We start from the raw sequence: 45,155 nt of genomic DNA on the forward strand, positions 1-45,155 counted from the left end.
GTGGTTCTGCCGTTCCTCCCGGTTGGAATGATCCCGCGACCTACTGGGATCCGATCAGAACAACGGTAGCCCAGGGACTCCATCTCAGCGTTGCTCAGGTCACGACGAGATTACAGGCGGCGTCTCTTCAGAGCACCTCCACTCCCATCTCTTCTAATAAGGGCAGCCCGCCCGACCCCGGTGCAGCCATGACCGCTCTGGCAGTCCAGCAGGGCCTTTCAATCGAGCAACTGCGCACGCTCGAACTCAATGCCCTACAGAAAGGCTGCGACGCCATGGTTGCTCAGGGAAAATTGTCGCAAGCAGAGGCGAGCCAGCGAATGCAGACGTTCAATAGTTGGGACCAGGGAACGTTGAACTGGTACGTGATACACGCGTTTACCGGCCAGTAGTTTACCCGCATTGAGCAAACCAGAATCAAAAGGCTTTACTCTCACAGCGTGTGTTTCTCGCTCCTTACCAAAGAATACTTGGAGAGGAAAACCATGCAAAATCAAGTGAAGGAGCAAGTCAGCGCCAGTTTTGTAGGGTCTTCCTCTCCAAAGCCATTAAGGGTCTCGATGTTGAAATGGGTCCAGTTACTACCACAACCTGAGGAGGATTAATCCGTATGGCACGAACATATCTCTGGAAAGTTAGTGATGCATTTTGGGAGCGCGTCAAACCGTTGCTTCCCGCCGCGCCGTCACATGCAAAAGGGGGACGTCCCAGAATGGATGATCGACGAGCATTTGAAGCGATCATCTATATCCTGCGCACCGGTGTCCAGTGGAATGCGCTGCCCAGAGAACTGGGAGCGAGTTCGACGGTGCATGATCGCTTTCAGGATTGGGAACAAGCTGGCTTCTTCCAGACACTGTGGCAAGCGGGACTGGAGGTGTATGACGATTTGCAAGGCATCCAGTGGGAATGGCAAGCGGTAGATGGAGCGATGACGAAAGCGCCTTTCGGCAAAGCTGCAACCGGAGCTAATCCCACCGATCGCGGCAAGTCAGGAGTCAAGCGCAGTCTCTTGACCGATGGGAATGGGATTCCTTTGGCCATAGTCATCGACGGGGCCAACCGTCATGATGTGAAACTGCTGTGCGCCACCCTGGACGGCATTGTCATTGCCCGTCCCGAGCCAACCGAAGAGCAGCCGCAGCACCTCTGTTTGGATGCAGCCTACGATGGAGCACCAGCGCGTCAGGAAGTTGAGACTCGCCATTACGTCCCACATATTCGCAGCCGTGGTGAGGAGAAGCAGGAGAAAGTCCTCACCCCTGGTCATCGCGCGCGGCGCTGGGTAGTGGAGCGAACTCACTCGTGGATCAATCGTTCGCGTCGGCTCCTGGTGCGTTGGGAGAAAAAAGGGGAGAATTACCTCGCTTTCCTTCACCTGGCCTGTGCTCAATTGATCTTTGCCAAAGTAGAGGTTTTCGGATAAGCACTTAAAAGTATAACATGTTGAGCCAGTATATGCAAGAAAGTTTGAGTGTGATGCTATCAAGTTTTTATACTCGACAGAAAATTGCCGGTATGTTAAACTCTAAACAGAAATAAGGGGTAGGAGGGGTCTTATGCTATGCCAGGACCGTTCGATAGTGCTGCCAAGCGTTTATTGAGGGAGAAGCCGGAACATTATGTAAAATGGTTGGTCGATCAGGCCACGTTCGTGCGCCAGTTGCCAACCGAACTGAAGAGCCGCAATATCTATGCCGATGGCCTGCTCTATATTATGGTAAATGGGAAACCGGAGCTTTTGCATATTGAGTTTCAGACGAACAATGATCCAAAGATGGGTCAGCGTTTGCTGGAATATAATATACTGGCTTCGAGTGAAAATGATTCGCTACCCGTTTACACGGTTGTAATCTACCTACGTAGCGATGGCAACGTTCCGAAGTCTCCTTTCATACGGAAGCATTGGAACGGCAAAGAGTATCACCGATTTGATTTTGAGGTCGTTGAACTTGCTAAAATACCGGCAAGGACGCTTCTTGATAAGGGATTGCTGGGGGTGTTGCCACTTCTGTCAATGACGGACGGAGGCACAGAACCAGCAGTGATGGAAGAAATGACTACAATGTTGTTGGATGCCGGTGAAAGAGAGTTACTGGCTCTCGCGTTCATGTTTGGCAATACCATTAAGGGAGGTCAGGCTTACAAGGAGTGGTTCAAAAGGAGGCTAGCTATGCTGGATGATCTTCTCGAAAAGTCACCACTTTATCAGGAACTTCTTCGCAGAGGCGCTGAGGAAGGTAGAAAAGAAGGTAGAAAGGAAGGGCTTGAGGAGGGACTTGAGGAAGGGCGCAAACAAGAGCGTCAGCGAAGAATACAAGACCGACGCGACACTGTTGTAAGCTTCGTTCAGATGCGCTTTCCCGAGCTTATTCCTTTAGCGGAGCAGCAGGTGAATTCCATTCAAGACCTGGATGAATTACATAACCTGCTTCTCAGGTTGTTTGCTGCTCAGGATGCAGAGGAGGCCACGCAGCTTTTAACAGAAACGCACGAAGAGTAGTCAGGATAGATGACACAACAGGTACAGGAAAAACAGACCAGCGCACAGGTCGCGGCAGCTATCGAAAGCGTACTTTTTGTCTCCGGACGGCCGCTTGAACGAGCAGAGCTGCGCAAACTACTGAATATCGATGACAGCGAACTGGCCGGTGGTCTTCAAATATTGACGGAAAGCCTGGAGAGCCAGGGGCGCGGCATTCGTTTGCAGCGGCTGGGCGAGCAGGTACAGCTTGTGACGGCTCCTGAGAACGCGCGCTATGTGGCGGCGTTGCTGGGTCTTCCTATGACGGCCCGGCTCACGGCTGCCGCGATGGAGACACTGGCCGTCATTTCCTATCGCCAGCCGATAACACGCGCTCAGATTGAGGCGGTGCGGGGCGTCAATAGCGACCGGGCGCTGGCGAGCCTGATCCAGCATGGCCTGGTTGCCGAAATTGGCCGAGCGCAGACGGTTGGTCGCCCGGCCCTCTTCGCGACAACCCCCGAATTTTTGCAGCAATTCGGCCTGACCAGCCTGGAACAACTGCCGCATACCAATGGGAATAGCCCACCCGTTTCATCCGATCACCAGAAACAGGAGAAACAGTAATGCGTCTTGGCCGTCACATGCCCACCAACGCGAAGCCTGTCAAAGCTGCTGAAATCGCTCGCTGGCTCGGTTGTAACGCTATTCAAATCTTTGCCAGCAATCCGACGGGCTGGCGACCGGCAGGAGATGCGCCGGCAGCATGCGCTGCATTTGCCCGGGTCGTCCAGGAACTAGACCTCAATCCCGTGGTTATTCACGCTCCCTACTTGATAAACCTGGCCTCGCCCGAGGATGAGATCTGGGACAAATCCATCTCCCTGCTGCGCTGGACGTTGCAGCGAGGCGCTCTATTAGGGGCTACGTATGTCGTCTTTCATACCGGGAGCCATCGCGGTTCGGGCGTGGAAGCTGGAATCGCGCATATCGCCGGGGCTATTAAGCGTATCCTGCCCGAAACGCCCCCAGAAGTCATGCTGCTATTGGAGAACGATGTTGGCGCGGGCAACTCGTTGGGGCATAGCTTCGAGCAGATCAACGCCGTGCTGAATCTCTTACCGGAGTACCGGGAACGTGTAGGTGTGTGTGTCGATACCGCGCATCTCTGGGGCGCGGGATATAATATTTCCGATGCGGCCTCGGCTCTGGCGATCCTGGAACATTTTGAGGAGACGATTGGCCTGGAGCGTCTCAAAGTGATTCATTTGAATGATACCGAGAAGGCCCTTGGTAGCCACCGCGATGTGCATGCCCGCTTAGGAGAAGGCATTATTGGCGAAGAGGGACTGCGAGCAATGTTCAGAGATCCCCGCGTTGAACACGTGGCGGTTTTGTTAGAGACACCCATCAAGACCGGTGAGGACGACAAAGAGGACTGGGACCATGATAAGCAGCATTTCGAACGTGCGCGAGCACTAGTAGGGGCCGATTGATCGCGCCCACCGCCGATTGATCGGCCCCGGGTGGTTGCTGAGAAGAATCCGTGTCCAGCGCCAGAGATTCTTCGCTTCACTCAGAATGACAGGAGTTGATCAGCTCCATTTCTGATCCAGTTCGGTCCATGCGCTGCGCATATGCGCCACTTCTGCTTCATCCGGCACATTGCCCCCGTAACGTGTGAGAGCATACGCCTCTGTAATCGCCTCCAGCTGTGGTTCTGCAAGGGGCACCTTTTCGTCCAAGCGTTGGCGAAATTCGTAGGGCGTCTCGTCCTTTTTGCGCGCGTAGCCACGATAAGCAGCTTTTTTGAGCAGGGCGCGATAAATCTCACGAATTGTGCGCACGGCAGGCTCAGCATCTCGAATCTCATCCCAGCCCTCCTGCTTTTCTACCACAGCGGCCTGTTGGGGGAAGAAACGCCGCAGGAGACCGCGTAGAAACGCTTTCAACTGCATCCAGAAAAGTGACCACGACCACAGGCTTTCATGTATATCGCCCGAGCGCTTGCGCGTTGCTACGCGTACTCGCCTTCTGCGGTTCAATGCCCATCTTACCAAAAAGAAGATTGCCAGCAAGAGCAGGATAGGAATCAGAATTTTAACGGTCAAAATGACTTCGGGAGAAGTCCTGGTGACGGGAGGAATGATGACCTTATGCGTTCCTGGACCCGTGGCCTGGCGAATAGTGGGGTACTTGTTGGGAAAATGTGAGAACCACCACGTAGCCAGCCAGAAGAAAGGAGTGATAATGAGAGTAGCAACTACCGCGAAAGCTGTGATCAACCATTGATAGACGATTCCCAGCGGGGCCAGCGCCCCCAGTATATCCCTCAAAATAGTAGGGTTGACTGTACCGCCCACCAGCAAGGTCACTAACAGCAGGGCAACACCTATCGAGCCTATCAATACGACGATAGCGCGTTCTTGCACAACAACGCTGCCCTGCAATCCTACCGGGTGTGTGCGGCGTATAAAGGTCACGCGCGCCAGAGCATGCGCAGCCAGTGATAGGAAGAGAAAGATCGGTACGAGCAGAAGGAGCGTTGTGTCGTAGAAGGACGAAGAAGCGCCTGCGCTTTCCTGCCCCGCTCGCAGGACAATCACGGCTATCATGATGCCCAGCCCCAGGCAGAGTTCGCGAAAGACATGGGAGGGTTCTACTTCTAATTGCAAAAGACGTATGCCACGCCAACCAAACAGGAATGAGAGTACGACGATGGCCACCATCTGGAAGAAATTGAGGTTGAGCAACAGAATATCGTTCGACAGATCTAGCAACCATCTCGGATCGAGGATAAACGCCTTTTGCGCGTAGATATGAAGCCAGATGAGGAAGATGGCTACAATAAAGATCAATCCTATATACAGGCCATTGCCGGAGGTTGTTCTTTTCTCTTCCTTCTCCTGAGTAGATTCCTGGCGCCCGGCGCGTTGCTCCGCATACAGCAGCAGCCATTGGGAACCGCCAATGAGGATAAACGGCGCCCAGAATGGCATCAATGGTTCGGAGGAGTCGAAAATATGAATGCTTGCCAGCCAGATGAAAATGGCGTCAATCCAGCATGTTTCCATGGCGGCAAGCAACGTGGGAATGAACAGTTCACCGATGCTTGTGACGCCCGATTCCTGGGGCGTTAAGATAACCTGCTTGAGCCATTGCACAGGGGTAACGTAGCGATGCTCATCTTTTTTCTGTTCAGGCTGTTTGGGCGAGGAAGCCATAATTGACACCTGCTTTCAGCGAACGCATTATTGGCCGATCGTTTGTCCATTATACCATAGGTCACGGTTTAATGGACAAACGACCCAACGCGCCCTGTTCCAATTGTCTCATGCTATTGCGGTACAAACATCACTACTATATAATGCTATAGATGAGCGTAAAGGTAGAGCTTCTGGTGATACTCCAGCAATGCGCGAGAAATCCTTTGCCGCGCTCAGGATAACAGGCGATGAAAGGATACCTGCATATGTCCATAGACCAGCCTCAAAATCAAAGTACGTATATGATGGATGCCGAAAGCGGGGCAGAAATGGCTCGCCTGCTGAACCTTGATACCCTGCTGACACAGGGGTTGGGTGGCCTGCTTCCCGAGCCGATTGACCTTTCGCGCATTCATACAATTCTGGATATCGCCTGCGGCCCTGGCGGCTGGGTATGCAATATGGCACATCAATTTTCTGACAAGGAAGTAACAGGCATCGATATCAGCCAGAGAATGATTGATTACGCAAACGCATACGCGCAGGTGCGCGGTCTCGATAATGCCCGGTTCCGCACCATGGACGCAACAAAGCCGCTCGACTTCCCCGATGAATCCTTTGATATGATCAATATGCGCTCCGTATTCGGATTCATGACTCCCACAGCGTGGCCGCGCTTGCTCGCTGAATGCAAGAGGATAAACCGTCCTGGTGGCGTTATCCGCCTGATCGATGTCGATACACTGGGTCTCACGAATAGCCCTGCTTTCCAGAAGCTCGCAGGCACGTTCTATCTGGCTTTGAAGCGCGCCGGACAGAGCTTTTCGCCTGATGGCCATGACTTTGGCCTCACTCCTGTACTGCCGCGCTTGCTGAAAAATGCCGGGTACACGGACATCCAGAAACGAGCATACGTAATCGATTACTCAGCAGGAACAGAACACAGCGAGGGATTTTATCAGAACTTCAGGGCAGGATTCCAGCTTGTGCTGCCCTTTATGCTCAAATACGGAGTAATCACGCAGGAAGAATTCGATGACCTCTACCAGCAGGCGCTTATCGAAATGCTCTCAGACGATTTCTGCGCCCTGGTCTACTTCCTCAGCGTATGGGGAACAAAGCCGTAGGAATGAGGGCAATGGAAAATGATCCCACCTGGCGTCCTTTTGCGGATGCCCAGGTGGGATCATTTTCCATTGCCCTGATGATCTCACTTTATGGGGTCAGTCGCGCCAGGTCACGCGGGAACGTGGTAGCGAGCCGGATGTTGGGAACGCCAGTAAGCTGCATGAGCAGGCGTTCGAGTCCGATGGCAAAGCCCCCGTGAGGAGGCATGCCGTAACGGAAAGCTTCCAGGTAGCTCTCGAATGGCTCAAGCGGCAGGTTGGCTTTCTCCAACGCGGCAAGGTAGTCGGCGTAGCGATGAAGCCGCTGCCCACCGGTAACCAGTTCCGTTCCCCTGAAAAGCAGGTCGAAGGAGTTCGAGTACGCTGGTCGCTCAGGGTCCGGGTGCGTATAGAATGGCCGCTTCACCATCGGATAGCCGGTTACGAAGAGGAAGTCGCTGCCGAACTCCTGCCGCGCCCATTCACCCAGCCAGCGCTCATCCTGGGGCGACAGGTCGGGTTCGCCTCGTACATCGACCTTATGTTGCCGGAAGATCAACTCCTGCGCCTCTGAGAAGTGAATGTGCGGGATCTGCGCAGGCACCTCTGGCAACTGGACACGCAGCAAGTCGAGTTCGGGCGTATACCGCTCGCGAAATTCATTCAGGGTGCCGGCAATCACGTCTCTGAGCAGCGCCATCACCGTGAAATGGTTCTCGATAAAGCCAGACTCTACGTCCAGGCTGACATACTCATTGATATGGCGCGTCGTGTCATGCGGCTCGGCACGGAAGACCGGCCCGACCTCGAAGACTCGCTCAAAGACGCCAACCATGATTTGCTTGTAAAACTGTGGACTCTGCGCCAGGTACGCGGCCCGTCCAAAGTAGTCCAGTTGAAAAACGTTAGCGCCGCTTTCGGTCGCGGAGGCGACGATCTTCGGCGTTTGAATCTCCGTAAAGTTCCGCGCGGTCAGCGTGGAGCGGAAACCGGCCATGGCTCCAGCTCCCAGGCGCAGGATGGCGCGGCGTGATGGATGGCGGTTGGTGACAACGGCGTGATCGAGCAGCGTCGTGATGTGCGCCGAGAGCCTCGGCTTGTTCAAGGGCACCGGTGGCGCCTCTGTTACGGGCGTGATGACCTCGATCCGCAAATCGTGCAGTTCAATGCCGCCCGGCGCCTGGGGCATGGCAACGACCAGCCCCTCAACGGAAATGACGCTTTCGACACCTGCCTCTTGTTCTTGCAATGGAGCAAGTTCGGGCGCAGTTTCGGCAACCGCCTGAATTGTTCCCCAGCCGTCACGAATGACGAGAAAACTGACGCCGCCCAACTGGCGCAGCGAATGTAGCCACCCGGCTACGCGGACGCGCTCACCTCGATGCGCGCCGGCTTCGATGGTACGAATACGTTTCAAAGAAAAGCTCCTTTCGAGTCTCAAATGTAGAACTGCGAACAGGTCTGCCGTCTCAGGTGAGGAAGTGTGCCCCGGCAGACCTCGCAGTCCCGCTGGACTCTCAGACACCTTCCTCGATATCATTGTCGTTCTCGTCGTCGGCCATAAGCTCTCCATTCCTTTCAGCCCACTCACGCGGGCTGATAACAGCGTGGTGGCTCCCAACGCGTCAGGCAGGCATAAGCATAATAAAAAGCCCCCGTCCTATTGGAGGACGAGGGCTTTGTTCATGCATGTACAAGCCTGTCGTGGTACCACCACCATTCGCCCCTGCTCTAGCAAGGGCCTCGACCGGTTCCACTCGTGAGAGTAAACCGTTGCGCTATAACGGGCGCGTCCCGAAACCGGCTACTGCTTTTCTTCCGACAAAGATGTAGAACCTGGAAGAAAGGTTCACCGTCTGGCTCAGGGGTGTCATTTGAGTTGACCAGCGGCGGTGCTCTCAGCCTGGACACCGCTCTCTGCTCGCCGGTAGGGTTCTCAATAAATCCCCATCATTGCCGTTTGCGTTTGATCTTGCTGCTACTATATCATGAGATATGGACAGAGGTCAAGCGTTTTAAATTGGTTGCCACACCTGTACTGTATGGTCAACGCTGCCGGAGGCCAGCAACTTGCCATCGGGCGACCACGCGACGGCAGTAATGTAGCCGGTATGACCACGATAGCTGGACCTGGAATGGCGAGTGCCTGCATCCCAGATCTGCACCGTTTTGTCATTGCTACCGGAAGCAAGATACCTGCTGTCGGGCGACCAGCACACAGTATTGATCGCGGCAGTTGGGTTATGGTGAACAAAGTATTTTCGACCCGTCATCGAGTCCCAGACCTGCATCGTTCTATCGTAACTGGTCGAGGCAATGCGCCTGCCATCGGGCGACCACATCAGGGCATCGATACGTTGAGAATGCCCCTTGAAGGTGAACTGGCCGCGCGAAGAGAGCAGAAAATTGGTGAAAAAAGAATTTTTATCTTTGCTGGGACTCCAGACCTGCACAGTTTTATCTTCCCCACCAGACGCGATGCGCTTGCCATCAGGCGCCCATCCTGCTGTATGCACGGAGCCGGTATGACCGCGATACACAAACACATTCGCTCCGCTGAGCGTGTCCCAGACCTGCACCGTCTTATCCGCGCCCGCCGAGGCAATACGCTTGCCATCAGGCGACCAGCTTACTGCATTAACGGCCTGGGTATGGCCGCGATAGGTATAGACCGAGTTGCCGCTGAGCGCGTCCCAGACCTGCACCGTACCATCATCGCCGCCTGAAGCGATATACTTGCCGTCGGGCGACCACGATACCGCATGTACCCTGCTCCAGTGACCACGAAAGATGATCACACTGTTGCCATTGGCGGCATCCCAGATACGCACCGTCTTATCGTAGCTGGCCGATGCTATATGGGTACCCTTTGGAGACCATGCGACGGATAGCACACGGCTGGAATGACCGGCGCAGATAAGGCGTGTATTGCTCTGCGCCTGTGGCAGCGCTGTTCGTTTAGGCGCCTTTGGTGCAGTGGGAACCTGCGCCTGTTGAGGAGGCTGGTAGCCAGCCGGTATGTTGGGAGCCAGGGGATGCGTTCTGCTTACCAGGTACTGTGTGGCGATGCTTTGCAGCTCCTGCTTGACGATGGCAATGTTGTCGGGCCTCTTATTGATATCTACCTCCAGCATACGCGTGATGAGCATTTCAAGCCGTCCCAATATAGGATGATGCTGCAATTGCAGGGGAGCGAAGTGAAATGGACTATCGGACGGATCATTGCCGGACAGCATCTGGTGAAGAGTGGCTCCCAGACCGTAGATGTCGGCGCGGGGCGTCGTCTGCGCTCTGCCATACTGTTCGGGGGCAGCGTAGCCGGAGGAGCCGAGCGCGGTCGTATCTTTGGCCTGCCCTGGTTTGAAGTGCCGGGCAATGCCGAAATCGATCAGGTAGATATGCCCATGCGGGGTGAGCATGATGTTCGCGGGTTTGAGATCGCGGAAGATGATGGGTGGTTGCCGCATATGCAAATATTCAAGCACGGTGCAGAGCTGGATACCGATCTCCAGTACTTTTTCGACCGGGAGCTTTTTCCCATTCGCCTTATTGAGATGCTCCTCCATCGTTTCGCCTTCGATGAAGTCCATCACCAGGTACCAGCGTCCCATGTCGGTGAACTGTTCGTAGATACGTGGGAGATTAGGGTGCGTCAGGCCGGCCAGCAGCATGGCCTCGCGGTTGAAAGCGGCAGTAGCCTCGGCAAGTTCCTGGGCACTGAGATTATTCTGGCTCATCTCCTTAATGGCGACGAGCCGGTTACCGAACTGGAGATCAGCGGCTTTATAGACGGCTCCAAAGCCTCCCTTGCCGACCTGTTGCAGGATACGATAGCGCTGCTTGAGCAGATGGTTGGAGACAAGCAATCCCGTACCAGACGAGACATACTTGCCGCCTTGCCTGCGTAGGGGTTGCCCGCACGCAAAGCAGAACGCCGCCTGCGAGCGATTAGCCGCCCCGCAAGCATCACAGAAAAATGGCGAAGAGAGAACCATCTATGTCGCTTCCTGTCCATGCTATCCGGCAAAATCTGGATGTATCACACAGGCAGCATGGTAGCATCAGGTAGAACATATGTCAAGTTATATTCCGCTTATCACATAGTCCTATTTGCGCATCAAAATGTCCTGTAATGTCGTCTATTCCTTGTAGCATCATGTTATAATACAGCTATGCGGGGTGGGAGTAGAAGGCGCATTTCTGGCTGTGAGCCGTTTATGAGAGGGTAGCCGATGGCGAAAAAGATTCTGATCATGGATGACGACCCGACTATTGCTGATCTGCTGCGAGAGGCGCTGGCGGACGAGGGTTATGAAACGTATATGACCACACAAAGTCTACGTTTCTACGACGCGGTACGCGAACACGAGCCGGACCTGATCCTGCTCGACCTGATGATGCAGTACCTGGATGGGCGGGATGAACTGAAGTTGCTGGAATTTGGGTCATACCAGGTGCCGGTAATTGTGGTGACGGCCTACCTGGATGCCGGGAACGAAGAGGAAGAGTTCCGCAAGGCCGGCGTGGTAGAGATTGTCTACAAGCCGTTTGACCTGGATAAGCTGGTAGACCTGGTGAAAAAGACCATCGGCGAACCGGAGGAGCAAAGCGCATGAGCGAAGGCGCGCGTGTAGCCCTGGATGCCATGGGCGGCGATTACGCGCCCGGTGAAATTGTTCTGGGAGCGGTGCAGGCGGCTCGCGAATATGGTTTGGGCGTCTACCTGGTTGGACGAGAAGAAGCTATTCGTGCGGAACTCGCCAAACACGACACTTCGGGCCTTGATCTGCCCATCATTGCTACCGATGAAGTCATTGAGATGGATGAGCATCCCGCTAATGCAGTACGTCGTAAAAAGAAGGCTTCGATAACGCTGGCGCTGCAACTGGTGAGCGAGGGCAAGGCGCTGGGCGCGGTCTCGGCAGGCAATAGTGGCGCGATGATGGCGGCATCCCTTTTCACGTTGGGTCGCATCGAGGGCGTAGATCGACCGGCGCTGGGCGGCATTTTCCCCACCAAAAGCGCTCCTTCTCTGGTCATCGATATCGGCGCAACCACCGACTGCAAGCCTGAATATCTACTACAATTCGCGCTGATGGGTTCGATCTACATGGAGCGCATCTTTCACGTATCATCGCCTCGCGTGGCCCTGCTTGCCAACGGTGGGGAAGAGACGAAAGGCACCCAGATGGTGCAGGAGACGCACCAGTTGCTGAAGGCCAACGCTACCACCCTGGGCCTCAATTTTATTGGCAATGTGGAGGGACACGATATTCCAGCCGGTAACGCCGATGTGATCGTGTGCGATGGCTTTGTAGGCAATGTGGTCTTGAAGCTAAGCGAAGGATTAGCAGAGACCATGCTTGGGCTGCTGCGTGGAGAAATAACCAGAACATTGCCCAATAAGCTGGCCGGGGCAATTCTACAGCCGGGGTTGCGCCAGGTTTTCCGGCGGCTAGATTACGCCGAGTATGGTGGCGTGCCACTGCTAGGCGTGAATGGCTCGGCTATTATCTCACATGGTCGTTCAAAGGCGAAGGCAATCAAGAATGCGCTGCGTGTCGCGCGACAGACGGCGGAAACGAACGTGGCCGGCGCTATTGCCGATGGGTTAGCAAAGTTGCAAGATTCTTCGCTTCGCTCAGAATGACATACCCTGAGAAAAAGACCTTATCATGTGATGGGACAAAAACGCCACCGGGCTGGGGCCCGGTGGCGTTTTTGTCCCATCACATGATTAATTATTCCGCCTTTTTGTGGCGTTTGGCGCTCCCTCCCATCTTCCCGATACGACTGTAGAAATCAGGGGCCTGGCGCTCTTTAGTCGTTTTGCCACCCTTTTTACCCATCTCTGAGAAGTGGTCGGAGCCATACTTGGTCATATTGGCCGAACCACCTTTCTTCGCGATGGTGCGATAATACTCCGTGCCACGTTTTTCCTTGAGAGCGGTTCCCCCCTTTTTTCCGATACGTCGATAGTAGTCCTCGCCGTACTTATCGCGGACCGTGTTTCCCCCCCTGCGGCCCGCCTCCGTAGTTGAAATGGGGGTGGGTTTTGTTTCGCCTTCAGGCAACATAGTGAACCCCTTTCCCCGGTTTCATGCCTCCTCTGGCTGATCCCCCGGCTGAAAAATAGAAGAATAGAAAAATGCACAGGCTGGCGCCTGCTTCCCCACATACTGCTTGAGGTTGCCGCGAACGGCCTACATAGCCTCTCGCATTGGAGCAAGTATACTGAAAAGCTCAACGGGAGTCAATCTGAAGAGGCTTTTATGAATGTATTGTAATGAAAGGGCGCACCTTCGCGGTCGCCCTTATTCTCGTTGATCGAGGGTCAATTCGCCTGTGCGTACAATACGTGGCCGGTGCTGCTTTGTTTCTGAGAGTTTGTAGCCGGGGAATTTGCGCTGCATGCGCTGGCGCTGGCGGCGTTCTCTGGCCTCCTGAAATTCGTTGGAGAGGCGACGGTAGAGTTCTTCCCACTGAATCATTACCCGCGAACGATCATGCCTGGCAATGATCTCCAGGCTGGCGGCGCCCATATGCCTGCGTAGCGCCTCGTTTTCTAGCAGGGAATCAAGATAGCGCGCCATTTCGTCGCTATCGCCGGGCGAGAACAGGAAGCCGTTGACTTCATGATGCACCAGTTCCGGCAGCGCGTAAGCGTTGGCGGCAACCACGGGCAGGCCACAGGCCATCGCCTCCATGGTGGTTAGACTCTGTAAATCGGCCTCCGATGGAATGGCAAACACGTCGGCCAGGCGGTAGAGCGCGGCAAGATCACTAGCAGCGATATACCCCAGGAATGATACGCGGTCGCCGATGCTCAGGCTATCAACCTGAGCGCGCAAATCCGCTTCGGCAGGACCACTGCTGGCCAGCGCGATATGAGCATTTGACTGCATTTTCGCCGCCGCATCGATCAACACATCCAGGCGTTTTTCCTGGCTCAGGCGATTGACCGAGAGAATGATCGGGCGGTCTTGTGGTAAATGCAGGCGCTGACGTAGCCGCTCATCCCGCTCGCCCGGAGTGAATTTCTTCAGGTCGATGCCATTCGAGATCGCCTGGGCGGGAGCGCGCAGGCCATGCTCGTAGAGCAGATTGAGCGCGGTGAGAGTGGGAGCTGTGACATATTCGCAACGATTGCAAAAATGCACCAGGTACGAGTACGAGACATTGTTGAAAGACTGTCCGAGTAACGAGTCTTTAGAGAGGGACCTGCTCATATTGATAGGCAGGTAGTGATTGGTGGCTATTACCGGCTTGCGCAGGCCGCCTGCCAGAATCTGGGCGATATTGCCCAGCACAACCGGCGAATGAATATGAATAATATCGGGATCGGCCCGCTTCAAAAGTTTGCGCATGGGCAGAAACGGCAAGAAGGCAATGCGCAGGTCCTCATAGGTAGGCCATTCAAATGAAGAGAAGCGATAGACATGCACCTTCTGCTCGATGCGATGGCTTCCCCGCGGACCATAGCTGGGCGCAGCAACCCATACCTGGTGCCCGCGATTGGCGAGTTCGGTACTGAGCGCGTGTGTCACCACCGGAACTCCGCCGACCATGGGGGGATACTGATCAGTCACGATCACGATACGCATGTCTATCGTCTGCTTCCAGTATGATTTGTACCGTTCGCCTTTACTCCTGCGAACCGGCCTGTTGTGCCTCCGGTGTGGCCGGAGCAGGCGCGGCTTCGGTAGTCTCGGCGGCCTCTTCAGCTACCTCAGCACGTGTAGCAGCGACCTTGGCAATGGCTTCTTTCGGGTCGGTGAGCAAGGTATAGTTCTCCGGCAGCTTGACATCCTCGGCATGGATCACACTGTCTATTTCGGTGAGTGGCGTCACATCGACTTCGATATACTCAACGAGGTCTTTGGCTTCGCACTCTACTTCAAGCGCGTCCAGCAGGTGCAGCAAAACGCCACCCTCGTTCTTGACCGCCGGTGCCTCGCCGACGAAATGGAGCGGAATTTTCGAAGAGATGCGCTCATTCAAATTGACGCGGAAGAAATCGATGTGCAGAATCTTGCCGCTACGCGGGTCGCGTTGCACGTGGCGAATCAAAGCGGTTTGAGTAGCGCCATCTCCAGGCTGGCGCAAGGCAATAATGCCGGTCGCGTGATGCCCGCGTACCAGCTGATCAAAAGCGATAGCATCTATTTGCACTGCCTGCGGCTCCTCCTGATGTCCAAAGATATTGGCCGGAATGATACCGGCTTTGCGCAGGCGTTTGGTCGCCTTGCCCATTACCTCGCGTGGACTGATGGCTAATTCGGTTTGTTCTGCCATTTTATGTTATCCTTTCTCGACTAAGTCCTTTGATAGTTCGTATGATGATCTATGATCACATACGTATCTGACCTTTTTTTGGGCGAAATATATTTTACGCCACTTCCCTGATTTTCAATTCGATATCGGGCTTTATTCTACCTCATTGCGCCCAATTTTGGAATAGCATTCGCCTGATCGCCTCTTGACAACTCGCAATAGGTAGGGTATCATACACCTCACGAGCGAACAATATTGGGGTGTCGTTCAATGGTAGGACTGCCGACTCTGGATCGGCCAATTGGGGTTCGAATCCCTGCACCCCAGCCCAGGCAGCTTCAATCAAAATGCACAAGAGCCAGGAACATTACGAGATAGTATCCCGGCTCTTTTTTGGTTCCATATTGAAATCATTTCCTCAACATATCCGTATTCCTATGAGATATAGTACAATATGTTCATGATACTGGCTTCGCATGACAAACTTGTAGGCGACCAACAACCTTGTTTTCGATCAGAAAGAAATGCAATCATGCCTTTAGATAGCAACAGCCTCAATAAATTTCGTGTCAATGTCGCTCCCGAGGTCGCCTCGAAATGGGCGCAGAGACGAGATATACCGATCGCTATTCTGGCCTGGATTGGCCTTGGAATTGTCGTACTCTGGGCCCTGGGTTGGGTCGTCAGAACGCTGCTCGTCATCACTGTCGCGATCCTGCTCGCGTTCGCGCTTGCTCCTGCCGTAAAGTTTTTGTCGCGCTTCATCCCGCGCATCATCGCCATTCTGATCGTCTACCTGGTAGTGCTGAGCGCGATCAGCCTCTTGCTGTACTTCGTCGCCAACACAGCGATAGACCAGATAGGAACACTGGCGAAATCGCTCACGGGCAAAGGCGGGACCAACCCTCTCACTCCTATCGTGGCTTTTGCTCATCGCTTCGGCATCACACAGGCGCAGATAAACCAGGTTGCCCAGCAGATAGCAAATCAAGCAGAAGGTTTTGTGGGCAGCGCGCTCCCCGTATTGACGGGCATCGCTAATTTTATCCTCGATGTGATTGTCGTGGCCGTACTCAGCATCTACCTGCTCATCGATGGCGAGCGTACCGTGCGCTGGATACGCCGCAACGTACCGTTGATGCAGAGAGAACGCACCATCTTTCTCTTAGATACGTTCAACCGCGTCATCGGCGGCTATATTCGTGGCCAGGTCACGCTCTCCCTCTTGATCGGCCTGCTCGTTGGCATCGGCATGGCTATCCTGCATGTCCCCTACGCCGTCCTGCTCGGCGTGCTGGCTTTTGTGCTGGAGTTCATTCCGGTTTTAGGAACGCTGACGTCGGGAGCCATCTGCGTTCTCATCGCGCTCACGCAGGGATGGCTCATCGCCGTCCTGGTGCTGGCGTACTTCATTGTCGTCCACATCATCGAGGGTGATGTCGTTGGCCCTCGTATTGTTGGCAAGGCTGTTGGTCTCCATCCTGCCGTCGCTCTCGTCGCCCTGATTGCCGGTGCCGAATTGTTCGGCATCTGGGGCGCGGTGCTTGCCTCACCAATCGCCGGCCTTTTACAGGCGCTCTTCATTGCCATCTACCAGAACTGGCGTGAAACGCATCCAGAACAGTTTCCCAACGCTCCCAAATCCGCCGTTGAGGAAGTTGCTACCAGGGCAGCTGATACCGTTGCCGGCATAGATCAGAAGGATACTGCCAAATCCACAATGGAAGAAGCTCCTCCCCAGCAGGAAGAAAAGGTAGGATAGTTCGCTCTTAGCAGAGAAAAAAGGAGCCTGGATAATCCTCCAGGCTCCTTTTTTCTCTGCATTCCTCATATTTTTTCGTTTTTCCTCACCATCAAAAACGTGAGTCTACCCACCTTATTTTCACGTACAATATATGTTATATATTTGTATAAAGATTGCATAACATACCAGGAGCAGGGAAATGCCAGGATTAATATGTGAAGCGGTACCGCTTATTGTGGATGAAATTAACAGCGAACCTGAAGATGTGACTGCTGAGCAACAACATCAAGAGAACTCAGACGAGTTCTCTATATATACGCAACGAGTAGGGCCCATCGTTGCAAATACGATTGTGCCATCCGAACAAGATGAGCAACAGCAGCTCGTTTCACGCGCCCTGGAAGGGGACAAAGAGGCTTTTGGCGAGATTGTTCACCAGTACAGCGCCTTGATGCTGCGTACTGCCTCTATGATTGTAGGAGATCGAGATATCGCGGAAGATGCTGTGCAGGATGCTTTGATTCAGGCCTGGCAGCACCTGCCCAGCCTGCGCGAGGCAAGCGCGTTACGTCCCTGGCTCATACGTATCGTCGTCAACCAGTGCATCAGTTTTAAGCGCCGCCTGGCGCGCTCGACAGCATTCGTTCGCCAGGCGCTCTCCGAACAGGCAACCGATCTGGCAGCACAGATAGCCGATGACTACAAAGGCCGCCGGGAGCGCGATTGGGATATCGCGCGTGCCATCAAGAAACTGCCTATCAAGCAGCGAGCGGTCATCATCTTGCATTATTACCAGGGCATGACGCTGCTCGAAATGTCCGAAGCGTTGCAAACGTCGGAAAATACCCTCAAAAAGCGTATCCAGGCCGCCCTCGCGAATTTAAGACGTATTTTAAGTGCAGCCGAAGTTGAGGATGGGAGCGAAGCGAAGAATCCTGGTCTACCCCGGCACAGATTCTTCGCTGCGCTCAGAATGACATGAGAGGGGCCTTTTCTCATGGTATGATGTTCGCCGGTTGTAGCTCAATAAGCGCCTTTCCATCAAGATTGGCGCTGGCTATATCCAGCAAACTGAGGATCGTGGGAGCGACATCCTCCCCCGAAGGTTCTCGCACGTCATCGCGTACCCGTGCTCTTTCAGGCAGATTTCCCAGTAACAAAACTCCGCTCATCGTGCGCTCGCCCGAAATAAAGCGGCGGAGTGGTTCCTGCGTCACGAGCGGGACATACAATTGTGTATCCACGCCGAAATCGCTGCGTAGCTCAAAAAGAATATCTGGGAAGCGCTCAAGAAATTTGCCGCTGTAGACATCCTCACGCGTCTTTACCCAGTTGACGATGCGCTGCCCTTTTACCCGCAATTGCGTCAGATCTTCCAGCAGCGCCATGCGTACCTGTTCATATGTGTGCTTGCTTTGCTCGATACACGCGCGATTCAGCCTGATCCCACCAAAAGGACTGGTACCGGCAAGGTCCGCCAGACGCGCAACCGTTTTCTCGACAAGGACCTCGGAAAGCTTGTGATGTACGTCCCTACGGCTTGTCAGGGAGGACGTGCTTTCCGGCATCCCACCCCATAATTGCAAGTGTGTGAATAATGCAGCCGGTCGTATATTTCTCCGCCTCGCCAGGTAACGCCGGTTGAGCCAGCTCTGTGACCTTGAGCGAGGCGCCAGGAGTTGCCGGCCGCGCAGCCATTCATTGACCTGCAGGCGTCGTATGCAGCGTCTTCCAAACCCGTAGCCGCTCGCTATCACCAGCACGCATTCCTGGCCAAGGGCCGCTCTAAAGCTATTGGTGATGCGGTCGAACAGAGCATAAAAATCCGCGATAAGATGCGCGTATGCAGTGCTACCGGGATAGCCAGGATCAGCCGGGTCGCTATAGCGCCACAACAGGTGTTGTACGTAATCCAGCGCATCGAACCGCAAGAAAAAGAGGTCCCATGGCTCGCGTTTCAACAACTTCAGACTCCTGGCCGCCTGCTCTGAGGTCCTTTCATAGAGCACCCGGCAGAAATCATCCGGCTTTCGTAGCAAAGAGATTATAGACAAATCTTCCTGATTTCTGCCTATCTCCGTGTTTGCGAAGACTCGCTTGCCCGCGCGTCTTGCCATATCCCAGAATGTTTCACCCTCGACTATGCTTTGTTCCGGTAATGCTGCATGCTCCCTATTCTCGAAGTCTTCCCTGTTGTTCATCCCTGAGATGCCATGATTGGCGGGATTTCGTCCTGTATAGATGGTGGCCCAGGCTGAAACAGGCACAGGGGGAAAACTGGATCGACATTCTAGAAATGGCGATTCCAGCATCAAGTGTCGCATAGCGGGCAATGATGATCCATATACGCGCAAAAGGTCGGGGTCCAATCCACTGATTCCAAGCATCACAACTTTTGTCATTCCACAGTCCCCCTTCAATCAACATCCGCTTCAGCTAAATGAGCAGGCTCCTACCATATATGATAATGAGCAACAGATATCATACTTATCAATTTGTCACGCTATGTCATACTGTACTATGAAGATGCTATCAGGAGAGGCATATGAATGTGTATGTAAACGTATGTATGTACGAACAGGTGGATATGTGGGGCTGGAGGGGAATATGCTGTTACAACATTCAAAAACACTCTCTTTTGCGAAAAAGTCAGGTGTTGTCCGACCGGGTGCCGCGCGTTTATGTATCGTCGGCTGCGCTACCTTGCTCGGCTTCTGCTCAACGGCTCTGATTGCGCGCTCGCTAGGGCCGACGGCCTTCGGCAGTTACTCTTTTATTCGCTGGCTCGCGACCGTCGCGGCACCTGTCACCGGCATCGGCATGTCCGCGCTTACTGCCCGCTACACCAGCGATATTGCGAGCCGCGAATCGCCGCGGTTAATGGCCGGAATCTTCTACTTTGTGTGGCGACATCACTATCGTAAAATTCTGCTCTATTGCCTGGCCTACCTCTTGCTGGTTCTTCCATTTTCGCGTTTTTTTGGCGGCAATGCGCCTGGCTTCCTGCTGCTCATGGCAGGCTTAGCGGTTCCCCCTCTGCTTTTGAACGGGGTAGCCAGCATTACCCTGCGCAGCCTGCGCTGTTACGACCTGCTGGCAGCTATCCAGCTTGTAGGCGCAATCGTTCTGCTGCTGCTCGTTTTGTGGGCCATTTATACGCAGTTGCCGGGCAGTGGAATAACCATTGCAACTGCAGGAGCGACAACGAGGGCTACCGGCGATTGGCCATACCTGGACACCGGGCAAACGCTGGCAGCATTTTTTTTGCTTGCCTCCGCTGCGGCGAATCTTTTTATGCTCACCATCGCGTTGCTCTACATCATACGCTTGCTGCCGCTCAAAGAATCGCTTGCGCCCGGTCCGCTTCTGAAGCAGCGCCTCACACAGGGGCTGAGCAACTCACTGCTGCTCTTCATCCTGGATGGCATCGTCTGGCAGCCTTGCGAACTGCTCCTTCTGGGACATGGGTACAGTGCCGCTGAACTCGGCTTCTACATGCTCAGTTCAATGCTAAGTACCGCCTTCATGAACATCCCTCCCGTGCTGCTCTCAAGCTGCCTGTTGCCATTCCTCCTGCGCTATGTTCCCGGCCAGCATTATTTGAATGCGACCGAAGCATGGATCAAAACGACGGTCTATACCGCGCTGCTCGCTCTCCCCATAGCTATCCTGATGTTTATATATAGTCCCAATATCATCACATTCTGCTTTGGAGCTGCCTACCTGCCGGCGGTCACACCTTTCCGCATCCTGCTCATCTCCGCTGCGCTGGGCAGTATCGCGACAACCAGCATCACCCGCCTCGCCTCCTCGGGTCGCAAGTGGGCGCAGGTCTGGCCGGGCGCGGCGGCAGCAATTCTCAACCTCGTCCTGGCTTTCCCATGCATCGCCATCTGGGGAGTTCCCGGCGCGGCACTTGCAAGCGCCGCTGCCCAGGTCATATATGCCACCTGCTCAATAATCCTCTGTCGCAGGTGTATGCTGGAGGTGCGCCGGTGAGTACACGGCAAAGATCGCGCCTCAATACGCGCAAGTCTGATCGCGCGAGCGCGGAACATAGGCATGAGCGAGAAGCGCCCGTAGCCCGAAAATCTCCTTATTTCAGCGTGATTCTCTGCACCTACAATCGCCGCAACCTGGTTCTCACCACATTGGCTAGCCTGCGTCGTCAAACGCTTGCCTACGATGAATTTGAAGTTATTGTGATAGACAATGGCTCCGGCGATGGCACGCTTAACGCGGTGCGCGCTTATGTAGATGCCGGTGCGCGGACAAAGCAATCGCCTGACCATAGTTGGAGGGTGCAATGCCTGGTTGAGCCGCAGAATGGCCTGGCCTATGCGCGCAACACCGGATTATTAGCGGCATCAGGCGAAATAGCCGTTTTTCTCGATGATGACGCTGTGGCAGACCCATATTTTCTTGCGCGACTGCGGGCGGCATACGAAGCTACCGGCGCCTGCGCTATTGGCGCGCGTGTCGAGCTGCGTTGGGAGGCGAAACGCCCCCACTGGCTCTGCGATGATATGCTCGAGATGCTGGGATACTTTGCCCCGGCGAGCGAACGCGTGCAACTGGCTGAAACGCAAAATTTTAGCGGTTGTGGCTTCTCAGTAAAGATCGAAGCGCTGCGGGCCGCCGGCAACTTCACACCGTTTCTGAGCAAGCGTATGCATCTTCCAGGCGATGCGGAAGTCGCGGACCTCTGCCGCCGCCTGCGCTCCGCCGGCTGCACGCTCTGGTATGAGCCAGAGGCCGTTGTGATGCATCGAGTAACCGCGCCGCGGCTGGTTCGTGCGTTCTTTACCGGGCGCGCATACTGGCAGGGGCGATCCGAGGTGCTGGCGCACTACAGGGACGCTAGCTATCGCAAAGCGGGCGCTTTGCTGCGAGCTGCCCTGTGTGATGTGCGCGCAATAGCGTTTCTCGGCCTGATACATCGTCCCCTGCTGCGCCTGGCGGGGCGGCCATCGAGCGAGCGGCTGCTCGCCACCATGGACCAGGCTCGCAGCAGGGGACGCCTGCAGCAACATCTGGCATTCCTCATGCGCGCCCCGGCAGCATTCACGACGCCCGCTGTGCTATTCATTCGCTCAACCACGCCAGACCCGACCGCGGATGTATTCGTGCAAGCGCTGTCTGCTCAGGATATCGAAAGTCTTATTCAAGGCGCTGAGATTCCGCTTTCATGGCTCTGGCAGCATCGCGCTTCCGAAGAGCAAGCGCTGGGCATCATACACTTTTACCGTCCAGGAGCGCTGCGCCTGGCATACCGGCAGCGAAAAAGGCTCTGGTTTCGTCTCTGGCTGGCGCACCAGTGGGGAATACGCATTGTTACAACGGATGCCGGGGGCTGGTGGCAGAGTACGCATGGGCTGCGCTTTCACTCGCCTCGCCTGCTCGAACGCAAGCTCATGTATGCCAGCGACGCGATCATAGCATATACACGCCAGCCGGATCAGCTCTACCGCGATAAAACGCTGCGCCGGCGCGCGCGTTGCCTGCCTCATCCCGGCTTTCGCGGTTATTATCCATTCGCTCCCATCCGCGCAACAGCTCGTTTGCGACTCGACTTCCCTGTCAACGCCGGTTTTGCCTACCTGTGCCTGGCTTCGATGCAAACTGAGCGCGAACTGCTCTACCTGCTCTCAGCATTTTCTGAGATGACCGGTCGGTCAGATCGATCACATGTTCGAGATAAAGCATCACCTGCGCACGGGGAGCCGCAACTACTGCTCGTGGGGCGCCCGGTTGATACAAGAATGCCCGGGCGTATCTTGAAACTGGCGGCGCATAATTCCGCCATTCACCTGCACCTGGCAGAGCCTTCCAAAGAGGATATTGCTCTTTACATGGGGGCAGCTGATGCCCTGGTGCTGCCCCATTTCGCCATTCATAGCGCCGGGATGCTGGAGATGGCCATGCTGGGACTCTCTTTTGAACGCGTCGTAATTGCACCCAACCTGCCACGTTTTCGCGGTATGCTGCCACCACGCGCCAGCGTCCTCTATGAAGCGGGCAGTCGTGATTCACTGACCCAGGCAATGATCGCCGCACAAACACTCGATTACAGGCTTTCAGAACAGGAAGCGCTGGCTCTGGATGCCGTGGGCGGTTGGGGTCACTATGTGCAGCGCCTCTTGAAGATCTACCAGGAGCTGGCCGGGACAAAAGGGGGTGTAATGCGCTTTGGCAACCCCTGATGAATTTTCACCAGCCCAATCGATCCTGTCATTCTGAGCGCAGCGAAGAATCCCTGCGACCACGAAGGCAGATTCTTCGCTGCGCTCAGAATGACAGGGCCGATATTGCTCGTTATAGGGCACAGACAAGTTACTGTTGAGTGCAATTTTATAACACCCCGCTTGATTCCTCCACAAACTCTTAACATATTCTCAACTTTTTTATTACGCATTACCCCCTATCATCAGCATGGATGTTCAGGTTATCAATCATCAATTCTTACCGGCACAGTGCGGAGAGAACCTATGTCGAGAATATTACGTCTGCTACTACTTATACCCCTGGCTGCGGCCATAGTGATAGGCGTATTCCTGATACGTGGCAAAATCCCGGTCGCATCGGCTTCGTGCGGTTCGTGGTCAGATCAGGCGCCTGCACCCGTCAATGGCAACAACAGCTTGCTGGCGGTTGCAGCTGTGGATGCAAACACGGCCTGGGCTGTTGGCGATAATAACAATTCGACGCTAATCGAGCAATGGAACGGCACAGGCTGGCAGGTTGTTCCCAGTCCCAACAGCCCGGCATCCGAACTGGATGTCCTCGATGGCGTTGCCGCTGCTGCCGCGAACGACATCTGGGCCGTGGGCTATGAGAATACGGGTGGCCTGGATGCGACATTGATTGAACACTGGGACGGCACAAGCTGGACTATCATCGCCAGCCCCAATATCGCGGGAACCAGCAACCGGCTGAACGCCGTAACGGTAATCTCTTCGACCGATGTCTGGGCCGTTGGATATTCCGGCACCAACGCTTCGCAGACGCTTATCGAAAACTGGAACGGCACAGGCTGGAGTATTGTCTCCAGCCCCAATGTGGGGACAGAGCTGAACTACCTCAACGGCGTGGCGGGAGATGCAGCCGGTGATATTTATGCTGTGGGCGAATATGAGAATCTCGGCGTCGATACCACAACCTTCCAGTCACTCATCCTGCATTATGATGGTACCAATTGGAGTGTTATGCAAAGCCCCAATCAGGGCAACGAGAGCAACTGGTTGCAGTCTATCACGCTCATCGGCGGCACGACCCGGTTCCTGGCCGTGGGCTATTATGGAAACGGCGACTATGTCAATACGCTGATCGAGCAATGGGATGGCAGCAACTGGACTGTTGTCTCCAGTCCTAACGGCGGTTCATATAACAGCATGTTGTATAGCGTAAGCTCCCCCGATGCCAACAATGCCTGGGCCATCGGCTTCTACAACGGCAGCACGGTAACGAATCAGACGCTGATAGAATACTTCAACGGTACAACCTGGAGTGTTGTACCCAGTCCCAATGTCGGCTCCTACGAAAATGACCTCTTCGCAGTTGCCGCTTACAACGATAATACCGTCTGGGCCGTTGGAGATAATTTGACGACGCAAGTCGGCAGCCCGCAGGCACTGATCGAGTTCTACTGCTAACCGGATACACCAGTAGGGGCGGGGATAGCGATGGATGGGTGGTGGGGAAGCTTGCTCCGCCCACCCGTCCCATAGTTGGAAGAAGCAAAAAGTCCCTTAGAATATCGCTCATAGTATGTTATCATATAGAGAGATGGTTTTTTGCTGTCCCTGTTCTTTCACCAGCACCCAAAGGAGCGTGCCCGATGATTGCAAGAGACATTATGACCCGCAAGGTATGTACCATCCAGCCGGAGGCCAGCGCGCAGGAAGCGGCGCAACTGCTTTACAGCCACCGTATCAGTGGCGCGCCCGTAGTTGATGCTGATGGCAAGCTGATCGGTATTATTACCGAGGCCGACATTATCAGCAAAGTCAACCGCGATGGATTGCGTGTTGGCGATATTATGAGCCACGAGCTGCTGGTCGTTAACGAGGAGACGCCCGTCAGCGAGATTGCCATGCTCCTCACCGAACGCAAGATCAAGCGTGTCCCGGTTGTAGAGAATGGCAAACTGGTAGGTATCGTCAGCCGCGCCGATATCGTTCACGCTGTCGCGCAAGGCCACCTGATCATTCGCCAGTGGTAGTCCACGTAGCAATCTTTCTGTCCCCTTATGAGACTTTTTTCCCGCTTTATTCGTTCATACCTTGATGGATAAGGTAAAGGAGAAAAAGTCAGCAATCCGTATGCCGTACCCTGTGAGTAGAAAACACCGGCGCATCAGCAGGGAAATGTTCTGTGTTCTTGCGCTCATTTTCCTCGCCACGCTGATGCGCTTTATCCTCATTTCTTATAACTGGCCGGTGACCAATAGCGATGAAGCCAATATGGGCATCCTGGCGCGCCATATCGCCTATAATGGCGAATGGCCCATTTTCTTCTATGGTCTGCCCTACCTGGGTCCACTGGAGGGCTATATCGCCGCCCCGTTATTTCATCTCTTCGGCCCCTCGACCTTCACCTTGCGACTCGGCCTTTTGCCATTCTATCCGCTTTTTGTCATCTGCATGTATTATCTTACCCGCTTGCTCTATACGCGGAAACTTGCCCTCTTTACTCTCGTACTGTTCTGTTTTGGTTCAGCGGAAATCATCACACGGCAAGTCAAAGCAGTTGGTGAATACCCGGAGACGCTCTTCTTTGCGGCTTTCATCAGCTTCGTCGTCTCCTGGCTGGTTCTCTCATATCATTCTTCCAACGAAAAAGACTCGCGTAAGATTAACGAACAAATCGAACAACCCCACGAAGCCGATAAATCGGCGCTGGGCACGGTGAACCGGCCCCTACGGCTCCGCCGTAGGCCCCGATTTATCGCGGGCAGCGCCGATTTATCGGCCTCGTGGGAATCGATGATCGGAACCGATAATCGGACTACTGCGCGGCGCATCTTTATTTACGGCGTTCTGGGCCTGGTGGTGGGTCTTGCGCTCTGGGTCGATTTCCTGATCTTGCCTTTTCTCGCCACCGCTGCCATGCTTTTACTCCTGTTCTGCCGTCGCGAACTTCGCTCATGGGCAGGTCTTTGCCTGTTGTTGGGTATTGTGATCGGCGCTTTTCCCCTCATTTATTACAATGTGACCGCGCCAATACAGCAGAATTCACTCGTGGTTTTGTTCAGCATTGATCGTTCTGGCTCCCAGTTGCATCTTCCATTCTTACAGCAGATCGTTGGCACGCTGATGATCAGCCTGCCGGACGCAACCGGGTTTAATCCGCTCTGCCCGACGCAGGCTTTCCCCTACTTTGGGACGCCAGACGTGTCTTGCATCGTTCTCCAGACCGGTTGGAGTCTCGGCTACTTGATTTTGTGGACAATTGCCACATGTTTTGCGGTGGCTGCGATCTGGCGCGGGCGCAGGGGCGCCTTGTTGCTGAACCCGAACTGGTCATTTGAGGAGCGGCAACAGGTGATACGCCAGTTCTGCCGCCTGATGCTACTGATGAGCGCGGGTGGCACCATTTTGCTATACGCTCTCAGCACTGTCGCCGCCACCTTTCCCGCGCCGACTGCCCGCTACCTTGAATGTATACTCGTTGCCCTGCCCGCGGTAATCTGGCCGTTGTGGAAAGGATTGAGTGACGGGCATGTGTCGCGTTTGTTCGCAAACTGGAAAAGTGGTACCGGCTTGCTTGTACGAGTGGGCTTACTGTTGCTCATCCTGTTCATGTTTGTGCTGGGAACATTCAGTACTTTTACTCAGATTCCGGAGGCACAAGCAGCCTATGCACAACAAAACGCGCTGGCACAGGATCTGCTCGAACTTCATGCCACGCGCATCTATTCTGAGTACTGGACCTGCAATCGCCTCATTTTTCAAAGTCAGGAGCAGATTATTTGCAGTTCGCTCGATGATAACCTTAACCCCGGCTTCGACCGTTATGCCCCTTATCGCGCCATCGTCAGAGCAGCTCCCCATCCTGCTTACGTCTTTCCGCAGGGCAGTCCCCAGGTACGGCTCCTCGATGCCAGAATGCGCGGCGACCCCCGGTTCAGCAATGCTTTTCAGCGCCTGGCACTGGAAGGATACGTGATCTATCTCCCCAGAGGATAAAGAACTGGTGATTATCCAGAAGAATCTCGCGACGCACCTGGCTAATCAGCAGTCCTAGATAATGGAATCAATTCTGGCGTTCAGTTATAATAGGCATCATGTAGGCAGCACTATTCCGAGGCTTGAGAGGATCAAATTGAAAAGCACAACACAGGGAAACACTACACAGAAAAATACTTCACAAAAACACTCGTCACACGTGGCACGCGAGATAATTGAAACCATCGCACTGACGCTCTTCATCTTCATTGTCATTCACTTCACTGTGCAGAACTACCTTGTCGATGGCATCAGCATGCAACCCGGTCTGCAAAATGGTGAATACGTACTCGTCAATAAAGTCGCTTACCTCTTCCATTCTCCTGAACGCGGAGATGTGATTGTCTTTGAATGGCCGCGCGATACGACGAAAAATCTTATTAAACGCGTTATCGGCCTGCCAGGTGATACACTGGTACTGACCGGCAAGACCGTCACGGTGGATGGGGTCACGCTGAAGGAACCATACATCAGCGCGCCCGTTAACTTCATCGGCGAAACGGTGCATGTTCCGGCTAATGAATATTTCGTCATGGGCGATAATCGCCCTGCAAGCGATGATTCGCGTGATTGGGGTCTATTGCCCAGGGATGATATCATCGGTAAAGCCGTCATGGTTTACTGGCCGAGCAACCATTGGCAGCTTATCAACACCTATTCGTCGGTTTATGCTCAAATCAAACCCGGCTCGTGACAGAAAGCGAGGACTCCATGGCTCACTCGGATTCGGAATATCCCCTGCACCAGCCACAGGGCAGAAAGCGCCGTGAACCATTCGACGCTGAAACAGAGATCGACGACTTTGAATCGGAGCATGGCGCCGGTAGCCCTCGCAGGTCGCGCTTTCAGACTCACGCGCCCTTTCACCAGCGTAATGCGCCATATACTCCTCAATTGCCCCCGTGGAGGACGCGCAATACGCTGATCATTGGCTTCATCACCGGCATTATCGTCGCTCTACAGGGCATCATCGTGACCCTTCTCAACGCACCCATTTACAACAGCGTAAAACACGTGCCTCAAGGCCAGATGACCTTGAACCAGCTCGGAACGCTCGTTGGCCTCTTTTGCCTGACATCGTTCATCAGCCTGCTGTTCTACTTTATCGCGGGCTTCATTACGGGCAAAGTCGCGGTTGATCGCAGGCTGGGCTTTCTGGCCGGTTTTCTGGCCGGCATCGTCGCCTCTGTCATCAACTATCTTATCCACCAGGTTCCTCAATATCCCGATGCCACTACGCCCGGCTTTAATGGCGGAGCGGGCGGTATCGTGAGCGGGTTCTTAGGCGCTCTGGTCTTGCTGGCAGTAACGGCCCTGGTAGCGGCAGCTGTAAGCTACCTGGGGGCAAGGATCGCCTCGCGCAATCACGAATTTTATACCGGCTACGAAGAGTGAGCTAACCGGCGTCTTTATCCGTCATCGTATCCGCCTCTCTCCATGGGGGCGATTCGCCATGTGCCTCCATCTCCTGCTCGCGCTCGTCGCGGGCAACCTCGTAGATCACTCCAACCTGGGGTGAGGGCAGCAATTCGGTATCGATCTGCTGGAGCAGGCCGTTCAGACCGCCTCCCGGCAGCGGCTCGACCTGCATCCGTGCTACCTTCCCATCCCTCACTGTGAAGCGCGTGCGCGTTTGCGGCAGCTCGACAGATATGCCCGTGTATGGAACAAGTGGCACGCCAAACATAGGCAGGCTCAGCGTCTGTGTATGCGTCCCCGATATCTGTATGAAGGCATCCACTATGCCATCTTCCTCACGCGTGTCGCTCAGATTGAAGGTATAATCGGGCATCGCGGCATGCAGCTCGCTTTGGAGGGCCAGAAATTCGCCCTTATCCAGTGCCTGTGGCGTCCAGCCCTCGAACACAAAATCGTCCATCATATATTGCGCTGCCATATCCATATCGCCGGATTGCAGGGCCGTGATAAATGTCTGTACTATCTCTGTGGCGTTCAATACAATATCCTCCTTACTATCTGACCATTACCATGTACACGAATAAGGACAGAGAAGGAGAGGCATCATCACTCTTCCTCAATATTTTCGTTCTCCGGTGCCAGCGTATATTCCGCCGGCGCGAAGAAGACCAGGATCATCAAATCCTCGGTGATCGAGTGAAAGCGATGTTCGACGTTCGCGCCCACGAAGACTATTGTACCCGGCTCCACAGCTCGATTCTCCTCGCCTACCTGGATGGCGCCGCGCCCGCTGACGATATAGTAGACTTCATCTTCTGTATGTGGCTCTTGCAAATCGATTCCACCAGCGGAGAGCTTGTACAGCCCCATACTGAGGGCAGGAACGCGCAAAAATTCCAGGTACGCGTCAATCGATTGACCGTGTTGATGAACCAGTTCGGAGAGTTCAAAAGCGTCCATATTGTTTATTTCCTCACAACTCTGTTTCGCAGTGTGCCAATGCCATCGATCTCGGTTTCTACCACATCGCCATCGTGTAGATACTCGGGTGGGTTGCGCGCAAAGCCTACGCCGCTGGGCGTGCCGGTGGCAATGATATCGCCCGGCTCCAGCGTCATGCCCAGCGAGAGATCGGCAATGATCCTGCTCACGGTAAAGATCATCTGGTTGGTATTGCCGTCCTGCCTGGTCACGCCATTGACGCGCAGGCAAAGATGCACTTCCTGCGGGTCAGGAATCTCATCGGCGGTCACGACCCATGGCCCCATCGGGCAGTAGCCATCAATGCTTTTGCCCTTGAAAAATTGCTTGTGGCGCGATTGCAGGTCGCGAGCGGTGACATCATTCAGAACGGTATAGCCAAAGACGTGCGAGAGAGCATCCTCCTCGCGAATATTCTTGCCGCCCTTGCCAATAATCACCGCCAGTTCGGCTTCCCAGTCGATCTGCTCCGAGACCGCCGGGTCGATCACGATGTCGCCGTATGGCGCATTGACCGTGGTCGGAGCCTTGGTGAAGATCACAGGATATTCCGGCAAGCTGGCATCCTGGCCGCGTATGGCCGCCGTCTCCCGCCGGTGTTCGGCATAATTCCAACCCAGGCACATGATATTCCTGCGCGGGCGCGGAATAGGGGCCGCAAGTTGCACATTGCTCAAATCGTGCGCGGCCCCAATATCGATGAACGTTTTGACCTCGCTAAAGCGCCGGTTGCCGGCTTTCTCCAGGATCGCGTGCAGGCTCTGCATTCCTTGCTCATAATGATCGAGCAAGTCAAGCATGTGTTCGTATGGAGCCACATTCAGCGCCCGTGCCGCCAGGTCAACATCGACGATTTCATTGTCCTTCACGATGCCCAGGCGCACCTGCGGAATATCGCTCGTAGAAAAGCTTGCCAGTCTCATAAAGACCTCCTTGCTTACAGTAAATAGCCTGGTGATTATTCAGAAGTTGGCCGGGATTCTTCGCTGCGCTCAGAATCCCTGACGCGAAGTAGCCCACAGTCCGCTTACGCACTTCTGGGTAATCATCAGAAATAGCTTCTGTTCAGAATTGTTATCTATATGGTACGATAACAGCAAGGTGTATTTCAAAGTCAAACAAGAATGGAGAACAATCTATGGCGGTTCAGCCTCGCATAGCCTCGGCGGTAATGGTATTGCGCGACGCGGCAGCAGGAGATGGCATCGAAGTATTTATGGTGCGACGCGTCATCCAGAGCGATTTTATGCCGGATGTCTACGTGTTCCCCGGTGGTTCCGTACAGCCGGATGATCGCGCTGCCGAGCTTGAGGTAGGTGTCAGCATGCCTGTTGCGCAATCTCTCGCCGACCCGGAAGGCCATACTATGCCGGGCAGCGGTGTGCGTGCAGCAGCCATCCGCGAATTGTTCGAGGAAGCAGGCGTCCTTCTTGCATACAGGGGCGGAAGCATACTGGCATTCAACGATGAAAATATGGCGCGTTTCGAGACATACCGCCAGGCTTTCAATGAGCGTAAGGGCTCGCTGGTAGAGATGGCGCGCGCCGAAAACCTGGTGCTGGCAACCGACAGGCTGGGCTATTTCGCGCACTGGATTACTCCCGAGGGTATGCCCAAGCGTTACGATACCTATTTCTTTGTGACCACCGCACCAGAGGAACAGCAGGCCGCGCATGATCGCCTGGAAACCAGCGAGGGCATCTGGATCGCGCCCTCTGAAGCCCTGGCGCGTTTCGAGCGCAACGAATTTCCGCTCGTCTTTGCCACCATCCACCAGCTGCGTGACCTCGCCGCATTTTCCAGCGTGAAGCAGGCCCTGGAATCGACAACGACACAACACGTCCCCACACGCATGCCGGTACTGATTGAGGAAAATGGGAAAAGAAGGGTCTTCTTGCAAGAGGATGCAAACAATATGTGGGTGGTACCGGAAAATATGATAAGAATGTAAAACAGGAACATAGACCTATGCGAAATGAACTACTGAGCTGGTTTGCGCGGGAAGGGCTGCTCCTGCACGATGTCATAACGTCGGGAGACGAACCGGAACACGACGAAATCAAAGTAACAGTCAAAGCGCCCATCATCGCTCTGAGCCGTGCCGCGAGCGATTTTCGCGAATGCCCAGATCCCGTCCTGTTTGGCTACCCCGAATCCAGCCTCGATATGATGACGCTAGAAGATTTCCATGCCTTCGTGTATGAATGGTTCGAGCGCGCGGTGGCGGCAGGCATGGGCCGCTGCTTCGTCTGTAACAAAGTGCTGGATATGGGAAATGAAAAGCCCTGGGACGCCGTATTTGTGAGCTATGACTGGCATTGCTGGCTGCTGGTACATTTCGATTGCAAGAAATATCTCAATCGTGACCTCAAAGGGCGCAATCCTTTTGAAGTCGCCTTGCAGCCACCCGAATTTTTTGATATGCGATTAACATGAGGCAGTCCCTGCCCTATGTTTGTAAAAGGCGAAAGAGATGGATAAGAATCAGGTTGCCAATGTATTGGATGAGGTTGGCACGCTGCTGGAATTAAAGGAAGGAACCAGCCCGTTCGAGGTACGCGCTTACCAGAACGCGGCCCGTTCTGTGAACGCGCTCGACGGTGATATCGAGCAGCTGGTGCGCGAAGGCAAGCTGAAAGGCGTGCCGGGACTGGGGCCAACGATCATCAAGCGCATCGAAGAGCTGGTCAATACCGGCCATATGGAGATGTATGACGAGCTGGTTGCCACTACACCCGCCATCAAGCTCGAAATGATGCGCATTCCGGGCGTAGGGCCGAAGAAGATCAACGCCATCTACACCCAGTTGCACGTCAACAGCATCGCCGAGCTGGAGCAGGCGTGCAAAGAGGGGAAGGTGGCCGCGCTGCCCGGCTTCGGCAAGAAGACGCAGGACAACATCCTGCAAGGGCTGGCCTTTCTCGCGCAACATTCCGGTCGTTTCCTCTATCCCGTGGCCGAGGAAGAGGCGGAGCGCATCTACAAGGTGCTAAGGGCCATACCGGAGATTGTGCGCCTGGAGATTGGCGGAAGCCTGCGCCGCCGCCGCGAGACGATTGGCGATATCGACATGGTGGCAAGCGTGGCCGATGACGCCGGCATTGACGTGCGGCGCAAGATCATGGACGTGTTCACCAGCCAGCCCTCGGTCGAAGCGATCACCGGCAAGGGCGACACAAAGTCGAGCGTGGTTCTCAAATCCGGCATCAATATGGACCTGCGCGTCGTCAACGACAGCCAGTTCCCCTACACGCTGCACCATTTCACCGGCTCCAAAGAGCATCACATCCCCCTGCGGCGGCGCGCGCTCAGCATGAACATGACCATCAACGATTATGGCCTCTTCAAGGGCAAGGAGCCGAACCTGGAGCTTATTCCGTGCAAGGATGAGGCAGATATCTATGCCGCGCTGGGCATGGACTACATCGAACCCGAGTTGCGCGAAGATATGGGCGAGATCGAGGCTGCTATCCAGCACAAGCTGCCCAGACTGGTGCAGATGAGCGATATTAAGGGCATACTGCACGTGCATTCGGTCTGGAGCGATGGACAGAATACCATTCGCGAGATGGCCGAGGCATGCATCGCGCGGGGCTTTACCTATCTCGGCATGAGCGACCATAGCAAAGTCGCGGCCTATGCCGGCGGGCTGAATGAAGATGCCCTGCGCCGCCAGGGCGAGGAGATCGACCGCCTGAACGAAGAATTCGCGGGTCGCATTCATATCCTCAAAGGGACAGAATGCGATATCCTGCGCGATGGCTCGCTCGATTTTCCCGACGATGTGCTGGCGAGCCTGGATTTTGTCGTCGCCTCCATCCACAGCCAGTTCAATCTCTCGCCCGAAGAGCAAACACAGCGCATGCTGCGCGCCATCGCGAACCCCTATGTCGATATCATCGGCCACCCGACCGGACGCATCCTGCTCGGCAGAGAGGGCTACTCGCTGGATGTAGAGGCGATCATCGATGCCGCCGCCGAACATCACGTCAGCATCGAAATCAACGCCCATCCCTCGCGACTCGACCTGGATTGGCGCTACCTGCATCGCGCGCGCGACAAGGGCATGAAAATCCCCATCGATCCCGACGCGCACAGCATCGATGGACTGGATGTCTTGAAATACGGCGTGAATATAGCGCGCAAAGGCTGGCTGCGTCCCCAGGATGTACTGAATGCCATGCCGTTGCAGGAACTGCTGGATTATTTCAGGAAGAGAAGAACGGGCCGCAAGTGAGGACTTACTAGTTGAAGCATCTTGATTATGGGATTTCACAAAATAGTTTGGCAAGGGACGCGGGCCGATAAATCGGCCCGCGTGGACCACCGGATGAATACATTAAAATTCCTAATCAAGATTTTTCCACTGGCTCCCCGTCCATATCCAGGTTTTGGCCTGTCTATTAGCTTTATCTCCTGTCGTTGCCAGGACAAGGATATACTGGCGAGCAGCATCGTAGGCAGCACTATTGTAGCCGCCGCTGGGAGCGGGCATGGCGGATTGCTCGACCCAGGTAGTACCATTCCAGAGCCAGGTATCGGACAACTGCGTGCTGGCAGCTTCGCCCCCAAAAAGGACGAGTTGCTGGCTCGCCGCGTCATAAACCATGCAAGCATGGATACGGGCCGGCGGACTGCTGGCGGAATGTAGCTGCGTCCAGGTGTGGCCATCCCAGGCCCAGGTATCGTTGAGAGAATTGCCTGCTCCCCCACCAAAGAGAATGACCTGCCCGGTCGCCGCATCATAGGCCATGCTGGCCCCGAAGCGCGCCGGAGGCGAAGTGGGCGGGTGCAACTGCGTCCAGGTGTGGCCATCCCAGGTCCAGGTATCATTCAAGGCAGGCGAGAAATGGCCTTGCTGGCTCTCACCGCCAAAGAGCAGCACCTGCCGGTTGGCCGCCTCATAGACCATCGCGGCATCATCGCGTGCGACGGGTGAGCTGGCGGGGTACAACTGCGTCCAGGTCTGCCCATTCCAGGTCCAGGTATCACCCAGGTCGGTGCCGCTGTCGCTGACACCGCCAAAGAGTAGCACGGTGCCGGTCGCCGCATCATAGGCCATGCTGGCACCGTCGCGTGCTGGAGGTGAGGTGGATGGATGTAAGGCAAGCCAGGTCTGGCCATTCCAGGCCCAGGTATCATTCAGCTTCCCGGCAGGCGCGCCAGTCCCACCAAAGAGCAGGTCCATCCCCATCCCTGGATCATATACCATGCTGCTGGCCTCTCTTGTTGGAGTAACCTCGGACAAAGAAGGAGTAGGGCTGGCCAGGGTCTTCACTGTTGGCGTGACCGCAGGCGATGATTGGTTTGTTGGAGTGTCCGTGCTGCAAGCAATTACCAGGAAAGCCATACCGGGAAGGAGTATGGCTAGAGCAAGCTTTTGCAATAAACGTGTCTGCTTAACGGTATTGCTTTCTTGCCGCTCTATTCGATCAGCGTTATTTAGTTGGATGCGATTGATACCATATCCAGGTTTGAGCTTGTACATGGGCTTTTGCTCCTATATTTTATTTTTTAAACAGCGCTGGATCAGCACAAAAAACTGTAGACACCAACATGAGCTTAACTGTATAATAATAGAGGTAACTTTGAAAATCAACTTTATAAGACTAATTGAGAAGGATAATATGTGGGCAATTTACCCATAAGCTCCACTACTATTCGTTTTGTCGGATTACCGGCTCTACTCCTTCTGGCCCTCTCTCTGCTGCTTACAGCATGTGATACCAGCGCCGTAGGCATAGGCCAAAAAGCAGCGACTCCCACGTTTCAGGAAGTAGATGGCACGCCAAAAGGTCCTGGCTCCGCGAACCTGACCGCCACCGCGCGAGCCACACCCATCGTTACCGTTTGTCCCACGTTTAGCGTCGCACCGGCTTCTACCACCGGATGGAAGCTCTATAGGGATACACGCTTTCCATTCCAGTTTGCCATTCCCCCAGGCTGGAAGGCTGGCTCATTCAATGGCAGCAGCGCAGATGGTTCGGATACGTACTACGAGGTTGCAGTATTACCGGATGCGAGTACATTTCCTTTTGAACACGCAAGTGGTGCTCCTGAGGAGTTTGAAATATCAATAGGTCTTACTACCCCTCCATTCAATCCATCAAGTGATCCTACATGGATAGCAGAAAGAACTCCTATTACCATCAGCGGAACGAAGGCTAATTTATATGATCGAACCTCTCCAGATTGTGGAGAATATGATCGTACCACAGTAGCCGAATTTGGGCAGCATCAATTTACCTTCTATACGGGAATATATGCTCCTGGAAAGGCGCAGCAGGATATCTCGCTGTTTTTAGGAATATTGCGGAGCTTTAAGTATACAGGATAATCTGAACTTTTTCTCCGGCGTTTTTTGCGGTGAGGACAAGTGGGGCGGGATTCTTCGCTGCGCTCAGAATGACATGCCCCGGACACAGCCAGCTGTGTCCGGGGCATGTCATTCTGAGCGCAGCGAAGAATCCTCGCGCACTTTTCAGGCAACGTGGGCTTACCTGATTCTGGAATGGGGAATCAGCAGGAGGAATTATGGGTGAGGCAGTATGCCCATGAAGGAGATGACGCCACATGTGCATACTATTCCTCTCCCTATAGTAATACTGTACCATGTTTCATGACTGTATGCCAGATTGCTTTATTTTGTACTATGTGTCGCACTTATCCCAACTGTTTGAGCCGGGTCACGCTATCAATCGGCCAGCGCCTCGGCTCCTTGAGCGCCACTGGCGATGACCTGGCGGCGTTTGAAGCCGTACCAGTAGATGCCGCCGACGACGAAGAGGACAACCAGCGAGAACTCAAAGATGGGAGTGCCACCCAGTACAGGAATATTGGCCCAGGAAGTGAAAGCCGCTCCCATCGTCGGATTGGTGTACGTATTACGTAGCCCACCGAACCACAGGAAGTTGATGAGCATCAAACCGCCGTAGATTAGCGCCAGTATATTGATCGGGATGCCCCATCCACCCAGGCTAAAGGGCGTGCGAACGCGCGGCCAGCCTTTAAAGCGAGCGCGGAGAGAGGCGATATTGTTCATGAAGTACGAGAGGTAAATCATGCCTGTCGCGCCGGTGACCAGAACGCCGATGGCCTGGCTATACAGGAATGGGAGAGCCGAGAGCACCGCAACAGCAATGCCCGCCCACAGGGGAGTGCGCAGCCCAGGGCTGACTGTTCCCCAGACTTTGCCGAATGGCAGGCGCTCATCGCGGCCCATCGAGAACATCAGGCGAATGGTAGCGGATTGGATAGCCAGCGTGCAGACGCACACGGCTACCAAGACCACCGCCAGGTAGACATTGCCCCACGCGGTACCCAGCGCATCCTGAATAATCGCGGGCAGCGTGTTTGTGTAGTTTGCTCCGGCGGCGATGGCCTCAATTTTGGCGGGATTTTGAATGGAAAGGATGGTACCGCCCAGGAAGAGGACACCGGCGATCATCGAAAGCCCAATCGCCCATAGCACGCCGCGCGGCGCATTCCTCTGCGGGTCTTTCGTTTCTTCGCCCAGGGTTCCCGCCGTATCGAAGCCGTAGATGACGAACAGGGACATGAACAGCGCCGCGGCGAAAGCGCCGAAGTAGCTGGTGCCGAAGCCAGGCGTCCACGGATTATCAGGGGTCTGGATGGGTGAGACGGGTCCCGTGAAGAGGAAACCGAGTGACTGGTGATGGAAGAAGATCAGCAGCACGAGCGCGAACAGGAACATGCCGATGATCTCCGCCGCTACGCCGATATTATTGATGAAAGCTACCAGCCTGACGCCCGCGACATTAATAATCGTGCCGACGATTATTGAGACCAGCGCAATGAAGACGGCGATGGGCATGCCCAGGACACTTGCAGGCATATTGGGGAAGATGGCCAGCAAAGGAATAGGCACGGTATAGGCAACCGCCGTGATGGTGAGAACGCCGGCAAAGAAATAAATCCAGCCGGTGAACCAGCCCAGGCTATGACCGGAGAGTCGCTTGCTCCATTGATAGATCGAGCCTGCGATGGGGAAATGCGAGGACAGTTCGGCGAAGTTCAGCGCTACGATGAACTGTCCGATGGCCACAATGGGCCATGTCCAGAAGAATGCCGGGCCTCCTGCCAGGATGCCGAGATAAAAGAGAGAGAAGGTGCCGGTGGAGACGGAGATGTAGGAAAAGGCAACCGCGAAGTTGGAGAGGAAACCAAGCGTGCGCCGCAGTTCCTGCCGGTAGCCAAACTTTTCCAGTAATGCCTCATCTCGCTCCTGCTGCTGTTGAGATAGGTCGCTTTGGGCCATGTGAGAAAGCCTCCTTCGAGATGATTCCAATGATCAATCAAAAGAGAACGGCTTCACTCGCCTCTTTAAGTAAGACGAGCGATAAAAAGGGGTTAGTAAGGGTCATAATGCAGGCATATCCTGGAGAGGTCTTTGTGGAACGCCCTTATTGACCACACAACAGCTATAGATTTGCGGAATTCGTGCTGATGGATTGGGAAAAATTGCATATTCGTAACAATCCGTTATGAATAGTCCGAAATCTTTACCTGTTGCTACTACATAGTAGAGTCTAACATATTTCATTGCTAATAAGCAATGTTCACATAATCCATATGGCGAAGATGGTTGTTTTGGAGAGGGACTTCCCCAAACCACCTGATACATTGGCATTTCATGCAAACACGACATACAATAGCCATAGAACCAGAACGAATGCCGTAGGGACAGCGCCTTGTGCCTGTCCGCGTCGGAGTCGCAGGACAGGCACAAGGCGCTGTCCCTACGGCATGGCTCGATTCTCGTTTGTGGATTTTAGGATGTAAGGAAAGGAAATGACGATGCGCAGTAAGATATCTGTGATTGGCGCGGGTTTTGTGGGAAGCACGCTGGCCCAGCGACTGGCAGAACGCGATTATGCCGATGTGGTGATGTTTGATATCATTCCCAATATGCCGCAGGGCAAGGCGCTGGATATGCTCCAGGCAGGGCCGATCCTTGGCTACGATTCGATGGTAACTGGTACGAATGATTATGCCGATACGAAAGATTCGAATATTGTGGTGATTACTTCCGGTTTTCCCCGCAAGCCCGGCATGTCCCGCGATGACCTGGTCAAGAAAAATCAAGAGGTGATTACGCAGGTCACGCAGGAGGTAGTGAAGACCTCGCCGAACTCGATCATTATCATGGTGACGAATCCGCTGGATGCGATGGCGCAGCTGGCATATCATATCAGCGGTTTTCCACGCGAGCGCGTCATCGGTATGGCGGGCGTGCTGGATACGGCGCGTTTCCGCACGTTTATCGCCCAGGAGTTGAATGTATCGGTGCGGGATGTTCAGGCCTATGTACTGGGCGGCCACGGCGATACAATGGTGCCGCTGGCGCGCATGTGTACGGTAGCAGGCATTCCCATTTCCCAATTGATGCCGGCTGAGCGCATCGAGCAGATCGTGCAGCGCACGCGCGACGGCGGTGCTGAGATCGTGAAGCTGCTGGGTACGGGCAGCGCCTACTTCGCGCCCTCGGCCTCGGTACTGCAAATGGTCGATTCCATTTTGCTGGATAAGAAGATGATTATGCCCTGCGCGGTCTACCTGCAAGGCGAGTATGGCATCCACGACCTGTTTGTCGGCGTGCCGGCCAAATTGGGCGCGAAAGGCCTGGAAGAAGTGATCCAGGTCGAACTGAACGAACAGGAACGCGCCCTGCTCCAGAAATCGGCGGACGCCGTGAAGGAGCTGGTGCAGGTGATGGGAATTTAGCAGTTAAGCAAGAACAAATAAGCGGTATCTTATAGTGCGCGAGCCATAAGATGCCGCTTATTTGTTCTTGCTTAACCGGCGATATCCTTCTCGAAAAGAACCCTGGTCGGTGTAACCCTCACCAGTAATTCCCCCTGGACGCCGTTGCGTTTACCGTACTCTTCGGCCCTGTCCTCACCCATGTATCTACCGCCGATGCGCGTGGCCCAGAGAAGCAATGCGTTGAGATCATCGCTCAGGTTGGCAGTGCCTTCGACCATGATATAGGCATATGGGGGCGTTTCATCGTCGACGCAGAGGCAAACTCGTGAATCGCGCCGTATATTCGCCGCTTTCACGGTATGCTCGCCGGTGGTGAAGACGATGGTATCGCCATCCAGCATGAACCAGATGGGAACGACGTGCGGGCGACCGTCTTTGCGCGCGGTTGCCAGCTTGCCGGTGCGGGTTCCGTGTAAGAGAAAGTCGCGTTGTTCGTTGGTAAATGTTTGCATAGAAATTGATCTCTTTACTGATGATAGAATGCGCCGATCAGGATTTTACCAGGTTGAAGACATCGGGCGTGCCGGTGCCTGTACCCATGTCATAATATTTTCTCACGGAATAGAAGTCCTTATCAACGACTTACCCACAAATCTGCAATAGCGCTCCGTTGCCGCCTCAATAGCCTGGTTCTGGGCTTCGCTCAATGGAGTGAAGAGTTCTTGCGTAATGATCACAGCATCCTTTTTGAACGAGCGCTTCCACGTACCCACGATCTGGCCATCGACAACGATAGTTGGGCCGAAGATGCCATTTCCCGTTCTCTGGGCATATGACGGGTCAAGTACAGCACTGCGATCTTTATATGCTACGGTATACTCATCATAAGGTGGCAGCAAATAAGCCGTTGAATCTGATACTGTAAGGGATGTAGACCGGGAAAGCCAGTAAACGCGGTTGTCGATAGTCTCCTTGACCAATTGCACCTTGACCATTTCAAGGCTGGCCCTGGCATCAGCTGCCGGCAATCCTGACCACCAGGTAAAATCTTGCAGCGTCGCGGGTCCATGACTTGTAAAATAGCGATGGGCCAGTTCTGCCATGGCCTCTTCGCGTGCGAGCATACGGGAGACGGGCACCAGTTCATCCAGCAGCGCAAAGGTGAATTGCTTGCCGCGCCGCGTGCCAGAGGCGATGACACCTTCCATCTCAGCACGGTGCAAGATAAAGGTGAGGCGCAGGCCGGCGGTAGAAATACCTTCCCGTTGCAAAGCCGCGGCCAGCTCCTGGCGAGTAAGTTGTTTGCCGCCCTGAAGCGTTTTCGTGAAGATAGCGTTGCACCTGGCAAAGGTTGCCTCGTCCAGTTCGAACCGGCGATACCAGGAAGCCATGCTTGCAATCCTTCCCGGCGCCATCAACGCGAGCAGCCAGCGAATATCCTCTGAGGCGACATAATGCCACGTATCGCGCATAGGATGCGTGCGCACTATGTCGCCATTGGCTATGGCCTGCTCAATATCTGCCTCAACCGCGTTTCGCATACGCAGTCCAAGCGCCCAGAGCGAGCCGAGATAGTCCTGCGCCTGGACTGCGCCAAGCCAGTGAACGACCCCGGCGGGTTTTTCAAGCGTTTGTTGGGCAATGAGCTGGTTGTGCAGGCGCAGGCGCGCAATATCCAGATTTACCATAGTAGTAGTCATGCCTTTCCCTCTCTCATCTCAACTCAATGGCCATTCTTCATAACTCAAAGTATATCCTGTAAGGAGGACAGAATCGGCCCTTGTTTGGATCGGAGAGTTTGCCTACCATCGGAATCATGGTCATTGAGGCCAGGATATAGGCCGTCACGACCCGGCTATAGCGATCAAGACCGTGCAATTGCGCGATGATGCGCGGCATAGCAGTGCTGACAATCGCCTGGTCAAGCGCCTCCAGGAAGAGCGTCAGCATCAGGGCGCTCATCACAGAGATGAGCGCAAAGCCTCGCAGTCGAAGCTTGCCGGTGGACTCAAGAGGAACAGATGCGGAAGTCATCGGTTCGTTCCTCTCTCTCATTTGACTTGACGTTTTTCATATTCAAAGTATATCCTGAAAGGAGGACATAATTGGCCCTCGTTTGAGGGGAAATTAGCGGAAAAATACCGGAAGGTGAGATTTGTCATGTATCATCCAACCAGCCGTGTCCTGGCGGTACTCGAATTGCTTCAGGCCCGGCCATCGATCACCGGCCCTGAGCTAGCCGCGCGATTAGAGATGGACGTGCGCACTGTGCGCCGCTATATCATGCACCTGCAGGATGTAGGAATTCCGGTCGAGGCCAGCATTGGTCGCTACGGCGGCTACCGCCTGCGACCCGGCTTTAAGCTGCCTCCACTGATGTTTACAGAGGAGGAAGCTACAGCTGTCGTGCTGGGCCTGCTGGCAAGCTCATGGTTGGAGGTTGGACAATCACCGGTGGCCATTGAGGGAGCGATGGCCAAAGTCTCCCGCGTTCTGCCGCAGCGGGTCCGCGAGCGCCTGCAAGCCGTTACCACGCACCTGATCCTGCCAACCCAGCAACAAGAATCGCGGCCCGATGCTTCATTGCTGCTCAACCTGAGCGAATCGATTGCGCAGTGCCAGCGTGTAACCCTCGACTATTGTTCTCACGCTAACGAAGTCACCCATCGCAAGGTTGAGCCGTATGGCATCATAGGCTGGCGAGGATACTGGTACCTGGTCGGCTACTGCTGCATGCGCCAGGACTACCGCACGTTTCGCCTGGACCGCATCCAGCAGATAGAGTATCTCACGGAACCTTTTGAACGCGACGAAACGTTCGATTGCCAGGCATATGTGGCGAAGCAGTATGGTAGGACCTCAGGCGGCTTTGACATCAAGGTAGAGTTTCAGGCCCCGCTATCTATCCTGCAACAAAAGATTCCGGCATCCTATGGCTCGCTTACTGCCACTCCAACAGGGACCTTGCTTCAGAGCCAGTATGACGATCTGGACGGCATGGCGCGTTATCTGATGATCCTCAACCTTCCATTCGTCGTACACGAGCCGGTAGAATTGCGAGAAGCACTGCTGCGCCTATCGGAGCAGATGGTGCAGAGGGCGACTGCTCAATAAATTGGAGCAAGCGTGGAGTATCACGAACAGGGTTCCATCCCCTCGTCTCTGCAAACCCGGGTAGCGTTCCAGGAAGGGGCAAAGCGTATTAGAGTTTTCCCGCAGCCGAAATAGCCATATCCAGCGGCAGGGTCAGGCAGCGCACCGCTCCTCCGGCCTTGAGGAACTCGTTTACAGGTGAGACGCACACCTCGTATCCCCAGCGTTCGAGGATGCGTCCGACGCGCGGCGGGCAGGCGGGCATGATGACGACTTTGTTCACCACTACACAGTTTGCGCAAAAGGTTAGCGCCTCATCAAGTTCGAGGACGAGCGGTTCCGGCACGATCTCAGCGATAATTGCATTGCTTTCGCGATCCCAGGCCGCCGGGTTAATGATGGCATGCTGCGTATCGAGCGGAGAAAAGCTGATATCCAGGTGATAGAAACGCTCATCGACGAGCCGGATGGAATGAACCGGGATGTCCAGCAATCGAGAGAGCGCGGCATGAGCGGAACGGCTCGAACGGAATCCATACGCGGCCAGCAGGCAGCCTCCATAGGGGAAAGCGTCGCCGCAGCCTTCAAAGAAGAGATTGCCATCGCCGGTCAGCTCTGCTACTTCACTACCGCGAGCCTGAAACCATTGTGAGGTATAGATTGACTCCGGTTGGCGCTCAGGATGGCGGAAGCGGCTCAAGATGATTCTCCGGCCATCCACCAGGCCGGCATTGGCAACGAAGACCATATCGGGCAGACCTTTCACCGGCTTGATGATTTCGACCGTTGCCCCGGCACGCCGCAGATTGGCCGCCAGGTTCTGCCACTGTTCCATCGCGAGATCGCAATCCGGGCGATCCTCCTGGTGCATCCAGGGATTGATCTCATAAAACACGCCAAAATAGTCTGGCGGGCACATAAGATACGATTTGCCCCAGGATAACGGCGCGGCTTCAAGCGGTGTATTTGCTGAACTGACTTTTTGCGAGAGGTTTGAGTTATCCATCAGTACTCTTTCTAATGAGGAGTAACAACTGGTCTTTGCAAATAGAACGGGGAGGGGATAACCTGGGTAACGGTGAGAAATGAAGGATACGTTTTCGCCCGAGGAAACGCTTACTGCAATTCATACTCCTGCCATTCGGATTGTTGTGCGTCCTGATTCGTCAATACTGGATAGCTCCAGGACCGTTGACTATGTTCGCTCATATTGCTCTCGTACTTGACCTTCTTAATAAGTGGAAGCAGGACGCACAGGTTAATAATGTCCGCCACGTCGATATTCTTCCATGTCGATAAGGTTCCTCTCTCCTTAATGACAAGATAGCCCCTATACTCGCCAATATAGCCGAGTTTTTCCCAGGGAAGGTTCTTCGGCGTTTCTTTCAGGCTAAGTCCTTGCGAGTTTACATTGAGCGCACCAAAGTTAAGCGTCTCACCTGCTTTATACGTCGCAAGGGCTTTAGGGAGCAGGTATTGGGTCACTTCTCTCTCGATCTGTTTGCCAAGTATCCAGAACCCGCTTGTTATGCGGTCGAGCACCACCGGCTCTTCATCTCCTGGTGGGTAAAGTAGATACTGCTGTGGAGAGTTAGAAGTTCCTGTAGCGTAGATTTTTTGCACGCCTCTAACCTGGTCCCAGCGGATGGCCTGTACCTGTTTCCCCTTGATGGAGATTATCCCATGCGTGCAGAGATAGCATCGTGGGTTATGATGAAGCGCGTTTGCGCCACATTGATCTCACTACGAGTCGCCGGACGTTGATCGTCCTGTGATGGCGATTGCGGCAGCGGGGAGGCAGAGGAAGGCTGCAAAGAAGTATCGACATATGACAGCGAGGGAGTTGTTTCTAAGTAGTCCTGCCATTCAGGATACTGCAAGGGAGCGTTATCTTCTAGCATATCGAACTCCTGGCCGTCTACAAGAACGAGGTAACAGCCACAATACCTCTTGACGAAAGACAGATGCTGAAGGCCCAAAACTCAGAGGCGCCATACCTGGCAGTCCCACTCTGCCAGGTTTCCATCCCCAACGGGCGTCCCAGGCCAGTTAGCCTCAGCTGCCTGAGCGTGACAATTACTGTTTCTGCGGGAGAGTTTCAATCCCTAACGGGCGTCCCAGGCCAGTTAGCCTTGGCTAGGAGGTATCGCTTTCTTACGGCATATCGGGTTTCAATCCCCAACGGGCGTCCCAGGCTATTTAGCCCAAGATATGACTATAGGCAAAAGCATGATTGTTATTGTGAGTTTCAATCCCTAACGGGCGTCTCAGGCCATTTAGCCTATGTCTCTGCCGGGCGTTCTGTTGGGATACGATGGTCTGTGTTTCAATCCCTAACGGGCGTCCCAGGCCATTTAGCCGTAACCCTGGCATTGCCTGACGGCTCAACTAAAATCGTCGTTTCAATCCCTAACGGGCGTCCCAGGCCATTTAGCCAGCTCGGCTGTGTGGTGAGCGAGAACGGGCCACCGGAGTTTCAATCCCTAACGGGCGTCCCAGGCCATTTAGCCAGCGGCGCGGCAGCGAATCTACATCAACGACCTGGAGCAGTTTCAATCCCTAACGGGCGTCCCAGGCCATTTAGCCACTGATCCGCAGTTTGAGCCGATGTGCTTCACCTCGGGCGTTTCAATCCCTAACGGGCGTCCCAGGCCATTTAGCCGGATTTCTGGCGCCTTCAAGGATGGCATCAATTTTGTGATTGGTTTCAATCCCTAACGGGCGTCCCAGGCCATTTAGCCTGCGCCAGTTCAGCGATGCCTATACGACCATTACCACTACAGTTGCACTTGCAAAATCCCGGGAAGAGTCCCGGGATGCCTCTCTGTTGCTCATTGTACTCTCTGCTTCTGGTTCCGTCAACGGCCTCTTCCCGGGATGCTCTCACATCTCGTGCGTTTCTCAGCTGGATGTGAC

General features: G+C 54.5%; 41 protein-coding genes, 1 tRNA gene and 1 CRISPR repeat array (1 of these 43 cut by a window edge). Of the genes, 24 read left to right on the top strand and 18 right to left on the bottom strand.

What is annotated here, in order from left to right; all coding sequences use genetic code 11:
* The 5 genes from VFA09_27660 to VFA09_27680 form a co-directional block, all read left to right on the top strand.
* Positions 1-392, top strand: the 3' portion of a protein-coding gene (locus tag VFA09_27660) for a hypothetical protein (GenBank protein ID HZU71084.1). The gene continues 223 nt to the left of window position 1, outside the view; 392 of the gene's 615 nt are visible here — the last part of the coding sequence; the start codon falls outside the window, past its left edge; it ends in the stop codon at positions 390-392.
* A 218-nt stretch (positions 393-610) separates the two neighbouring features.
* A complete protein-coding gene (locus tag VFA09_27665) occupies positions 611-1,426 on the top strand; it encodes an IS5 family transposase (protein HZU71085.1) in 816 nt (271 codons plus the stop codon).
* A 138-nt stretch (positions 1,427-1,564) separates the two neighbouring features.
* The gene (locus tag VFA09_27670; GenBank protein HZU71086.1) at positions 1,565-2,503 is read left to right on the top strand and encodes a hypothetical protein; all 939 of its coding nucleotides are present in this window, start codon (positions 1,565-1,567) and stop codon (positions 2,501-2,503) included.
* Between the two features lie 9 nt (positions 2,504-2,512).
* The gene (scpB, locus tag VFA09_27675; GenBank protein HZU71087.1) at positions 2,513-3,091 is read left to right on the top strand and encodes an SMC-Scp complex subunit ScpB; all 579 of its coding nucleotides are present in this window, start codon (positions 2,513-2,515) and stop codon (positions 3,089-3,091) included.
* Complete coding sequence (locus VFA09_27680) at positions 3,091-3,960, top strand: deoxyribonuclease IV (protein HZU71088.1); 870 nt, start codon at positions 3,091-3,093, stop codon at positions 3,958-3,960. The genes scpB and VFA09_27680 overlap by 1 nt, the downstream gene beginning before the upstream one ends.
* Positions 3,961-4,059: 99 nt before the next feature.
* Here VFA09_27680 and VFA09_27685 read toward each other — a convergent pair whose 3' ends face one another.
* Positions 4,060-5,688, bottom strand: coding sequence for a DUF4129 domain-containing protein (locus tag VFA09_27685; GenBank protein HZU71089.1), 1,629 nt, complete (start codon positions 5,686-5,688; stop codon positions 4,060-4,062).
* 248 nt (positions 5,689-5,936) lie between these two features.
* On the opposite strand from VFA09_27685, the gene VFA09_27690 reads away from it, so the two are divergent.
* Positions 5,937-6,797 (top strand): methyltransferase domain-containing protein, encoded by an 861-nt coding sequence (locus tag VFA09_27690; GenBank protein HZU71090.1) that lies wholly within the window; start codon positions 5,937-5,939, stop codon positions 6,795-6,797.
* An 88-nt stretch (positions 6,798-6,885) separates the two neighbouring features.
* On the opposite strand, the gene aspS is transcribed toward VFA09_27690, so the two are convergent.
* Entirely contained in the window at positions 6,886-8,193 is a 1,308-nt protein-coding gene (gene aspS, locus VFA09_27695) for an aspartate--tRNA(Asn) ligase (GenBank protein ID HZU71091.1), read from the bottom strand.
* A gap of 598 nt (positions 8,194-8,791) precedes the next feature.
* Complete coding sequence (locus tag VFA09_27700) at positions 8,792-10,771, bottom strand: WD40 repeat domain-containing serine/threonine-protein kinase (protein ID HZU71092.1); 1,980 nt, start codon at positions 10,769-10,771, stop codon at positions 8,792-8,794.
* A 237-nt stretch (positions 10,772-11,008) separates the two neighbouring features.
* Between VFA09_27700 and VFA09_27705 the strand changes: the two genes are divergently transcribed.
* Both VFA09_27705 and plsX read left to right on the top strand, forming a co-directional pair.
* A complete protein-coding gene (locus VFA09_27705; protein ID HZU71093.1) occupies positions 11,009-11,392 on the top strand; it encodes a response regulator in 384 nt (127 codons plus the stop codon).
* Positions 11,389-12,426, top strand: a complete 1,038-nt coding sequence (gene plsX / locus VFA09_27710; GenBank protein ID HZU71094.1) for a phosphate acyltransferase PlsX — start codon at positions 11,389-11,391, stop codon at positions 12,424-12,426. Before VFA09_27705 ends, plsX begins: the two co-directional genes overlap by 4 nt.
* 91 nt (positions 12,427-12,517) lie before the next feature.
* Here plsX and VFA09_27715 read toward each other — a convergent pair whose 3' ends face one another.
* From VFA09_27715 to VFA09_27725, 3 genes are all read right to left on the bottom strand, one after another.
* Positions 12,518-12,853 carry a hypothetical protein gene (locus VFA09_27715; GenBank protein ID HZU71095.1) on the bottom strand — a complete coding sequence of 112 codons (336 nt, stop codon included), beginning with the start codon at positions 12,851-12,853 and terminating at the stop codon, positions 12,518-12,520.
* Between the two features lie 237 nt (positions 12,854-13,090).
* A complete protein-coding gene (locus VFA09_27720; GenBank protein HZU71096.1) occupies positions 13,091-14,380 on the bottom strand; it encodes a glycosyltransferase in 1,290 nt (429 codons plus the stop codon).
* 40 nt (positions 14,381-14,420) lie between these two features.
* Entirely contained in the window at positions 14,421-15,071 is a 651-nt protein-coding gene (locus VFA09_27725) for a 50S ribosomal protein L25 (protein HZU71097.1), read from the bottom strand.
* A gap of 235 nt (positions 15,072-15,306) precedes the next feature.
* On the opposite strand from VFA09_27725, the gene VFA09_27730 reads away from it, so the two are divergent.
* From VFA09_27730 to VFA09_27740, 3 genes are all read left to right on the top strand, one after another.
* Positions 15,307-15,377 (top strand) — tRNA-Gln (locus VFA09_27730).
* Positions 15,378-15,582: 205 nt separating this feature from the next.
* Complete coding sequence (locus VFA09_27735) at positions 15,583-16,812, top strand: AI-2E family transporter (GenBank protein HZU71098.1); 1,230 nt, start codon at positions 15,583-15,585, stop codon at positions 16,810-16,812.
* A gap of 181 nt (positions 16,813-16,993) precedes the next feature.
* On the top strand, positions 16,994-17,776 hold the full coding sequence (locus VFA09_27740) for an RNA polymerase sigma factor (GenBank protein HZU71099.1): 783 nt from the start codon (positions 16,994-16,996) through the stop codon (positions 17,774-17,776).
* Between the two features lie 13 nt (positions 17,777-17,789).
* Here the strand turns inward: VFA09_27740 and VFA09_27745 are convergent, their stop codons facing one another.
* Positions 17,790-19,196, bottom strand: a complete 1,407-nt coding sequence (locus VFA09_27745; GenBank protein HZU71100.1) for an alkaline phosphatase family protein — start codon at positions 19,194-19,196, stop codon at positions 17,790-17,792.
* 205 nt (positions 19,197-19,401) lie between these two features.
* Here VFA09_27745 and VFA09_27750 point away from each other — a divergent pair, with 205 nt between their 5' ends.
* From VFA09_27750 to VFA09_27780, 7 genes are all read left to right on the top strand, one after another.
* Positions 19,402-20,793, top strand: a complete 1,392-nt coding sequence (locus tag VFA09_27750) for an oligosaccharide flippase family protein (GenBank protein HZU71101.1) — start codon at positions 19,402-19,404, stop codon at positions 20,791-20,793.
* Positions 20,790-22,997 (top strand): glycosyltransferase, encoded by a 2,208-nt coding sequence (locus VFA09_27755; GenBank protein HZU71102.1) that lies wholly within the window; start codon positions 20,790-20,792, stop codon positions 22,995-22,997. The genes VFA09_27750 and VFA09_27755 overlap by 4 nt, the downstream gene beginning before the upstream one ends.
* A 285-nt stretch (positions 22,998-23,282) precedes the next feature.
* Positions 23,283-24,446 (top strand): hypothetical protein, encoded by a 1,164-nt coding sequence (locus tag VFA09_27760; GenBank protein HZU71103.1) that lies wholly within the window; start codon positions 23,283-23,285, stop codon positions 24,444-24,446.
* Positions 24,447-24,631: 185 nt separating this feature from the next.
* Complete coding sequence (locus VFA09_27765; protein ID HZU71104.1) at positions 24,632-25,015, top strand: CBS domain-containing protein; 384 nt, start codon at positions 24,632-24,634, stop codon at positions 25,013-25,015.
* 100 nt (positions 25,016-25,115) lie between these two features.
* On the top strand, positions 25,116-26,981 hold the full coding sequence (locus tag VFA09_27770; protein HZU71105.1) for a hypothetical protein: 1,866 nt from the start codon (positions 25,116-25,118) through the stop codon (positions 26,979-26,981).
* A gap of 136 nt (positions 26,982-27,117) precedes the next feature.
* Positions 27,118-27,714, top strand: a complete 597-nt coding sequence (gene lepB, locus VFA09_27775) for a signal peptidase I (GenBank protein ID HZU71106.1) — start codon at positions 27,118-27,120, stop codon at positions 27,712-27,714.
* Positions 27,715-27,731: 17 nt separating this feature from the next.
* Positions 27,732-28,415, top strand: coding sequence for a YrzE family protein (locus VFA09_27780; protein HZU71107.1), 684 nt, complete (start codon positions 27,732-27,734; stop codon positions 28,413-28,415).
* 1 nt (position 28,416) lies between these two features.
* Here VFA09_27780 and VFA09_27785 read toward each other — a convergent pair whose 3' ends face one another.
* From VFA09_27785 to VFA09_27795, 3 genes are all read right to left on the bottom strand, one after another.
* On the bottom strand, positions 28,417-28,977 hold the full coding sequence (locus VFA09_27785) for a nuclear transport factor 2 family protein (GenBank protein HZU71108.1): 561 nt from the start codon (positions 28,975-28,977) through the stop codon (positions 28,417-28,419).
* Between the two features lie 68 nt (positions 28,978-29,045).
* Positions 29,046-29,399: a cupin domain-containing protein gene (locus tag VFA09_27790; protein HZU71109.1), complete on the bottom strand. Its 354-nt coding sequence runs from the start codon at positions 29,397-29,399 to the stop codon at positions 29,046-29,048.
* A 5-nt stretch (positions 29,400-29,404) separates the two neighbouring features.
* Positions 29,405-30,343, bottom strand: coding sequence for a fumarylacetoacetate hydrolase family protein (locus VFA09_27795; protein HZU71110.1), 939 nt, complete (start codon positions 30,341-30,343; stop codon positions 29,405-29,407).
* Between the two features lie 215 nt (positions 30,344-30,558).
* Here VFA09_27795 and VFA09_27800 point away from each other — a divergent pair, with 215 nt between their 5' ends.
* The 3 genes from VFA09_27800 to polX are packed head-to-tail and all read left to right on the top strand — an operon-like array spanning position 30,559 to position 33,657.
* Positions 30,559-31,371, top strand: a complete 813-nt coding sequence (locus VFA09_27800; protein HZU71111.1) for a hypothetical protein — start codon at positions 30,559-30,561, stop codon at positions 31,369-31,371.
* Between the two features lie 17 nt (positions 31,372-31,388).
* A complete protein-coding gene (locus tag VFA09_27805; protein HZU71112.1) occupies positions 31,389-31,856 on the top strand; it encodes a hypothetical protein in 468 nt (155 codons plus the stop codon).
* Positions 31,857-31,893: 37 nt separating this feature from the next.
* Positions 31,894-33,657, top strand: a complete 1,764-nt coding sequence (gene polX / locus VFA09_27810) for a DNA polymerase/3'-5' exonuclease PolX (protein HZU71113.1) — start codon at positions 31,894-31,896, stop codon at positions 33,655-33,657.
* 111 nt (positions 33,658-33,768) lie between these two features.
* Here the strand turns inward: polX and VFA09_27815 are convergent, their stop codons facing one another.
* The gene (locus tag VFA09_27815; GenBank protein HZU71114.1) at positions 33,769-34,908 is read right to left on the bottom strand and encodes a kelch repeat-containing protein; all 1,140 of its coding nucleotides are present in this window, start codon (positions 34,906-34,908) and stop codon (positions 33,769-33,771) included.
* 141 nt (positions 34,909-35,049) lie between these two features.
* On the opposite strand from VFA09_27815, the gene VFA09_27820 reads away from it, so the two are divergent.
* Positions 35,050-35,757, top strand: coding sequence for a hypothetical protein (locus VFA09_27820; GenBank protein HZU71115.1), 708 nt, complete (start codon positions 35,050-35,052; stop codon positions 35,755-35,757).
* A 357-nt stretch (positions 35,758-36,114) separates the two neighbouring features.
* On the opposite strand, the gene VFA09_27825 is transcribed toward VFA09_27820, so the two are convergent.
* Positions 36,115-37,698 carry an amino acid permease gene (locus VFA09_27825; GenBank protein ID HZU71116.1) on the bottom strand — a complete coding sequence of 528 codons (1,584 nt, stop codon included), beginning with the start codon at positions 37,696-37,698 and terminating at the stop codon, positions 36,115-36,117.
* 539 nt (positions 37,699-38,237) lie between these two features.
* On the opposite strand from VFA09_27825, the gene mdh reads away from it, so the two are divergent.
* Complete coding sequence (gene mdh / locus VFA09_27830) at positions 38,238-39,164, top strand: malate dehydrogenase (GenBank protein HZU71117.1); 927 nt, start codon at positions 38,238-38,240, stop codon at positions 39,162-39,164.
* 71 nt (positions 39,165-39,235) lie between these two features.
* On the opposite strand, the gene VFA09_27835 is transcribed toward mdh, so the two are convergent.
* From VFA09_27835 to VFA09_27845, 3 genes are all read right to left on the bottom strand, one after another.
* Entirely contained in the window at positions 39,236-39,658 is a 423-nt protein-coding gene (locus VFA09_27835; protein ID HZU71118.1) for a PPOX class F420-dependent oxidoreductase, read from the bottom strand.
* A 102-nt stretch (positions 39,659-39,760) separates the two neighbouring features.
* Positions 39,761-40,846, bottom strand: a complete 1,086-nt coding sequence (locus tag VFA09_27840; protein HZU71119.1) for a winged helix DNA-binding domain-containing protein — start codon at positions 40,844-40,846, stop codon at positions 39,761-39,763.
* Between the two features lie 37 nt (positions 40,847-40,883).
* Positions 40,884-41,180, bottom strand: a complete 297-nt coding sequence (locus tag VFA09_27845; GenBank protein HZU71120.1) for a hypothetical protein — start codon at positions 41,178-41,180, stop codon at positions 40,884-40,886.
* A gap of 126 nt (positions 41,181-41,306) precedes the next feature.
* On the opposite strand from VFA09_27845, the gene VFA09_27850 reads away from it, so the two are divergent.
* Positions 41,307-42,260: a YafY family protein gene (locus VFA09_27850; GenBank protein ID HZU71121.1), complete on the top strand. Its 954-nt coding sequence runs from the start codon at positions 41,307-41,309 to the stop codon at positions 42,258-42,260.
* Between the two features lie 88 nt (positions 42,261-42,348).
* Here the strand turns inward: VFA09_27850 and VFA09_27855 are convergent, their stop codons facing one another.
* The 3 genes from VFA09_27855 to VFA09_27865 all read right to left on the bottom strand — a co-directional run bounded on the left by VFA09_27855 (position 42,349) and on the right by VFA09_27865 (position 44,140).
* The gene (locus tag VFA09_27855; protein HZU71122.1) at positions 42,349-43,245 is read right to left on the bottom strand and encodes an arginine deiminase-related protein; all 897 of its coding nucleotides are present in this window, start codon (positions 43,243-43,245) and stop codon (positions 42,349-42,351) included.
* Between the two features lie 110 nt (positions 43,246-43,355).
* Positions 43,356-43,919 (bottom strand): DUF6585 family protein, encoded by a 564-nt coding sequence (locus tag VFA09_27860; protein HZU71123.1) that lies wholly within the window; start codon positions 43,917-43,919, stop codon positions 43,356-43,358.
* Positions 43,916-44,140 carry a hypothetical protein gene (locus tag VFA09_27865; GenBank protein HZU71124.1) on the bottom strand — a complete coding sequence of 75 codons (225 nt, stop codon included), beginning with the start codon at positions 44,138-44,140 and terminating at the stop codon, positions 43,916-43,918. Before VFA09_27865 ends, VFA09_27860 begins: the two co-directional genes overlap by 4 nt.
* 117 nt (positions 44,141-44,257) lie before the next feature.
* A CRISPR array of direct repeats spans positions 44,258-44,980; the repeat unit is 37 nt; unit sequence GTTTCAATCCCTAACGGGCGTCCCAGGCCATTTAGCC.
* Positions 44,981-45,155 lie beyond the last annotated feature (175 nt).

The sequence above is a fragment of the Ktedonobacteraceae bacterium genome, from assembly GCA_035653615.1.
Classification (GTDB): Bacteria; Chloroflexota; Ktedonobacteria; order Ktedonobacterales; family Ktedonobacteraceae; genus DASRBN01.

Excerpts from the sequence above, each read along its gene's own strand:
- VFA09_27760 (HZU71103.1), top strand. The coding sequence starts at position 23,283 with ATGTCGAGAATATTACGTCTGCTACTACTTATACCCCTGGCTGCGGCC.
- VFA09_27690 (HZU71090.1), top strand. The coding sequence starts at position 5,937 with ATGTCCATAGACCAGCCTCAAAATCAAAGTACGTATATGATGGATGCC.
- VFA09_27680 (HZU71088.1), top strand. The coding sequence starts at position 3,091 with ATGCGTCTTGGCCGTCACATGCCCACCAACGCGAAGCCTGTCAAAGCT.
- plsX (HZU71094.1), top strand. The coding sequence starts at position 11,389 with ATGAGCGAAGGCGCGCGTGTAGCCCTGGATGCCATGGGCGGCGATTAC.
- VFA09_27720 (HZU71096.1), bottom strand. The coding sequence starts at position 14,380 with ATGCGTATCGTGATCGTGACTGATCAGTATCCCCCCATGGTCGGCGGA.
- VFA09_27750 (HZU71101.1), top strand. The coding sequence starts at position 19,402 with ATGCTGTTACAACATTCAAAAACACTCTCTTTTGCGAAAAAGTCAGGT.
- scpB (HZU71087.1), top strand. The coding sequence starts at position 2,513 with ATGACACAACAGGTACAGGAAAAACAGACCAGCGCACAGGTCGCGGCA.
- VFA09_27715 (HZU71095.1), bottom strand. The coding sequence starts at position 12,853 with ATGTTGCCTGAAGGCGAAACAAAACCCACCCCCATTTCAACTACGGAG.
- VFA09_27865 (HZU71124.1), bottom strand. The coding sequence starts at position 44,140 with ATGCTAGAAGATAACGCTCCCTTGCAGTATCCTGAATGGCAGGACTAC.
- VFA09_27725 (HZU71097.1), bottom strand. The coding sequence starts at position 15,071 with ATGGCAGAACAAACCGAATTAGCCATCAGTCCACGCGAGGTAATGGGC.
- VFA09_27670 (HZU71086.1), top strand. The coding sequence starts at position 1,565 with ATGCCAGGACCGTTCGATAGTGCTGCCAAGCGTTTATTGAGGGAGAAG.
- polX (HZU71113.1), top strand. The coding sequence starts at position 31,894 with ATGGATAAGAATCAGGTTGCCAATGTATTGGATGAGGTTGGCACGCTG.
- VFA09_27770 (HZU71105.1), top strand. The coding sequence starts at position 25,116 with ATGCCGTACCCTGTGAGTAGAAAACACCGGCGCATCAGCAGGGAAATG.
- VFA09_27685 (HZU71089.1), bottom strand. The coding sequence starts at position 5,688 with ATGGCTTCCTCGCCCAAACAGCCTGAACAGAAAAAAGATGAGCATCGC.
- VFA09_27765 (HZU71104.1), top strand. The coding sequence starts at position 24,632 with ATGATTGCAAGAGACATTATGACCCGCAAGGTATGTACCATCCAGCCG.
- VFA09_27845 (HZU71120.1), bottom strand. The coding sequence starts at position 41,180 with ATGACTTCCGCATCTGTTCCTCTTGAGTCCACCGGCAAGCTTCGACTG.
- VFA09_27850 (HZU71121.1), top strand. The coding sequence starts at position 41,307 with ATGTATCATCCAACCAGCCGTGTCCTGGCGGTACTCGAATTGCTTCAG.
- VFA09_27835 (HZU71118.1), bottom strand. The coding sequence starts at position 39,658 with ATGCAAACATTTACCAACGAACAACGCGACTTTCTCTTACACGGAACC.
- VFA09_27805 (HZU71112.1), top strand. The coding sequence starts at position 31,389 with ATGCGAAATGAACTACTGAGCTGGTTTGCGCGGGAAGGGCTGCTCCTG.
- VFA09_27790 (HZU71109.1), bottom strand. The coding sequence starts at position 29,399 with ATGGACGCTTTTGAACTCTCCGAACTGGTTCATCAACACGGTCAATCG.
- VFA09_27855 (HZU71122.1), bottom strand. The coding sequence starts at position 43,245 with ATGGATAACTCAAACCTCTCGCAAAAAGTCAGTTCAGCAAATACACCG.
- VFA09_27825 (HZU71116.1), bottom strand. The coding sequence starts at position 37,698 with ATGGCCCAAAGCGACCTATCTCAACAGCAGCAGGAGCGAGATGAGGCA.
- VFA09_27795 (HZU71110.1), bottom strand. The coding sequence starts at position 30,343 with ATGAGACTGGCAAGCTTTTCTACGAGCGATATTCCGCAGGTGCGCCTG.
- VFA09_27665 (HZU71085.1), top strand. The coding sequence starts at position 611 with ATGGCACGAACATATCTCTGGAAAGTTAGTGATGCATTTTGGGAGCGC.
- VFA09_27700 (HZU71092.1), bottom strand. The coding sequence starts at position 10,771 with ATGGTTCTCTCTTCGCCATTTTTCTGTGATGCTTGCGGGGCGGCTAAT.
- VFA09_27840 (HZU71119.1), bottom strand. The coding sequence starts at position 40,846 with ATGACTACTACTATGGTAAATCTGGATATTGCGCGCCTGCGCCTGCAC.
- VFA09_27780 (HZU71107.1), top strand. The coding sequence starts at position 27,732 with ATGGCTCACTCGGATTCGGAATATCCCCTGCACCAGCCACAGGGCAGA.
- VFA09_27705 (HZU71093.1), top strand. The coding sequence starts at position 11,009 with ATGGCGAAAAAGATTCTGATCATGGATGACGACCCGACTATTGCTGAT.
- VFA09_27745 (HZU71100.1), bottom strand. The coding sequence starts at position 19,196 with ATGACAAAAGTTGTGATGCTTGGAATCAGTGGATTGGACCCCGACCTT.
- VFA09_27800 (HZU71111.1), top strand. The coding sequence starts at position 30,559 with ATGGCGGTTCAGCCTCGCATAGCCTCGGCGGTAATGGTATTGCGCGAC.
- mdh (HZU71117.1), top strand. The coding sequence starts at position 38,238 with ATGCGCAGTAAGATATCTGTGATTGGCGCGGGTTTTGTGGGAAGCACG.
- VFA09_27735 (HZU71098.1), top strand. The coding sequence starts at position 15,583 with ATGCCTTTAGATAGCAACAGCCTCAATAAATTTCGTGTCAATGTCGCT.
- VFA09_27815 (HZU71114.1), bottom strand. The coding sequence starts at position 34,908 with ATGTACAAGCTCAAACCTGGATATGGTATCAATCGCATCCAACTAAAT.
- VFA09_27740 (HZU71099.1), top strand. The coding sequence starts at position 16,994 with ATGCCAGGATTAATATGTGAAGCGGTACCGCTTATTGTGGATGAAATT.